This window comes from cf. Phormidesmis sp. LEGE 11477, from assembly GCF_015207105.1.
Taxonomy (GTDB): Bacteria; Cyanobacteriota; Cyanobacteriia; order Phormidesmidales; family Phormidesmidaceae; genus Phormidesmis.
Genome location: NZ_JADEXO010000006.1, coordinates 56,596 through 108,971 on the forward strand (window position 1 = coordinate 56,596; position 52,376 = coordinate 108,971).

Here is a 52,376-nt window from a genome sequence, read left to right on the forward strand (position 1 = left end):
TTGTTTTTCTTGTTGTTCCTCTTGTTTCTTTTGCTGTCTTTCTCCAGACGCAGCCCGCTCAGCCATCAACGTCATCAGTTCTTCGATCAGCGCCGCAGTATCCGCCTCCGAGTGCCACTCCCGCTGCTGAATCTGTTGTAAATATCCCCGCAGCTCATAGTTCAACGGATCGCTTAGTGGAAACTGCACCCGAATCGGCAAAATCATCGGATAGCCATCCGCTCGCCGATCTCGCAGCGACCGAGCCTGCTTCACCTCCTCCGTCACCATCTCACTCGTCGCCGACAAAGGCGACAGCAGCAAAACAAAATAGTCACATTGGCGCAGCTCTGTAGCAATGCGATCGCGCCACTTCTCCCCTAGCTGAATACTCGCCGCCGCCATAAACGCGCCATACCCTGCCGCCACAAACGCCTCATAAAGCGTCTGCGCCAGCGCCTTATCCACTCCCTCATCCCGATAGCTAATAAAAACCCTGCCAGCGTCCTGCCCCCGCTCCCTATCACCGAGGGCTGAGCGGGGCCGAAGCCCATCATCCACCACTCGCCCTGCCCGCGTCCGCAAAACAGGCGTCGCCCCCTCCCTAATTCCTTCTAGCTCAATCGCCGTCCGCCCCATCTCATAGGCCGCCTCATACGACCGGCTACCCCCTAGCGCCGTATAGAATCCCCTTGCAAAGCAAACCGCCGCCGGATCGCCAATCGGCTGATTCATCCCCACCACACAAGAGACGAACTGACTAATCGCCTGCGCCTGCGTATCCGAATAGCAAGCATTGAGCAGCACACACTCCACGCTCGTCACCTGTTGAAACAGCCGCGACAGCGCCCGCGTCGGCACTAGCTGCGATCGCCCCCGACCATCTTCTAGCACCAGGCCATGCTCACCAGTCCCATGACCCAAAAAATGCACAATATGAGGACTGTGCGACACCAATAGCTGCATCAAATCCTCAGTGCGTACCGCCCACTCCGACGTCAGTGCAAAGCGATCGCGCTCCTGCGACAGTTGCAAACTCCGCTGAATCCCCCGCACCTCCTCATCTAGCCGCAGGCGAGAAGTACTCTGCGGATTAGCCGCCAAGATCAAGATTTTGCGAATTGGAAAGCGAGAATTCATTGGCTACACGCACGCTACCCACTATCTACCACTATTTAGACAGAGCGGGCGATCGCCACCACAAATCCTTACGGTAGCCAAAACCGCTGACGACACCCGAAGCAAATAGCCATAATTTCATTCGGCAAAAAAGCTGCTTGATTGATAAAAATCTAGTCAGGCTCAAACTGACTCACGCCACAAGCTCAAGGCTAGTTGGTGAAAATCATAGTGCGAGCTAAACGCAAATTGCTATAGTTTGAAGCTTTAGCCACTATTTCTGATGCGAGATTTTCAACTACCTGGTCGATCTCCTGCCTACGCTCAAAAGGGAATGGCAGCAACCTCTCATTCGCTGGCGACACTGACGGCAATTGATGTGTTGCGCTCTGGTGGAAATGCGGTGGATGCGGCGATCGCAGCCTCAGCAGCCTTATGCGTTGTCGAACCTCAAGCCACAGGCATCGGCGGCGATTGCTTTGTCCTCTACGCCCCCGCTGATTCTGATCAAGTTATCGCCCTCAACGGATCAGGCAAAGCGCCAGCCGCTGCTGAACTAAGCTGGTTTCTAGATCAGGGCATGAAGCAAATCTCTTTGCAAAGCCCGCATTCTGTCACCGTTCCTGGTGCGGTAGATGCCTGGTGTAAGCTGCATGGTGACTATGGCCAGATGGACTTTGCTGAATTGCTCGCACCTGCAATTCGGCTGGCAACCGAGGGCTACACGGTGCATCCGAGAGTGGCCTATGACTGGGCGTCACTAAAAAGAAAGCTACAGGTGACGGACAACGCAACGCGAATGCTGTTGGTAGACGGTGAGGCTCCAAAGGCAGGCGATCGCCATCAGCAGCCAGAATTAGGTCGCACGCTGCAACTGATTGCTGAGCATGGCCGAGACGCTTTTTACACGGGGGAAGTGGCTGAAGATATTGTTGCTTATCTGAAGTCTTTGGGTGGGCTGCATACGTTAGAAGACTTTGCCGCTCCTCAGGCCGAGTACGTCACGCCGATTTCCACGCAGTACCGGGGATATGACGTGTTTGAGTGTCCACCGAATGGTCAGGGTTTGACCGCGCTGATTATGCTGAATATTCTCTCGGAATGCAGCCTGACGGACTACGCGCCGCTGAGCGCTGAGCGGCTGCATTTGGAATGTGAGGCGGCGAGGTTGGCGTATGGAGTGCGCGATCGCTACGTAGCCGATCCAGCCCAGTCCGATATTCCCCTAAACTGGCTGCTGTCAAAGGAGTATGCCGCTGAGTTACGAGCAAAGATCAGTATAGATAGTGTAATGCCACCACTAGAAGAATCAGACTTCCCTACCCATCCCGATACGGTTTGTCTATGCGTTGTCGATGAAGATGGCAACGCAGTGAGTTTTATCAATTCTGTTTTTCACGGGTTTGGCAGTGGTCTGGTGAGTCCAAAGACAGGAGTAGTGTTGCAGAATCGGGGAGCAGGGTTTGTCTTAGAAGAAGGGCATCGGAATGCGATCGCGCCCCACAAACGCCCGCTCCACACCATCATCCCCGGCATGTTAAAAAAAGCAGGCCGTACCGTCATGCCCTTCGGCGTCATGGGCGGGCAGTATCAGCCGACGGGTCACGCACACTTTCTCACCAACTTACTGGACTATCGCCTAGACGTACAGTCGGCGCTAGACTTTCCTAGAGTCTTCCACGATGGCGAAACCTGCGCCGTAGAGCGAGGCGTTCCCATTGCCGTCACGGATAAGCTCAAACAACTTGGCCATAAAGTCTTGCCAGCCGTTCTTCCTCACGGCGGCGGACAGGCAATCTGGATGGACGAATCAGGCGGATTAGTCGGTGGGTCTGATCCACGCAAAGACGGCTGTGCGCTGGGCTACGAATAAGCTAATCGAGATAATTTTAAGCGTGAGTATGACTAGCGTTGTATTCGGCCATTGCCTCGGCTGCTAGGTCCGCTAATAGATTCTGAGAGTTAGCAGCAGCGTCCCATTCTACTTCATGCTTAAGTTTCTTCTATGATTAGGGTTGCGATCGCATCTTGCTTCTCAGCATCCAAGCTTTTTATTTGTGCGATCGCCTGCTCTAAAAGTTCGGTCATAAGTAGCAATGTAATAGCCTTCTAGTCAGATTATAGCGAAGCCGCAGTAGTCAAAATTGTCAGTAAGCAGAGTCATCAGAGCGCGGTAATTTATCTCTCCACTCATCTTTCAAAGTGTCAATTACGATCAAGAAAACCCTTACATAACTGTGCGTGATGGAGTTCTTACTCGCTTCTGTATTGTTTAGCACCATACCCAACGACGTTGCTCAAGCAGCGCCCCGACAAACGCCTGCTCCTATCGAGGTGCCAGTAGAAGATTCTCAAACAGAGTCCAACAACGACCCAGCGTCTATCACCTGCGGGCCAGGGCAGTTTCCTTCTGCTTTCTCTGATGTTCTTCCCGCAGATTGGGCGTATCAGGCTGTCATCCGCCTATCTAGCCAGCCGATCGAGTGCTTCGACTTCCCAGTGGAGCGTCCTGATACCTAGAGAAGTAGCGGTAACGTTTACGCAGTTGTTTCGGCTGTATAGGGAACCGTCTTATGAAATATCTTCGATCAAAGTACTTCTATGGCTGGATTGCAGCAACGACTCTCAGCCTGTTCCTAGTAAACTTTTTGTTGCAACCAGATACTTACGCTGTTAGTCCTTCTTCGATTGCTTTCGTGCTGGTCTATCTATTGACCGGGTTGATAGTCGGAGTCTGTCAGTGGTTCATTCTACGACTCTACTTTGAACGTGCTTATTGGTGGATTGTTCTAACCGCAGTAGGAGAAATCCCTTTTTACCTTTTTAGGCAAGGCTATTTCCTATTTCTCTTCTACACGGTTGGAGAATCGGACTCTTTAATGCGCTTCTATGTCGGATTGCTGGCTTTTGTAGGAGCTTTGTTTCCAGGCATCTTTCAGTGGCTTTTCTTTCGTCGTCGCGTTCGTAGGGCATGGATGTGGATAGTGGCTAGTGCGATCGCAGAGCTGTGGATCCCTCGCCTGATAGGAATGTATTTGATTCAAGGCACAAGTATTCTTCTGTTAGAAATGTCTCACGCTCGTTTCCTGTTAGCAATCACAGTTACAGGGATTATCTTAGGAGTCATTACCGGAATTCCTGTCGCAGACTTTATCAATCAGGTAAGACAGCCAGGTGTCAACAATGAAGTGGACCGTTAGGGCTTCAGCAGACCTTTAGACCAAACCATGCTCTAAATCCTTGCTGTGATTGCCAAAGAACTATCTTTTTCATCAAAGATCGAGTGCGTCAATGCCTTGGTTGCGGTAATAGATACGCAGCTTGATACCTAGCGTTAGCTGTTTCATAATCCAGTACAGCACCGTCAAAATCACAAAAGTAACAAACACAACGGCTGCGGGTCGCCTGTTTGTCAAAGTATTGAGCGTAATCATCAGCACGCTGGTTGGATCAGTAGCGATGTCCCAGCTATTGAGGCGAACGAAACGACCTAGATAGATGCCGATAGCACTTAGTGTATGGATCAATAGCTCAGAAGGTAAGATGAACCGCTCATTTCCCTTCTTCTTCAGATAGTAAGCCTGGTTGAGAATAGAAAGCACATAGGCTTCAAAACCTAGAAGAATAGCTACCGTATGCAGCGGGATGAAAACCAAAACAATCAGCCAGACCTGAATACCGCTTCCCCTAGTTCCTTTGATCAGGTGAATGATATCGGTGAGTACGTAAGGCGCGTTAGGCAAAAACGCAATAAAGCCAACTAGCCCCAGCCACCACAAGAAAGTCCGAGCGCTCCTAGGCCGATTGAACAAAAAATAGCTCATGCCTATAGAAATCAGCACTAACGCGACCCACCAGGCTACCTTGAGCTGCGCTGAGGTCTCGCCAGCCATCAGCGCGTTCATCAGTCGCATCTGGGCTCCCATTATTCTGGGCAAGCGAGGTTGAACGCCGACAATACCGATCAAGCTGATCAATACGACTGAGCCCCAAAGCTTAGCTTTCGATAGTGCTTCTCGTCGAAACAATACAAAGCTGAGGAATAGAGGAACCAGTGCCAAGAACAAATTCCATAGAATCCAGCCGCTATAAACGCTAGAAAAGGCAGCCGAGATATCGGTGAAGAGCGATCGCATAGACATAAATCAGTAAAAAAGCGTGACCTATTAGCCCCAATCTAACCCGATGGAAATGAACGCCGGCTGAGAAGAGCCAATTTACCCACTTTCCCTTACTTTTTCCTAACCTGTACGGTTGAAGCTCAGCGGTTACCAGTACGCAACCGAACGGAAGAACCACCGAAGTAGCCACCAAAGCAAACAGCAGCATCTGGCTGAATCCATTCTCACAAAAAGTGCCACATCTTACGAAGAAGGGCCGCATCGCCAGCTATATTACTAGTGCCTAGCCCTCAGTAAGTCCTCAGTAAGCCGTAATCATGTCTAGACGTCAGCGCGAATTCACGGGCATTGCCGCTAGCCAGCTATCCAACCAGAGCGCGGGTCAACTCACCCACCAATCGGTTCAATCCGACGCTGCGCTTAAAAGTCGCCCTAGCAGCCAAATTCAGCCTGTAGCAGACACTCATCTGCTCAAACCGCTGCTACACATCCTAGACGACGACGAAAACCCTGGCGATATGGTCAACAGGCCAAAGCAAATCGCCCTTCAAGGTCAAAAAGACGTATACATTGCCAGAGCCGAAATAGAGCTGAGACGGGCCATGCAGGCGCTCTCATTCCTGACCGATTCAGAAATCAACTCTATCTCAACTCTAACGGCGCTTTCTTTGCCCCAGACCGTAGCGCCACTTTTCTGGACTATCAACGCTCTGCTCCAAGAAAAATATGCAAAGCCCAACGATCCTCAGTGGATTCACAACCGCAACCGCGACGCTCGTGTTCTCTTTCAACAGATCGCAAACCTAAATCTAACGCCCTGGTCAAAGCGTTTGGTCGATTACGTCAGACCAGAAGATCTGCCTTCGACGCTGCTGTTTCCAATTGGTCATCCGATTCTAGGTCGCACCTATCGCCGTCATCCTTTCAAAGCCCGTATCAATCAGTACTACCCTGTTACCGACTACTTCTCTATCTTGTTCAAAGAAAGAGAACAGGCGCTACTGTCACTACTTGGCCAACTCGGTGCTACCAAGATCGTGATGACGCCCATTCCAGCTACGACTGCGCTTTCCTGCCAAGAGAACCTAGCTGCTCAGCTACATCAAAAGGTCTTCAGATATCCAAAAAGAAGCAACACTTTGCCAGAGACCATTAACGTCAAAGAGCATCCTTGGGTGGCCGGAGAACCCGCCTGGCAATCTGTGATCAAAGAAAGGGTCAAACGAGGCGCACTCTCGGCCCAGTTTGAATTTGACTGCGATGTGATGGATATGCTCACAGCCCAGATTCAAAAGATCAGCCAGATGATTCCTGGACTCAGCTCAATGAAGCTACCTGACGATCACGCAGACACTGTGATGACACAGGTGCTCCATACCCGGCAAGTTCAAGTCGAGTTCGCTGAAGTTGGTGGCTGATGGTCAGCCACCAACTTCAGCGAACTCCTCAGGGGCACCGCTCTAAAGGCTAAAGGCCACTAACAGCCACTGATTGACGGCCACTGTAAGCGTTCACAAATTCTAAGGGGTCCACCCAGGATCGTTAGGAAGCGTCGAAGAACCCGAGCCCATTACGCGGTTTAGTCGCTCGGCCTGCTCTAGTATTCTGGCTGACCGCTCGGCACTCGTTTCAGTAGGCTGAGGAATAGTGGCCTGAGAAGGAGCGGCCTCATAGATGTTAACTGCATAGTTTCCCAGCATTGAACGGTCATAGCCGAGTACGGTAAAGACGAATTCACCACTCTGCGTTATGTTGATGTCCAGCTTAGAGTTAGTCGTGTTGCTGTTAGCGTCGTCATTTTCAGCAAGGATATTGACTGTCTCGCCATCGTAAGTCGTCAACATAACGACCGGGTCAAAGTCTGAACTTTCTACAACAATGCTAATCGTCTCTCCGGCTTCGGCATAGAAAGGCCAGATATCGAAGTGACGTCCATCGTTCAATTTGTCATCGCTATTTTCTAACCGACCTTGTCCGGTCAAAATCCCTTCGGCTGGTTTCACCAGATAGTTGATGTCAGCGCTGGCCGGAGCCGCTAACAACAGGGACGTTACTAAGACAACAGGGGCGAACTTCATCTCTTTCCTACCAAAACTTAGGGGCGTACGGCGATCGCAAGAATACAGGTGTCACTAGCACTAGATACACCCATGCGTTCGCTGACCACCTGCTCTCTAACATTGAGGGCTAAGCAAGGAGCTAATTTGTTATGAGCGTGTGGAGCAAAGTAGCAAACGCTGTGTACTTATTTCTGAACGAAAGTCCGTAAATGATAGGTTTCTTCTCTAATCGCGTCAAGATGCTGTTAACACAAGCTTAAAACAGGTTCAAAGACCAAAAGCCTCACTCGAACAAATACGAGTGAGGCTTTTCGATTAGATCCTTTTCATTTAACTAGCTTCTAACTAACTGTCGTGCTCATCTTCTCTTGCTGTACTTCTGCTTCTAGGCTGTCTGCTTCAGAAGGTGGCACAACTTGCCAGAACTTAGATAGATAAGTCTTCCAGTCGGCCAAGATTCGCTTGGCTTTCTCACTGCCGGTTCGATCTGCGTGCGCTTCGATCAGTGACTTGAGCTGCTGCTCGCCCGCTTCGCTCCGCACTCGCTGCACCTGCACAATCTCAGGATTCACTCGCGTCTGGAAGTCACCAGATTCGTCTAGGAAGTAGCCGAGTCCCCCCGTCATCCCAGCACCAACGTTGCGACCAACGCCGCCAAGGACAACCACCACACCGCCAGTCATATATTCGCAGCAGTGATCGCCTGCCCCTTCTAATACCGCCACGCCTTTAGAGTTACGAACGGCAAATCGCTCGCCCGCAATTCCGTTGATGTACAGAGTGCCGCCGCTAGCGCCGTAGATGCAGGTATTGCCGACGATGACGTTTTCTTCTGCTTTGTAGGTAGCTTTCTCAAACGGTTTGATCACAATTTCGCCGCCGTTCATGCCTTTGCCGACGTAGTCGTTGGCTTCACCCGTCAGGGTCATCGTCATCCCAGCGATGTTAAAAGCACCAAAGCTTTGACCGACGCTGCCGTTGAAGTTGAGGTTAAGACTGCCTTTGAATCCGGTATTGCCATATTGCTTGGCGATCGCACCCGATACCCTAGCCCCGACCGCCCTGTCGGTATTGACCACATCCCAAGTCTTAGTTACTGAGGTATGGTTCGCGATCGCACCAGCCACATCCGCATCCGCCAAAATCTGATCATCAAGCACATTACCGTTGCTATTCACATCGCCATGATCTAGCCAGGTGCGATTCTCCTGCGGAGAGGCTTCGCCAACGCCATTCACATCCGGTAGCTTCACCAGCGCCGATAGATCTAGCGCCTTCGTCTTCGCCAGCGACACATCATCACGCGGCGTAAGCAGATCAGCACGTCCGACGATCTCGTCCAGCGAACGATAGCCCAGCTTAGCTAGCAAAGACCGCACTTCTTCAGCAATAAAGTAGAAGAAATTCACCACCTTACCCGGCGTGCCAGAAAAGCGCTTTCTCAACGCTTCCTGCTGAGTGGCTACCCCGACCGGGCATTGGTTCGTATGACAAACGCGGGCCATAATGCAGCCCTCGGCAATCATCGCGATTGAGCCAAAGCCGTATTCCTCTGCGCCCATTAGCGCCCCCATGATCACGTCCCAACCCGTTTTTAGACCACCATCGACGCGCAGCAGAACGCGATCGCGCAGTCCATTTTGCATCAGAGACCGATGCACCTCAGTCAGTCCTAGCTCCCACGGCATTCCCGCATGCTTGATCGAGCTCAGCGGCGACGCCCCTGTACCACCGTCATGGCCAGAGATCTGAATCACATCGGCATTTGCCTTAGCCACGCCCGCTGCAATCGTACCGATACCCACTTCTGCAACCAGCTTGACCGAAACGCCTGCATTTGGATTGATCTGGTGCAGATCGAAAATTAGCTGAGCGAGATCCTCAATCGAATAGATATCGTGATGGGGTGGTGGAGAAATCAGCGTCACACCCGGCTTTGACTTCCGCAATGAGGCAATATATTCACTCACTTTCTTACCCGGAAGCTGACCACCTTCACCCGGCTTTGCGCCTTGAGCCATCTTAATTTCGATTTGCCTAGCGCTCATCAGATACTCAGGCGTCACGCCAAAGCGACCAGAAGCCACCTGCTTGATAGCAGAAGAGGCCGTATCGCCATTCTCTAATCCTTTGAGATGAGGCAGCGTATCAGAAAAGCCCTCGCCATCGACATCGTCTAAAACCTTGAATCGGACCGCGTCTTCGCCGCCTTCGCCCGAGTTCGACTTACCGCCGATTCTGTTCATGGCAATGCCCAGCGTCTCGTGCGCTTCACGAGACAATGAGCCCAGCGACATGCCGCCAGTGCAGAAGCGCTGCATGATCGATTCGACGGGTTCTACTTCGTCCAGAGCAATTGAGTCGCGATCGCTATCAAAATCCAACAGATCGCGCAGTGCCGCAATCGGTCTACCCTTTAGCTGTTCGCGATAGATCTCGTAGTGGTCATACTGCTTGGTCTCTACCGCCTTATGCAACAGCTTCGTCATCGCCGGGTTGTTCATGTGGTATTCACCCGATGGCCGCGACTGGATAAAGCCCATGTTCTCCAAGCGTTTGCGCGTCAGCTCAGGAAACGCCTTCTCATGAAAAGACATTGTCTCTTGGGCAAGCTCTTCAATACTCAATCCCCCTAGACGAGACACACTGCCTCTAAAGGCTAAGTCCTTCAAGTTTGCGCCAATACCAACTGCCTCAAAGATCTGAGCGCCGCGATAGCTGCTCAGCAGAGAAATTCCCATCTTTGAAAGAATTTTTAGCAGGCCATTATCTATTGCCTTGCGATAGTTTGCCTGTGCGCCGTTGAGCGTCGAAACGGGCAGCTTGCCGCTTTCCATTTGCTTTTGCGTCTTCTTATCGGCCCACCAGTGACGAACGCTTTCCAACGCCAGATAGGGGCAGATTGCGGTGGCACCATAGCCCAGCAGGCAGGCAAAGTGGTGCGTGCTCCAGCATTGGGCAGTGTCTACGATCAAAGAGGTTCTCATCCGCAGACCGCTAGCAATTAGGGAATGATGCACCGCGCCTACTGCGACTAAAGGCGGAATGTAGGTCTGTTCGGGGGAGAGAGTGGTTTCGCTTTTGTTGCCTTCAGGGCTATTACCTTGAGGGGTGTTAATAGGACTGGTGCGATCGCTCAAAATTAGCACCTGAGCGCCCGCTTTCACTGCCGCAGCCGCCCGATCGCATAGCGCTTTCACCGCCGATTCTAGACCGGTCGGCCCGCCTTCAATGTTGTACAGCGTCGAGAGCGTACTCACCTCGAAGCCCGACTCTTCAATCACCGTCAGCTCAGGGGCATTGATCACTGGCGACTCTAGTTTCAAAATATTGGCCAGCTCAGGATGCTCCTCCAGTAGGTTGCCTTGAGCACCCAGCTGAGTTGTCAAAGACATCACCAAACGTTCGCGCAAGGGGTCAATCGGCGGATTGGTCACCTGGGCAAACCGCTGCTTGAAATAGTCGTACAGCAAATGAGGCTTGTCGGAGAGCACCGCTAGCGGCGTGTCATTACCCATACAGAAGGTAGGCTCTTTGGCCTGAGCTGCCATGTCCTGGATAATCATGTCCACATCTTCAGCGGTGTAGCCAAAGGCGGTCTGCTGAGTCAGCAGCGTCTGCGTGTCCAAACGAGTCTCTTCGCTAAATAGCTGAGGCGCAATCTCTTGACGCCGCTCCGCTAGCCACTGACCATACGGCTGAGCCTGGGCAATCCGCTGCTTGATCTCCCAGTTGTGCAGAATCTCATGGCCTTCTTCAAAGTTTACAGCCAGCATCTGACCGGGGCCGAGTCTACCTTTTTCGACAATATCTTCCACAGGCAGATCCACCACGCCCGCTTCCGACGAGACCACTACATAGCCATTCTTCGTGACAACATATCGAGCGGGTCTTAGTCCGTTCCTATCTAGGGTTGCCCCGATTTGTTTGCCATCACAAAAAACGATCAGCGCCGGGCCATCCCAAGGTTCTTGAATGCTGCTGTAATACTCGTAGTAGTCAACAATCTCTGGATAGTTAGCTAGCTCGGGTTGGTTCTGATAGGCCTCTGGCACCAAAATCGTCAGTGCCTGAGCAGGCCCTCGCCCAGATCTGACCAGCAGCTCCATGGCGTTATCTAGGTTCGCAGAATCGCTATTTTCTGCATTCACCACCGGCTTAAGCAGCTCTAGATCCTCTCCCCAGATAGGATGAGAAAGCTCTGCCTGCCTAGCCGTCATCCAGTTGATATTGCCGATTAGCGTATTGATTTCACCGTTGTGACCTAGCAGCCTCATCGGATGAGCCAACGGCCACTTAGGCAGGGTATTAGTGCTGAACCTTCTGTGGTAAACCGCAAAAGCACTCTCATAGCCCGGATTTTGCAGGTCTTTGTAAAACTGGCCTAGCACTTCAGAGCGCACCATGCCCTTATAAACGATCGTGCGCGTAGAGATAGAACAGACGTAGGCTTCTAAAAGAGATTGGGCGTCCGCTTCGCTTCTGTCTTTTGCCAGCTGAACAATTGCTTTTTCAAATCGCCGCCGGACTAGAAAGAGCGATCGCTCTAGATCATCCCACTGCTGGTCGCTAGCGGTCATCACCGCCTGGGCGATCCTTGGCTGAAATTCCTTTGCCAGTGGCCCTAGCGTCTCTGGTTCAACTGGGACTTCTCGCCAGCCTACAAAGGTGAGACCAGTCGCTTCAACCGCCTTTTGAAACTGCGATCGCGTCTCTTTCTCCGCTGTGGCCTCTTGCGGCAAAAACACCATCGCCACCCCAGTGTTTCCAGGCACCAAAGACTCTAGTCCGCTCTCTTTTGTCCAATCTTGAAACAAACGCCAGGGAATTGCCGTCATCACGCCCGCGCCGTCACCAGAATACTTATCGGCGCAGCAACCACCTCGGTGCTCCATGCAGGTTAGAGCGCTCAGCGTATCTTTGATCAATTGATGGCTAGCCTTTCCCTGCTGATCGGCGATAAAGCCCACTCCACAAGCATCTCGCTCTTCTACAAGCCAGCTCGGTCCCAAGGGCTCCAATACATCGGTCTGAAAAGTGGTCGGATTGAGAATCACGCGCGTACTACCTGCTGATGAAATAAAGAACGGATGAAAGGAAGAAGGATTAAAAAGGACAGGGTTAGAAAAACCAGAGAAGAAACGAACTAGCCCGCCTGCCGCTTACCGACACGGGAGTAAGCTGCTCTAGCTAACTGCTATCTGCTTTCAAAGCAAAGCCTCTAGGCTAACTTTGGCAATGCTAAGAAGAGCCTCTTTTCGGATTATATAGAAACATTAAGCGATAGTGAAGTTCACAGGTAACTCTTTTGTCTGCAAAAATTATCTGTGTAATCGCGCCGCAGCTATCTATCTGTCTATTGGGTAGGTAGGACGTACTGTCTATATAGGTAGGACGTACTGTCTATATAGGATAGGTAGATAGGACATACCGAATCGACAGAATCTATCTAGCCAGTCTAGACACTGGCAAACCGAGTTCGCTAGCTGAGCGGTCACCTGGCTAGACTCGGGTAAGTATTTTTGACGAATTACTACTAGGAAATTGGGAAATTGGGAAATATCAACCAATGTTCAAGTAACTTTTTTGAAAAGTTTCTCCCCCGTAGACTCCGTTTTAGGTAACCCTGAAGAACAGCCCTAGACGCGATCGCTCACAATCGCACATTAGTCTTAGTTCCTGGTTTGATAAACACACTACGAAAGATCGCAAGCGATCACCTATTGAGCTGATGCACCCAAAGCCATCTAAATCCAACGCTACCCACCAGCTATCGACCGATTTGTCACCTAGCGGTAGGTTGCCGATCAAACGAGTAGTCTCATTTGGGTTTTTGACGGTAATGGGATGGGCCGTCGTTACTTCTTTTGGGGTTGATTTACCGCGCTCACTGACTTCTCTGTCCAATTTTCTCGTAGCAAGGACCAACGGACCAGAAGCGGCTGAAGCAGGGACTCATTCGTCTCATCTCACGCCCTTTCAATCCTTTAAGCTGCCGTCATTTCGCCCAGCAGCTAAAGCTAATACCGCCAGCAGACTATCGGGCAACCGAATCAGAGTAAACGGTCATACGCTAACTGGCTTCTGGCAGCAAAAAGACGGTCGCATCGGGATCTCTAGCCAGGCGATGGCCAGCCTCGTTGGGGTAGAGCTGATGAGCACTACGGTGGAATCGCAGCAGCCGGTTCGCTGGTTTCCCACCACGCAAGATAGCGTCATTAATCTACCTGCCTGGTGGGACGCGACCGATCGCTATTTAGACATCACCGATCTGGCCGTAGCGAGTGGTTGGACTCAGCAGATAGCGGGCAACACCCTGCAGCTAGCCATGCCGCAGAGCCAGACTACAGGCATCCGACAAGGAAAACAGACCTGGGGCGATCGCATCGTTGTCGATCTCTCCGGTCCTGCCACTTGGCGCATGGACTCCTCTAGTGGCTACACCATCACCGTTACAGGTAATATCTCTCAGGACTTGGTTAGCGCCTTCAAAGCGAAACCTGGCAATCTACTTACCCAGCTCGATGTCGCGCCGCTTAACGGCCAAACTATTCTCAAAATCAAAACCAAAGGTGGCGCGTCTCCTCAGATTTGGACGACGGGCAATCCCGCTAGGATCGTGATTGATATTCGCCGCGATCCTATGGTGGAGCGCGATGTTGCTTGGGCACCGGGTCTACGCTGGCGACAGCAGTACGTCAACGTCAACCAGCATCGCTTTCCGGTGTACATGTTTATCGCTCGCCCTAGTTCCGGTGCCCTCACGCTTAGGCCAATTCACGCGGCGGACAACACAGCTATTGGGATCGAACCAATTTTATCAACTGCACAGCGGACGCGGGCAATCGGCGCGGTCAATGCTGGCTTTTTCAACCGCAATAACCAGCTACCGCTAGGGGCAGTCCGCAGCGCCGGGCAGTGGATATCTGGGCCTATTCTAGGCAGAGGTGCAATGGCCTGGAATGATAGCGGTGAGCTAGTGATGGATCGATTTACGCTGTCTGAGTCTGTGACGACAGGCGTGGGGGAAGCTTTCCCTATCTTGGCTGTCAACAGCGGCTATGTAAAAGCGGGTATTGGCCGATATACAGAAGGGTGGGGCTCGACCTATACGCCGATTGTAGATAACGAGATCATCGTCACCGTTCAGAATCACGAAGTCGTCGCTCAACAGAGCATGGGAAAGGCCGGATCGAGCAGCGTGCCTATTCCTAGAGACGGTGGCTATCTATTAGCCCTGAGAAGCTACCGGACCGCTGGGCAAAGCTTCCAGCCGGGTACGCCCGTTTTACTCAGTAGCCAAAGTCAGCCTGCTGTTTTTGAGCAGTATCCCAACATCATCGGCGGTGGGCCTTTGTTAGTACGCGATCGCAACATTGTTCTCAACCCGCAGCTTGAAGGCTTCAGCACCAACTTTATACAAGGGGCCGCGCCGCGCACTGCCGTTGGCAAAACCGCAGATGGCACCTGGATCATCGCCACTATGCACGATCGAGTAGGCGGCAGAGGTCCTACTCTCACCGAGACAGCCTACATCATGAAGCAACTCGGGGCAGTCGACGCCCTCAATCTAGACGGTGGTAGTTCATCTAGCCTATATCTAGGCGGGCAGCTCCTCAACCGACATCCCCGCACTGCAGCAAGAGTCAACAACGGCATCGGTCTATTCGTCTCAGGGGAAAACTAATCAAGTTGATAGGCTAGCGCACGACTCATCGATTCGAGATCGGTTAGCCTCAGCCTACAAGTGAACTTCAATATCAGTTGATAAGGATAAAGACTTGATAGAGAAGCGCTAGTTGTGCCCTTTGTCACTTTACGAACCAGGGGAGGGCATTGCTAGAATCAACCGAAAGCCATAAGACCTTGCATGATGGCTTGCTATGTGCTTCCTTCGGTCACGAATACGCAGGTCATAGATGTTTATTCATGAACATCTTGTTTACAGAAATTACGTTCATACAGCAATCAGGAGACTGACAATATGGTGCATGTTCAAGAGATTCCACAAGTAGACAACTCTTCAGAAGCGAATGGTTTTGAAGGCGTCGCCGCTACCGAGCTGCGGCCATGGGGCTCCTTTACCGTGCTAGAAGAAGCGAGCGGATACAAAATCAAGCGCATCGAGGTTAAGCCTGGTCACCGTCTGAGCTTACAGATGCACCACCACCGCAGCGAGCATTGGATTGTCGTCTCTGGGACTGCCAAAGTCACCTGCGGCGAGAAAGAAACGATGCTTTCTACTAACCAATCTACTTACGTACCCGCTTGCACCACGCACAGGCTCGAAAACTCAGGTGTCATTCCTCTTATCTTGATCGAAGTTCAAAACGGTGAGTATCTAGGCGAAGACGATATCACTCGCTACGAAGACGACTATGCTCGTCAGAAGAAATAGAGATAATAGAAAGAGTTAGGAGTTGTACAGGCTCTGCTAAAAGTTTCTGCAAGCTAGTCCCTCAAAACTCAGTCTCGCATTTATCCTTCGTCAATCCCTCAAAGTAGGAAACCAATAGGCTTCCTACTTTTTTGCTGTGCTTTCTTCGGTGACTCGCTGGCGCTAATCAGACACACCGATCGTACAATTGCGATACAGATCCCCATCATCGCTGCCACAAGCCCAAGCCACATGATTCAGCTCACGACCGCAGCCCGTCAAGAAATAGACCGATTGCGTCGCAGACAGAAGCAGCCCGACGCAATTTGCAGACTAAATTTGCAACCTAGTAGCTGCGCCGAATGGGCCTATGCACTAAGTTTGGAGCCGGCATTGGGAGGAGCAGAAGATCAGATTTATGAGTTTGATGGCATTCAGCTAGTGGTAGAACGCAGTCTCTTGGCTCGTATTCAAGGACTCAAAATCGACTTCGCTGAAGATTTAACTGGCGGCGCATTTCGCTTTAATAATCCTCTTGCCACTGAAAGCTGCCGCTGTGGCGCTGCTTTCGCAACCCGATAGGCGCTTGCTCAACTTTGGCTCCAATCGGCCTAATCCAAATCGACATAGAATATAGTCATAGAAATATCGATATAAAATCAGGTAGAATAATAGGCCCTGATTGACAAGGTGAAAATTTCCTTGATACTATCGGGCTCTATGAAAACTTTTTTGCGGAGTTACAATCCCCCGCCTTATGCCTACGATCCAGCAGCTCATTCGCACTGAGCGTTCAAAAGCAACCAAAAAAACCAAATCTCCTGCGCTAAAGAGTTGCCCTCAGCGTCGTGGTGTTTGTACTCGCGTGTATACAACCACGCCCAAGAAGCCCAACTCAGCTTTGAGAAAAGTTGCAAGGGTCCGTCTGACATCTGGCTTTGAGGTGACGGCCTATATTCCAGGTATCGGTCACAACCTTCAAGAGCATTCTGTAGTGATGATTCGCGGTGGTCGTGTCAAGGATCTTCCTGGCGTTCGCTATCACATTATTCGCGGCACTTTGGACACAGCAGGTGTTAAAGATCGTCGCCAGAGTCGGTCTAAATATGGCGCTAAGAAGCCAAAAGGATAAGCTTTCATTTTGATAGAGTGTCTTCCTATTCATCGTGGGCCTCTCAGGTGTACCAAGCTCAGTCATGCTGAGGCTAGCTTGCGTCAACCTCTGATAGGTTCGTTGCGTTCCACATTAGGTAGATTGGCTCTCACTCACGCTTAGCTAATACTGACAATCGCAAACATTCACTACTCTTCCACTAGCTAGGGTCAACACCTCATGTCTCGTCGTTCAGCAGCTCAAAAACGCACCGTCCCGCCTGATTCTGTTTACAACAGCCGTCTTGTTAGTATGATGTCTCGTCGAATCATGCTTAGCGGTAAGAAGTCTGTCGCTAATAAAATTCTGTATGGGGCCTTTAAAATTATTGAAGAGCGTACCGGAAGCGACCCCCTAGAAACATTTGAGCAGGCAGTTCGCAATACGACGCCGCTAGTAGAAGTCAAGGCTCGCCGGGTAGGTGGTGCGACCTATCAGGTACCGATGGAAGTTCGTTCAGAGCGGGGAACCGCGCTTTCTTTGCGTTGGATCACTCAGTTCTCGCGATCGCGCGGTGGTCGGACAATGGCGATGAAGCTGGCCAATGAGCTGATCGACGCTGCCAATGAGACAGGCGGCGCAGTTCGTAAACGCGAGGAGACTCATCGGATGGCGGAAGCAAACAAAGCATTTGCTCACTACCGCTACTAGATTCTTGCCTAGCGTTGAATTTACGTTTGCTAGCTGTGCTTTGGTTCATTAGCTAGGCTTCGGCTCATTTTGGCTACGCTCTGTTCACTACTCTATTCATTATCAGCTACGCTCTGCAGGTCGAGCGGGCATAGCTACAGACGGCTGCTGATAAGCATTTTGCTGTTCTATAATTATCTAGCTACGGGTTTAGCTATGGATTTAGCTACGAGTAGGCTGCTGTTTCGTGTATCTACAGCGAGTATTTACGGCTATTCATAGTAATTCATAGCAGACTGATTCGGAGGTTTGGTGTGGCACGCACTATTTCATTAGAAGACGTTAGAAATATCGGCATCGCGGCGCATATTGATGCTGGCAAGACCACAACGACTGAGCGAATCTTATTTTACTCAGGGGTGGTTCACAAGATTGGCGAAGTTCATGACGGTAATGCGGTTACCGACTGGATGGAGCAGGAGAAAGAGCGTGGCATCACCATCACGGCGGCGGCTATTTCTACGACCTGGCGCGATCACCAAATCAATATTATTGACACGCCTGGGCATGTCGACTTCACCATCGAAGTAGAGCGTTCTATGCGAGTGCTAGACGGTGTGGTGGCTGTATTCTGTTCAGTTGGCGGCGTCCAGCCTCAGTCAGAAACGGTTTGGCGACAGGCGGATCGCTACAAAGTGCCCCGGATTGCCTTTGTCAACAAAATGGATCGAACGGGTGCCAATTTTTTCAAAGTCTATGAGCAGGTAAGAGAGCAGCTAAAAGCCAAAGCAGTGCCCATTCAGATTCCTATCGGCGCTGAAGACCAGTTCAGAGGCGTCGTCGATTTGGTGCAGATGAAGGCCCATATCTATGAAAATGATCTGGGGACAGATATTCAGGTAACCGATATTCCTGAAGAAGTGCGATCACAAGCCGAGGAATACCGCACCTTACTGGTCGAAACGATCGCCGAAACCAGTGACGATTTGATGGAGCGCTATCTAGAAGGCGAAGAGCTCTCTGCAGAAGTCTTGATGGATGGCATTCGTCAGGCCACCATCAAAGACAATCTCGTGCCGATGCTCTGTGGTTCCGCTTTCAAAAACAAAGGCGTTCAGCTACTGCTCGATGCCGTGGTAGATTACCTGCCCTCACCGCCCGAAGTTCCGCCTATCGAGGGAATTTTGCCAAACGGCGAAACTGGCGTTAGGCCAGCCAATGATGACACGCCCGCTGCCGCCCTAGCGTTCAAGATCATGGCTGATCCTTACGGTCGTCTGACTTTCATCCGAGTATACTCAGGCGTCTTGAAGAAAGGCAGCTACGTCTATAACGCGACTAAGGATAAAAAAGAGCGAATTTCTCGTCTGATTATTCTCAAAGCGGACGAGCGAACTGAAGTAGATGAGATGCGAGCGGGCGATCTGGGGGCCGCACTAGGACTCAAAGATACGTTCACAGGAGACACAATTTGTGATCCCGATGATCCGATTGTCCTAGAGTCTCTATACATACCTGAACCTGTGATCTCGGTCGCAGTTGAGCCCAAAACCAAGCAAGACATGGAGAAGCTCTCAAAAGCACTTCAGTCTTTGTCAGAAGAAGATCCGACCTTTAAGGTCAGTATTGACCCTGAAACCAATCAGACCGTAATCGCCGGGATGGGCGAGCTGCATCTGGATATTCTGGTCAACCGCATGCTCAGAGAATTCAAAGTTGAAGCCAATATCGGTGCGCCGCAGGTAGCTTATCGGGAGACTGTGCTCAAGCCTTCAAAGGCCGAGTCGAAGTTTATCCGGCAAAGCGGTGGCAAAGGGCAGTATGGCCATGTCGTGATTGAGCTTGAACCCGCAGAGCAAGGCACCGGGTTTGAGTTTGTCAGTAAAATTGTGGGAGGAACCATTCCCAGGGAATTTATCGGACCTGCAGAGCAAGGGATGAAAGAGGCTTGCGAATCTGGTATTCTAGCCGGATATCCATTAATTGATGTAAAGGTCACTTTGGTGGATGGTTCTTATCACGACGTTGACTCCTCGGAGATGGCATTTAAGATTGCTGGCTCCCTGGCAGTCAAAGAGGCAGTGATGAAGGCTTCTCCGGTTCTTTTGGAACCCATGATGAAGGTCGAAGTGGAAGCTCCAGAAGACTTCCTCGGAGACGTGATGGGAGATCTAAACTCTCGTCGCGGTCAGATTGAGGGAATGGGCTCACAGAGCGGTGTGACAAAGGTTACCTCTCGGGTGCCTTTGGCTGAGATGTTTGGTTATGCGACCGACATTCGCTCCAAGACCCAGGGAAGAGGCTCCTTTTCTATGGAGTTCAGCCAGTACGAGGAAGTTCCGCGTAGTGTGGCTGAAGCGATCATCGCTAGAAACAAAGGGAACGCATAGTTAGTTTTAGGAACACAAAGAGAGATTCATGGCACGCGCAAAATTTGAAAGAAGTAAACCCCACGTTAACATTGGCACAATTGGCCACGTTGACCATGGTAAGACCACGCTGACTGCGGCTATTACGATGACGCTAGCTGCGGGTGGTGGTGCAAAAGCTCAGAAGTATGATGAGATCGACGCGGCTCCTGAGGAGAAAGCGCGTGGCATCACTATCAACACGGCTCACGTTGAGTATGAGACTGAAAATCGTCACTATGCTCACGTAGACTGTCCTGGTCACGCTGACTATGTGAAGAATATGATCACAGGCGCAGCGCAGATGGACGGTGCGATCTTGGTAGTATCTGCGGCTGATGGCCCGATGCCTCAAACTCGTGAGCACATTCTGCTAGCAGGTCAAGTTGGCGTGCCTAACATCGTTGTGTTCTTGAACAAGCAAGACCAAGTAGATGATGAAGAACTACTTGAGCTAGTTGAGCTAGAAGTTCGTGAGCTATTGAGCTCTTACGATTTCCCTGGTGATGATATTCCAATCGCAACGGGTTCTGCGCTCAAGGCAGTTGAAAAGCTAGTTGCCGATCCGAGCACTGCTCGCGGTGCGGATGAGTGGGTTGATAAGATTCACGCTTTGATGGACGAAGTAGATTCCTACATTCCTACGCCTGAGCGCGAAGTTGATAAGCCTTTCTTGATGGCGGTTGAGGACGTTTTCTCGATTACTGGTCGGGGTACGGTTGCGACTGGGCGCATCGAGCGCGGCGTCGTCAAAGTTGGTGAGACTGTAGAGCTAGTTGGCATTCGCGATACTCGTAATACAACCGTAACCGGCGTAGAAATGTTCCAAAAAACGTTGGATTCCGGCATGGCGGGTGACAACGTTGGCGTCCTTCTTCGCGGTGTGCAAAAAGAAGACATCGAGCGTGGCATGGTGCTTGCCAAGCCTGGTTCGATCACGCCTCATACTGAGTTTGAGTCTGAGGTCTATGTGTTGAACAAGGAAGAGGGCGGTCGTCATACGCCGTTCTTCCCTGGCTATAAGCCTCAGTTCTATGTGCGGACAACCGATGTAACCGGTTCTATCGAAAGCTTTACTGCTGATGATGGCAGCGCGGCTGAGATGGTCATGCCAGGCGATCGCATCAAAATGAACGTCAAGCTAATCAACCCGATCGCGATTGAGCAAGGCATGCGCTTCGCCATTCGTGAAGGTGGCCGCACCGTGGGTGCAGGCGTTGTCTCTAAGATCACCAAGTAGAGCAATCAGCAGCTTACGCTGATTGAGCGGAGTCGAAGTCACAACACAGCCGGACTACTCTTCGAGAAGAGCAAAGCTCTACGACTCCGCTCAGCCCTCGGTTACTTGCCGAACAACTGAACCTAGAAAATTAAATTACACGCGCTAAAGGCGCTCTACATTTCATGGCCGCTACTATTCAACAGCAGAAGATCCGCATCCGCCTCAAGGCTTTTGACCGCCGCTTGCTAGATACTTCCTGCGAAAAAATTGTCGAAACTGCCAACCGCACCAATGCAACTGCCGTTGGTCCTATCCCCCTACCTACGAAGCGCAAGATTTACTGTGTCTTGCGATCGCCTCACGTAGACAAAGATTCTCGTGAGCATTTCGAGACTCGTACGCATCGGCGTATTATCGATATCTATCAGCCCTCTTCTAAAACAATCGATGCACTGATGAAGCTAGATCTGCCTGCTGGCGTAGACATTGAGGTGAAGCTGTAGCCTTTCTGTAGCCTTTGAAATATCGGCGTCAAGCAACTCTTGGCCAATTAGCCTTTGAGGGTATCTCTTGTAGATGCCCTTCACTTTTTGGTTTTTGGCCCCTATCTATTCGTAGCATGGCGTTTAAGCCTACGTTAAACTAGCTGTTAATGTCGCAATCAATTCAATACATCTGCGGCGCTGTTCTAACTTATACACAATGGATTTTTCCTCTTCAGTCGCCGTCCGAGAATTGCCGCTCTTTCCGCTACCTGAGATGGTCTTATTTCCGGGCAGACGGCTGCCTTTGCACATCTTTGAATTTCGCTATCGTATGCTGATGAACACCATCCTTCAGGGCGATCGCCGCTTTGGTGTACTGATGATTGATCCGGCGACAGGTGAGATTGCTAAGGTAGGCTGCTGCGCGGAGGTGATTCACTATCAGCGGATGCCAGACGATCGGATGAAGATTATGACCTTGGGTCAGCAGCGGTTTAGAGTGCTGGACTATGTTCGAGATACACCCTACAGAGTAGGCTTAGTCGAATGGATAGAAGACGAGCCAGTAGAAGAGAACTTAGAGCCTTTAGCAGAACAGGTAGATCGGCTTTTACGAGACGTTGTTCGTCTATCGGCAAAACTAACTAGCCAGGATATTGATTTCCCAGAAGATGTTCCAGACTTGCCTTTAGAGCTTTCCTATTGGGTAGCCAGTACGCTCTACGGCGTCTCTCTAGAGCAGCAGTCTCTATTAGAGATGCAAAATACGCTGGCCCGTTTAGAGCGCGAATCTGAGATCCTTACGTCGACTCGTAATAACTTGGCAGCACGCACAGCCCTAAAAGACGTTCTAGAATAGACGTTCTAGAATAAGTGCTAACAAAGCTACTTGGGCTGTTCTAGCTTTGTTAGATCGTAACTGCCGAAGACTTTCAGTTGAGCGGTGTGCAGCTTTAGAACTTCTAGAGCCGTTTGCATAGTTGGCTCTTTAGCATTGGCTTCTACATCGACAAAAAATATATAGTCGCCCAGCGATTGCTTGGTAGGACGCGATTCGATTCGGCTCATGTTGATATTTAGAGCAGAAAAGAGCTGCAGGGGTTTGAGCAGTGCGCCGGGTTCATTACTCAGTAGGCTGAAAGCAAGAGAAGTGAACTGTCCACCTGTCGATAGCTGTCTGCCTAAGATCCAAAAGCGCGTGTAGTTATCGGTGTAGTCATTAATGGGATGAGCCAGGACAGGAAGATCGTATATTTTTGCGCCCCAAGGAGAGGCGATCGCACCCGCACTAATATCCTCTTTCAGCTTTGGCAAAGGCTCTGCCGTCGAGCTAGCTCTGACCAAATTCACCTCTGGCAAGTGTTTGGCCAGCCACTCACGACATTGGGCCAGCGCTTGAGGATGCGAGTAAACCGTTTGAATCTCATCGACGCTGCTAGCTTCGGATATCAATGCATGCTGCACCGGCAGCGTAAACGATTGCTGTACGTGAATGTCATCAACCTCCCACAGAGTATCGAGGGTGATAGTGACGCCACCGCCAATAGAGTTCTCGATAGGGACCACGCAGTATTGGGTCTCGCCTGCGACCGTGGCATAGATAGCTTGGGCAATAGTGGAATAAGCCTTTAGAACCGCAGTATCGGGCGCAAAGTTATTGGCAAAAGCCGCCGCTGCCATTTCCGAGAAAGTACCCGCTGGACCGAGATGTGCAATGAGAATCATCTGAAGGAAGTATTATGCGTAAGTGTGTAAATGTTAGGGTTGTTTTATAGATTGGTTTGTTTTTTGTTTCTGTAATTCTCTCGTTTGATTCCTCCTCAATTCCCTTCTTAATCCTCTATGGTTCGCTTCAGCGCCTCTCAGGCAGTCACTATCTCAGTGCCGCAGCAGTCTCTTCCTATAGAGACCTATCTGAGTGAGCCGCAGCGATTAGTCACAGCACTAGTTGACGAGACCCAAGTAGACGTACTAAGTCCCAGCTTATTCCGGCTGAAAGTTCGCCCGCTCAAGTTTATTGGACTTGTTATACAACCAGTATGTGATATTGAAATTTGGTTAGAAGAGCAAACCGTACGGCTGCGCTCAAACCAGTGTCAGATAGAAGGGTACGCATCATTCAACCAAAAGTTCTCGATGAATATGCAGGGCTACTTGGTCAGTCAGTCAACTGGATCAGGTAAAAAGCTACGTGGTCAGGCCAACTTGATTGTGACGGTCGATCTGCCCGCTGCCGCCACGCTGATGCCGCGCCCTATTCTTGTAAGAACGGGCAATGGCCTACTTAACGGCATCTTGATCACGCTTAAACAGCGTCTGATGCGTCAGTTAATAGCAGACTACTGCAGCTGGGCCAAGGTCAACGAGGCTTCACAGCTATCAGGCTCTTCTAAACCCAGTTTTTGATAGCTTGCAACCTGTCTCTTTTTTCTGACAGCTTTTGAAAGACTGGCGATGCTGTCGACATATTCCTTGTCGAGCAATGCCTGCTCTGTGTTTAGCGCTGCCATATCCTTTGTTAGAGGCAAGATCATACCCAGGATATTGACGATCTAGGCGAACGATCAGCTCGTCTCTCCAGACCTTTGCCAGAATACTAGCTGCTGCGATCGCCAGCACAGACCGATCGCCTTTGACAACAGTTTCTTGCTCTATCGACAGGTCACGAATCGGCTGATTACCGTCGATTAGACACTTATCCGGCAGTGGTGACAGCCGAAAGATAGCGCGGCGCATTGCCAGAAGCGATGCCTGCAGGATGTTAATCCGATCAACCTCATAAGCTGTAGCCAAACCAACGCCAAAGTTCGTCAGCGCTCTGATCTCTACGGCAAGCCGGGTTCTTTTTTCAGCCGACAGCGCTTTACTGTCAGTGACACCTGCTGACTCTAGAAAGGTGGCAGCCGTGCCATCTGGAATCACCACCGCTGCAGCAACTACTGGACCAAACAAAGCCCCTCTACCGACTTCATCGACCCCAGCAGTTCTATGTTCTAGGCTCTTCGAGCTTAGCTTATCTAGAGATTCAGAATATCTAAGCTGAAGGGAATTGGGTTGATGTAACACTATTCGCTAGCAGAAGAGCGGCGACGACGGCGACGACGCACCACCTTAACTGGCTCATCTTCATCCGAGGCTTCTTTCTCACTGAGATTTTCGCCATCCGCTGATTCTTCACCATCCGCTAATTCTCTTGAGCGATCTGTCGTTAGCCTTTCCAAATCCACCGAGTCATCATCAGATCTTAAAACAGGCGATACCTTCATAGGTTCTTCTTTGGCAACAGGCTTAGCCGACCGACGACGTCTTCGAGTAGAGGCACTTTTATTATCTGACAGACCATTATCGGACAGGCTCTCATCGGTATCATCGTCAAACGCTCTTTCAGCATCAGAGAGATCGCCATCAACTAGTTCATCGTCTGAGAGGTCCACTTCATCGGGGTCTTCTGATTCACTCTGCACCGAGCTGCTAGCGTTTGCATGGCTTGGCGTTTCAATAACTCGCTTGTTAGTCTTAGCTGCCTCCGCAGCTGCCTTAGCATCAGCTAAAAAAGCTTCAGCTTCTCCAGGAAGAACAACAGAAACTACCGTGTTTTGCTGATTCTGGGCCGTCTGCTCGCTGAAAACCAGTGGCGAAACGCCCATGGCAGCATACACCTTCTGCACTTCTAAAGGCATTTCTACTGCGACTATTTCGGGCGGTTCCTCTGGCTTGCGACGATTGTTGCGAACGCGCTTATTTCTACCGCTAGATTCTACACTAGTCGACTTTCCATTCCGGTCTTCACGCCGATCGCCCTGCTGAGCTTCTTGCAAGCTATCTCGCTCGGCCTCTCGTTCCGGTCTTTCACGCTCGACTCTTTCTTCTGCTCGATTACTACCGCCGCGACGACGGCGATCATCGCCATTTCTATTAGCACTTTTGTCGACCGTTACTGGCAGCGGCGAGCCCGAACGACTGGGTCGAGCTGACGACGTTCCTTCCGCTCGACGGCGACGACGGCGTCCGCCCCGACCGTTCTTATCATTGTAGCTAGGATGGTTTAACAGCTCTAGCTCTTGAAATTCGGACTGAGGTGATGAATTGTTAGATCTCGCTTCGCGGGCAGTGGGCCGATTAGAAAAACTCTGTGACGGTGAGCTATATCCGGTTGCTCTAGAAGAAGATACGCTCTCCAACTGGCTATTCATGCCGGGCGTCTCTCCAGGCAGATTAGCAAGGTGGCCTAAGCCGCCACAGGTACTACAGGGTTGACCAAACAGCTCATAGATGTTTTGTCCCTGTCGCTTACGAGTGAGTTCAACTAAGCCCAGCTCTGTTAGCTGAGAGATCTGAGGACGGGACTTGTCGGCTCGAATGGCTTTGCCAAACTGCTCTAACACCTGCATTTTGTCTTTGAGAGAGTCCATGTCGATAAAATCGACAACGATGACACCTGCTATATTTCGCAGTCTTAGCTGTCTTGCAATTTCCACGGCTGCTTCGCAGTTAGTCCACAAGACCGTTTCTCTAGAAGTTGCAGAACGAGTAAAAGAACCAGAATTAACATCGATAACGGTCAGCGCTTCGGTGGGCTCAATAATGACGTATCCACCTGAGGGCAGATCTACTCTAGGTTTAAGAGCTTCTCGAATGGCTGCATTGACCCTGAAGTATTCAAGTACGTGAGTGGGCTCGTTATGATAGTCAACTAAAACGTTGCTGGGAATCCGTCCGTTGTTCCAGCTAGTCAGGTGCTTCTTAGTTCTTTGTAGACCACTCTCCGTATCAGTAACGATGCGATTGACATCATCGTTGAAGCCGTCGCGCAATACCTTTTGAATAAAATCGTCGTCGCGGTTGAGCAAAGAGGGCGGGCGGGTTTCCATAGCCTCCTGCTGAATCTCTTCCCAGCTTCGCTGCAAAGATTCTAGATCTTCAATAATGGCATCTTCTGGAACACCTTCTGCTTCTGTTCTAATGAGCAGGCCCATGCCCGCTGGTTTGACTAAGATGCCGAGTGCTCGCAATCGATTGCGTTCAGTTTCGTTGCGAATACGACGAGAAAGATTCACCCCTTTGCCGTAGGGCATTAGGACTAAATAGCGTCCTGGCAGGGTCACTTTTCCCGTGAGCCTTGGTCCTTTATTTCCGGTAGGCTCTTTCATGATCTGAACGAGCACTTTCTGTTGGGGTGCTAACAATTCAGTGATAGGACCTGCCATTCGCTTGAGCTTCAAAGGGCCCAAATCAGAAACGTGCATAAAGCCGTTTTTATCACTGTCGCCAATATTAATAAAGGCTGCATCAATGCTAGGCAAAATGTTTTCCACCGTTCCAAGATAAATATCTCCGACCTGATGGCTGCCAGTCGCTACAATAATTTCTTGAATTTGATCTTCTGAGAAAACAGCAGCAATACGATGCTGTTCGGCAATTACGATTTGCTTGGACATTCAATATTCCTTTGAAGCCTATCAGCGTGTCCCACAGTTTAAGGACTCACATCTGACGGCTGCTTGAGTTGTAAAAAAACTGGCTTTCTAGAATGACTCGTCTTCTAGATTTAGACCTAATGAGAAAGTGTGAACAAAGCTGTGATACTTGCTTTACGGCGCTCTACGCTGAAGCAACACAGATATTGTTCAAAGAGTTACAATGAGAGGCTCTTTTTTCTAAAGAAGCGAGCAAGTTGGTTGATAGCTGCTTCTTTAGACTTTAGTATATAGAGAATATAGAGAGAGACTGTCCACAACTACTAAGAAGGAGGTTTCTTGGAATTTTCTCTCACCGCTTGGCCATCATGATCTTGCTTTTACAAGATACGTGACTGAACAATGACTGTGAGTTCGGCTATAACCTAGGCATTTCGCCAGCTATAGGCTTACTCACTGTTGAAAGTATCTCTATTTGCAGCTCTTGTGGCTGTATTATAGCGCCAGTCGTGCTTTTATAATCTTTTGCTATACAAAAAATTAATATGTCACCGATCTAAGGGTATCAGAAGTAGGTGACGCACTGCGTTTAGAGCCATCAGCGTACTCGTTGTTCTGTGCTCGAAATGAGGTTTAGCTACCGTGGTTTGATCGCTGTGATTGACCCTAGAGAGGAAGTCATCACAAACGAAAGGCTCTTAACAACTTTAACGCTAGCTAGGCTAGGCTGAGTTGCTAAGAGCTTTTTGTCTGACCACTAAACCGAAATTTGCTTCTAAAGCAGCTAGCTACGAGGCCGAGGCTGTAGATAGAGACCGTCGTCGTCTGCCTGTTTGCGTAGGTTTATTGTCATTAGTGCTGTCGGTGCTAAGAACAGCTGGCTTAGCTGACGCATCGAAGTGCTGAAGCATGAGCACGGTCACCGGATATTGTTTTGGTAGTTCGCGGCGAATGAATCGGCGAGTGTCTTCTTCTATACGCGATCGCAATCCATCCCAGTTGATTTGAGGACGTTCACTATTCGGATCGTCTAGTACTTCTTTCCACCGAGTCTGAACCGACTTGGTCACCACGGGGATAACGCTGCTTTCCCACTGCGCTTGCGATCGCGTCGTCACCACGCCGCGTAGGTTAATTGTCGGCTCACCTAGCAGCCTTCCAGTGCTATCTACCGCTGCCGAGACCGTGATAATGCCATCTTCGGCTAGCTGCTGGCGCTCTTTCAAAACACTGCGCTCAACAATACCAGTTCGAGAAGCATCTACAAGCTCGATACCTGCTGTAACCTTGCCATCTACGGCGATATTTTCAGGCGTAATTTTTACCACATCGCCATTGTTTACTATGGCGATATTCTGCGGCTCGACGCCTAGCTGCTGAGCCATCTCAGCGTGCTTAACTAGCATTCTATGCTCACCATGCACCGGAATGAAGAACTTAGGCCGAGTCAGTGCCAGCATCAGCTTGTGATCTTCCTGGTACCCGTGCCCTGATACGTGTAACCCTTTCCCTTTCCCATAGATGACCCGCGCCCCTTGCTGCATCAGCTTGTCGATAGTGCCGACTACGCTAATAGTGTTACCCGGAATAGGATTAGACGAAAAGATGACGGTATCGCCTTTTTCTATACGAATCTGTCGGTGAGAACGGTTGGCAATTCTAGTCAACGCCGCCATCGGTTCACCTTGTGATCCTGTCGTTAGAATCATTGCCTGGTCATTTGGACATTGCTTTAGCTGATTTAGAGGCTTGAACAGGCTGTCTGGGCATTTGATATAGCCTAGGTTGCGAGCATGCGAAATCACATTTAGCATAGAGCGCCCGACGACAAAGACAGAGCGCTTATGCTTTTGAGCCAGTTCTAGTAGCATGCTGACGCGATGCACAGAAGACGCAAAAGTGGTGACGAACAACCGGCCCTCGGCGTCGTTAAACTCCCTATCTAAATTGGGAAAAACAGCCCGCTCTGAAGGCGTATTGCCAGGAATCTCTGCGTTGGTAGAGTCGCTGATTAAACAAAGCACCCCTTCCTCACCGTATTCAGCAATTTTTTGAAAATCAAAAAATTCGCCGTCCACGGGCGTGTGGTCCACTTTGAAGTCACCGCTGTGAATGATAGTGCCCACTGGCGTCTTGATCGCCATGGTGAAGCTATCTGCCATCGAGTGAGTATTACGGATGTACTGAGCGCTGAAGTGTTTGCCAAACTGGACAGTATCTCTAGGCCCAACCGTATGAAGTTCAGTGCGATTCAAGACCCCTGCTTCCTCGAGCTTCCCTTGCAAAAGGGCCATTGCCAAGCGCGGGCCATGAATAACCGGAATATTGAACTGCTTGAGGTGGAAAGCGATGCCGCCAATATGATCTTCATGGCCATGAGTGACGATCATGCCCTTGATTTTGTGCTGATTTTCCTTTAGGTAAGTGATGTCTGGAAGCACAATGTTGACGCCATGCATTCCTTCTGTTGGGAAAGACAGGCCAGCATCTAGTAAGACAATTTCGTCGCCATACTCAAAAACGCAGGTGTTTTTTCCAATTTCGTGTAGCCCACCGAGCGGAATGATCTTTAAGGTCTTGCTATCTTGTCGCTTACTGCTGTCCTTTGATCCATTCGACGTTCGAGGGTTGGACCTTTGACTACTGGTTGTTCTTCTACTCATGTAGTTTCCTTGTGTTGTGATGATAATTGAATTTCTTGGGAGAACAGCCGCTGATTTCGCGCTGGTTTGAAGTGAGGCGGCGAAGCAGATGTCCTGTTAAAGGGATAATGATTGCCTATTAGGGGTATTTGCCTACTTGTTAACGCCTCGACCGTTTTATTCGTATGAGCACGTGAGCATTATCTGTTCGGTTTCAGAGATAAATGTAGTTTGAACTCTAGTCTTTTTCGGTTGATAGGTCGTCTTGGTGCTTTGTTACGTCTTTGGCTAGTTCGAGTGGGCGGACTGTCAAACACTGGTTGTGATTAGACTGTCTTTCTATGTCTGGTTGCTGTTCTGTATCTGGTTGCTGTCTATAGCTGTATGTATCAGAAACAGCCGTTTAAGACAGGCATGACTAGCATTAAACAGCCTGAACCTTATAGAGAAATAATCTCAACTTTTAACTTCTGTCTGAATCTTTTTGCCTGTTAAAGCGTCTTACTCTGTCTTTTTGAACCTAACTTGTTTCTCTGGCCCGCTTGCCTGGCTTGCTTATCTGGCTTGTTTATCTATGCGATGGCGTTGTTTCCTTAGATCTTTGAGTTCGAGTTACCTACTATCTACTCTGACTTTCCTAATTTCAGTCTATGCAACGTGCTCTTTCAGTAAGTTCATTTGAGTGAGGGTGGCTGTAAGCTCTCGTCGCAGCTCCGCCGAGCCCGAAGAGAGCGGTAAGCGACAATTCCCCATTGGCCAGCCTTGCAGATCCAAAGCGACTTTCAATGGAATTGGGCTTGTCGTCGCAAACAGCGCCTTAAACAGCGGAAAGAGCTTTAGATGGATAGCTGCTGCCTGACTGACTTGGCCTGATTCAAATGCCTTGATCATCTCTTGCAGGGAGTTTCCCACTAAATGGCTGGCAACACTCACAACACCTACAGCGCCTACAGAGAGCATCGGCAGCGTCAAAGAGTCATCTCCAGAGTAGATATCGAACTCAGCGGAACCCAGTCGGCTGAGCTGGCTGACCTGATCAAGGTTCCCACTAGCCTCTTTGATCGCGATGATGTTCGGAAGCTTTGACAGTTCGACGGCTGTTTCGGGGAGCAAGTTGCAACTTGTGCGCCCAGGCACATTGTAGAGCATGATTGGCAGGTCAGGAGCGGATTGGGCGATCGCCTTGAAGTGGCCATACAGGCCGTCCTGTGGTGGCTTGTTGTAATAAGGAACGACTTGCAAGGAACCGTCCAATCCTAGCTTTTCGGCCTTTCGAGTAGCTTCTATCGCTTCTTGCGTACTGTTTGAGCCCGTGCCTGCTAACACCTTAGCTCTATTACCCACAGCCTGCTTCACCGTTTGAAACAGAGCGTATTCTTCATCCCAAGTGAGCGAGGGCGATTCACCAGTCGTTCCGCAGACTAAAACCGTGTCAGTACCACTGTCTACCAGATGGTTGGCTAGCTTTTCGGTGAGCGGATAGTTCACTTCACCACTGTCGTGGAAGGGCGTTACCATCGCAGTGACAACTCTGCCAAACAGAGGATCTCTTTTCGGCGAAGCGGTTAGCGTATCAACTGAGGTATCAGCCATACTCATGTTCATTCAATACCTGATGTCCTAATCCCTAACTCTACTTAATCTCTAACGCTGTCTAATCCATAGATACTGACTCATTTGCCAATCGAAGCTAAGGAAACTTGCAAGGTTCGCCTAGACTGCTACGGGCGATCGCAGCCACCGCTTTGCGACCACGAGTTCTGCTATTTGCACAGCATTAAGCGCTGCTCCTTTGCGGATTTGATCGCCACTGAGCCAAAGCTCTAATCCCTGTGGATTAGAGATATCTTGACGGATACGACCGACCAAGACCTCATCTCTACCACTAGCATCAATCGGCATCGGAAAGTAATTGGCTTGCCAGTCTTCTACCAGCTTTACACCAGACGCAGACTGAATGGCCTCTCTGGCACGGCCAACTTCAAAGGATTGCTCAAACTCTAAGTTAACAGCTTCTGAGTGAGCTCTAAGGACGGGTACCCGAATACAGGTAGCAGAAATTCTAAGGTCAGGCGCACCGAAGATCTTGCGCGTCTCATTGACCATCTTCATCTCTTCTTCGCAATATCCTTGCTCATTAAGCGGCGTATTGTGCGGGAAAAGATTGAAGGCCAGCGGATACGGAAAGCTCTCGGTAGGCGGCGTCTCTCCAGCCAAAATCGCTTTGGTCTGCTGCTTAACCTCTTCCATGGCTCTAGCGCCGGCACCACTGGCTGATTGATAAGTCGCAACGATAATTCGCTCAATGGCTTGAATTTGGTGAAGCGGCCAGATAGCCACACTCATCAAAATCGTTGTGCAGTTGGGATTGGCAATAATGCCTCTATGCGCTTCTGCCGCTGCTGGATTGACTTCTGGGACAACCAGCGGAACAGCGTCGTCCATCCGAAAGGCACTGGAATTATCAATCATCAACGCACCAGCATCGACGATGTCTTTAGCCCATTGCTTTGAAATTCCTCCGCCAGCCGAAGCCAGCACAATATCTACACCCTCGAAGGCTTTTTTGCTGACCGCCTCGACCGTGATAGTGTCTCCTTTAAAGCTAACTTGACTACCTGCAGAACGCTCTGAAGCTAGTAGCTTCAGCGATTTGACTGGGAAACTACGCTCTTCTAGCAGCTGAAGTAGCTCGGTGCCAACTGCGCCAGTGGCCCCTAGGATGGCAACGTTATAAGAATTAGACAAATAAGTATCCCCCATTTTAGACTGAGCAAGATGTGAGAGTCGGATGAGCTTTCTTGAGAGGTGACGCGATCGCCTAACGAGAAACCATCTAGATGTAACTAGCTAGGCTCGGCTGGCCTTTCGTAATTGATCTCATCAGAATCCGAGGACGTCAGAGTTCAGCCGACACAACGTCTAAACCATTACCTTCTAAGCCATTACCTAAAACAGACAGTCTCTAAATAAATAGACTATCTAGACCAAAGCTAAATATCTTTACGATGCAGTTGCACGTGCGAGCAGACCGAATAGGCTTGAACTTGAGGCCACCGTAAAGTAAAGGTTCTAACAATATACCTTGAAGTGAAATACCTTGTAAAAATAGCGCTCTGTTACTTTGTTTCGAGCTCTGTCCTAGCACTGACCTGGCACCGATGGCAATCCCAACAAAAAGTTTCGCTCGGCAATGTCCTCTGCCAGTCGACTATCGCATTGATCATTCAGTGTCCATAATGCACCTTCAGGCAAAGCTGATGCGATTGGATCAACACTGCTATGTGTGTGGCTAGGCGTAAATCCTATCCAGAACAAATAAATCAGGTGTATGATGTCTAACTGCGATGAACAGCATGCACCATAGCCTGTTTTACGTACTTTAGTTACATCGCATCAGCTATTCCCTTATCCCCACCCAACGTATTTGTAAATGAAAGTCACCCAGGAAAATCTGCCCGATAGCCAAGTCGGACTAGAAATAGAAGTTCCCGCCGAGCTATCTAAGCAGGGCTACGAGAAAGTGCTGCGGGACTATATGAAATCGGCTAACATCCCTGGGTTTCGCAAAGGTAAGGTGCCTCGTCAAATTTTGATCCAGCGAATTGGGGCGCTGCAGCTCAAAGCGGCTGCGCTAGAAGACATGCTCCAAACAGCGATTGAAAACGCCATCAAGCAAGAAGAGATAGATGCCCTCGGCAACTATCAACTGCAGTCAGATTTTGAGTCTTTGGTCAGCGGCTACACGCCTGGAGAGCCTTTCGTGATCAAGGCCTCGGTCGATGTGCCGCCAAGAGTCACGCTAAGCCAATATAAGGGGCTCTCTGTCAAAGCCGAGGAAGTCAAACCAGACGATAGTCGAGTCGATGAGACCATAGAAGGCTATCGAGAAAACATGGCGACACTAGTGCCAGTCGAGGATAGAACTGCCAAAGAAGGGGATGTCACCGTCGTCGATTTTGTCGGCAAGGCTGAGAATGAGGCGGGCGAGCTAGAAGAATTTGAGGGCGGGAGCGCTCAGGATTTTCAAGTCGAAATCAAGGAAGGTCGGTTTATTCCTGGCTTTGTAGAAGGCATTGTAGGCATGAAGCTAGAGGATTCTAAGGAAGTAGAAGTCACCTTCCCAGAAGATTATCCTCAAGCAGAGCTAGCCAGTAAACCTGCGACCTTTGAAATTACGCTAAAAGAGCTAAAAGAAAAGGAGCTGCCTGACTTGGACAATGACTTCGCAGAAGAGGTCAGTGAGTTTGAAACACTCGAAGAATTACGCAGCTCTCTCGAAGAGCGATACAAAGAAGAGGCCACAGCTGCTACTGATAGTAACGTTGAGCAGGCCCTGCTCGATGAGCTAGTTGAGCATATTGAGGCCGAGATTCCCAAGACCTTGATCATGCGGGAAGTGGATTTTATCGTGACTCAAACTGTCATGCAGCTCAGCCGTCAGGGTATCGACATCAATCAGTTCTTGACCAAAGAACTCGTTGAAAACATGCGTGAGAGTTCTAAGCCAGAAGCAATTGAGCGGTTGCGGCGGACGCTGGCACTCGGTGAGATTGCCAAGCAAGAATCAATCGCGGTAACTGACGAAGAAGTCACAGAGCGAACCGAAGAGATGATGGCTGAGGTAGACGATCCTAGCCAGGTCGATCCCGAGCGATTGGACCAGGTTGTCAATGAAGATTTGCTAAAAGAAAAAATCCTGGCGTGGCTTAAGGAAAACTCGGAAATCGAACTGGTGCCAGAAGGCTCGCTGGCCCCAGAAGAAACACCAGAAGAGACCCTTGAGTCAGCTGATACCGACGCGATCGCAGCAGCAGATGAAGAGGGAGAGCCCATAGAAGCTCAGGCGGTAGAGGTCGAGGTTGTAGATGATTAGCGAAGGCGGCTGCATGTCAAGTGCAGATCGCTATCAATGTCGAATAGAGGACGACTTCGCTAGAGTGTTACCGCGTCTTAACTTCAGTTCTAGTTCAGATGCGGTACATTAAGCACGTATGTAGGCAGCTGCTTCACTTTTTATATGGATAAATCGACTCAATGGTACGGGCTATCAAAACCTCAAGATCTCCACTGGGGAAGCCCTGTCAATACAGATTTTAGTAGGAGGGCGATCGCGTCTCACAGCATTGAGACCCGCAACATGCTACCGATGGTAGTCGAGCAGTCTGGACGGGGTGAACGCGCCTTCGATATCTATTCGAGATTGCTCAGAGAGCGAATTGTCTTTCTCGGCACGCCCGTCATGGATGATATTGCCGATTCGATTGTGGCTCAGCTGCTGTTCTTAGACGCTGAAGATCCAGAAAAAGACGTACAGCTCTACATCAACTCTCCGGGCGGTTCGGTAACAGCAGGCATGGCTATCTACGACACCATGCAGCAGATTCGCCCAGATGTTGTCACGATTTGCTTTGGCCTAGCGGCTAGCATGGGCGCGTTTTTGCTCTCGGGCGGTGCTAAAGGCAAGCGGATGTCTTTGCCCAGTGCTCGGATCATGATTCACCAGCCTTCAGGCGGGGCGCAAGGTCAGTCTGCTGATATTGAAATTCAGGCACGGGAAATCTTGTATCTCAAGAGGCGTTTGAACGAAATGCTAGCTGATCATACGGGTCAAGAGATAGGCCGAATCGAAGCAGATACTGAACGCGATTTCTTTATGTCTGCTGAAGAAGCCAAGGAATATGGCCTGATTGATGAGGTTGTCAGTAGGCAAATGCTCTCTGATACTAAGCTGAGCGCGGTAGGGTAACAGTTATGTCAAAGTATGACTCCCATTTGAAGTGCTCCTTTTGTGGTAAATCGCAAGAGCAAGTGCGTAAGCTGATTGCAGGCCCTGGGGTCTACGTTTGCGATGAGTGCGTAGACCTTTGCAATGAGATTTTGGATGAGGAGTTGTTTGACTCTAATTCGTCTGTAGCCTCACCCGCGCCGCGCCGGGACCAGTCTCCTGAAAGGCGGCGCAAGTCATCATCGACGCTGTCGCTGGGCCAAATTCCAAAGCCGCGAGAGATCAAGTCCTATCTCGATGAGCATGTCATTGGTCAAGATGAAGCCAAAAAGGTTCTTTCCGTTGCGGTTTACAACCACTACAAGCGCTTAAGCGTTCAGGCAGAAGGGGAGGAGGCTGAAGATGGAATTGAACTACAAAAATCTAACATCTTGCTGATTGGCCCGACTGGATGCGGCAAGACACTTTTGGCTCAAACGCTGGCGGCTATCTTAGAAGTGCCGTTTGCGGTAGCCGATGCGACGACGCTGACCGAGGCTGGCTATGTCGGTGAAGATGTCGAGAATATCTTGCTAAGGCTGCTGCAAGTAGCCGATCTCGATGTAGACGAGGCTCAGCGTGGCATTATCTACATCGATGAAATTGATAAGATTGCCCGTAAGAGCGAGAACCCTTCGATTACCCGAGATGTATCAGGCGAAGGCGTTCAGCAGGCATTGCTAAAAATGCTAGAAGGCACGGTTGCGAATGTACCTCCTCAGGGTGGACGCAAGCACCCTTACCAAGACTGTATTCAGATTGATACGCGCAACATATTGTTTGTGTGCGGTGGTGCGTTCGTTGGGCTCGACAAGATCGTAGAGCAGCGAATTGGCAAAAAGTCGATGGGCTTTGTGCAGCCGGGTAAAGAAATCAGCAATGATGAAAAATCCTCTTTGACGCTGCAAGATTTAGAGCCGGATGACATCGTGAAGTTTGGCATGATTCCTGAATTCATTGGACGAATTCCCGCGATCTCAATTGTGGAACCGCTAGATGAAAAGACGCTAGTTTCTATTCTGACAGAGCCAAAGAATGCTCTGGTGAAGCAGTTTAAGAAACTGATGCGGATGGATAATGTAGATCTAGAGTTTGAGCTAGATGCCATTAAGGCGATCGCGAAAGAAGCCTTCAATCGAAAAACTGGGGCGCGGGCGCTGCGAAGCATCATCGAAGAGATCATGCTAGATGTGATGTACGAGTTGCCCTCACGAGATGATGTCAAAAACTGCGTAATCACTCGCAAAATGGTAGAAAACCGCTCTACAGCAGATCTCCTAGTCCACCCATCTTCCTTGCCAGAACCGGAATCTGCCTAGGCTGATCTGACATCGCTGCTGATTGGCAGTTAGGTTAAGTCATAGTTGGCTTTGGCTTCTAGCTATGACACAGCTTGTAGCCGAGAAGCACGCCTTAAAGCTTTGTATCTACTTTGGCCGCAACGCCTGTCTAGCTCTTTACAATCCTTTTAAGAAATATTGAACTGTCTCTGAGGTGAACAGCAGCAATGCCCTACGTTAGCGTCAACGGCGTTGATCATTACTACGAATGGATCTCTACTCAAGATCATCCTGGCAACTATGAAAAGCCGGTGATGGTCTTTTTACATGGGTGGGCAGGATCGGCGCGCTACTGGCGTTCCACCGCAGCGGCGATCAAAGATAAGTACGACTGCTTGCTATATGACCAGAGGGGCTTCGGACGATCTGCTGCCGGAAGTGCTACGCCAACGCCAGCCACCACCTCAGAACCGCTCGCTACCGACCCAGCACTCAACATGCTAGAAAGCTTTGCAGAAGACCTCAACGTTTTACTAGATGAGTTGAACCTAACGCAGCCTATCTACATGAACGCCCATTCGATGGGCGGCTCTATCGGCCTCTACTTTCTCGATCGCTACCCAAAGCGCGTCAAAAAGGCAATTCTTACCTGCAACGGCAGCTTCCCCTATCAAAAGTGGGCCTTTGAGGCTTTCTATCTATTTGGCGGCTACGTTGTCGCCTTTCGCCCAAAGTGGCTGGGCAAAGTTCCCTTTGCTCCTCAGATGTTCATGCAGCGCTTTCTCAAAGGGTCAATTCCGCTCGAAGAGAAGAAAGCCTTTCTAGAAGATTTCATCATGGCTAATGGCGAAACTTCACTCGGCACGCTCAAAGCCGCCGTTAGCAAGCACGCAACAGAAGCCATGCCTGCGGCCTTTGCCGCGCTCAAGGTACCGACGCTAATGATTTCAGGTGAATACGACAAGATTACACCTGCGAAATTAGGCAAAGAAGCGGCTGAGATGAGCGACCTGATCGAATACGTAATGATGCCGAACACAGCGCACTTTCCGATGATGGAAGATGCAGAACAGTATTTAGTAATTACTAACAGATTCTTGGAAAAGGCAGAAGCATTAGTACCTGGCTGACCGTTCAAAGCTGATAGTTCAAGCACTGGTAGAGGATTCTGCGTATGTCGAAGAACCCTCCGCAGATGAGTAAGCGATCGCTTCTTCTCTCTGGGACTGCTGCTGTAGTTTGGCTAGATCCTCTTTTTGCTGCAATTCATCTACCTGCATCTGCAAACGCTCGACAGTTCTCAACGCATTTCGCTCACTCAGCAAAGATACGATGTACTGGTTTAGGCTGGTTTCTTCCCTTTTTGCAGCTGCTGCTAGCCTCTCGTGTAGGTACTTTGGCATTCTTAACATTGTTTTGCCGCTGTACTTTAATTCGGTTGAGGGCATCGGAATTGGATCGCCGTAATCGTAAGCGACTTCTAACCAGAGCTCTCTTGCTTCGGCAATCATCTCGAAGGCTTCTTCCAGCGTCTCTCCCTGACTCAGGCATCCTGGCAGGTCAGGAATCTCAACGGTAAATCCGCCGACTTCTTCTGGATAGAACGTGATGGGATAGCTGAGACTTAAATAAAACTCTAGCGGCTTTTTCTCTTTATCCTTTTTTTTGCTCATACCACTCTTGCAGTTCAAGCTGCTTCACAATCTTCTTTACGTATATTTTCTTGACTCTATTCCCGCCTTTCTTGGCGATGGTTGGAAGCTGTCGTCCATCCGCATGTCTGAACGTATGGTGACTGCCTTTTGAACGAACCTCTTCGAATCCAAATGCATTGGCCACTTTTTCGATGTCTGAATATGGATAATCTCCTGCCTCTCTAAGAAGTGACGCTACAAGCTTTTCTAACTTTGTCATTATTGAAGTCTGTCTGTAACTTTCTTTCCATCTTGGTCACCTTGCTGTCTGAGGTCTATAAAAATGATACTACATGCGATATCAGAATCGCGCGCAGCAAAAGATCTCGCTTCGCGAAAGCCAAGCAAGATTGCTTTGCGAAATATTCGTGCTCACATCGAAGATCTAATCTAGTCCTAGCTCTCGTTTGAGTCGCTCTATAGATTTTTCGCCAATGTAGTTTTCGCAGCGGATGATTTCTGGAGGCCGGATAATATCATTGCGAGCAGCGAGAAGTGCTTCTTTGATGGCTGGGTAGCTAGCGGTGTCTAGAGCGACAATGGTTTGAGCGCTGCGAACGACAGCAGAGAGCTTTTGGGCGTCTTCGGTTTGGGCCGTCATCACAAGAATATCGTCACCGCGTAAGCTGTAGGACAGAACTTCGGCAATGCGGATGATGCCGCTGCTGAGGCTGACAAGGCCGAGGCACGTATCTTTAGGTAGGTTTTTAAGCAGTTCTCGTTCTTTTGCGTAGTCGTAGATGTCGATGGGGATAACGCGGACGGACTTTGGTGCGGCGATCGCTTCTGCCTCATTCACGTAATACCGACTGGTTACCACTGTTCCAGAGCGGGTCTGGGCCAATACTTGCTCTAATTCTTCTAGAGGTACCAGCTGCACAGGAATTTTGAGTGCCTGCTCTAGCTCACGCACCATCAGTTCGCCTGCGCCATCCTCTCTTTGAATAGTGACCAGCACTCTAGCGCTACAGCGCAAGCGCCAATCAACCTCAGTCATGAACAGCTCGCGAGCCTGATGCAAAGAGCAACCCTGGCGCAAAAGTTCATCCAGGCTGTTTTCCACCAGCTCTTGAGCCTTTGGAAACTTTTCTAGAAGTGGCGAGCCGGGCTTAACAATTTCGGTGGTGCCTTCAGCGCGGACGTAGATACCAGAACCGGGCATGGCTTCGACCACACCCGCCTCTTCTAGCTGGCGGTAAACCTTGCTGATAGTGTTGCGGTGAAGCCCGGTTTGCATCGCGAGCTGGCGGGTGCTAGGTAGGCGGTATTCGGGTGGATATTGTCGGGATGCGATCGCAAACCAAATCTGATCGTAGAGCTGAGTGGATGCGGGTATTTCGCTATCCGTTTGAATATGGAACTGAACCACTGTGGCGCGCCCCCATGAAGGCATCTGTTGTCTACTTTAGAGATTAGTCGGGAATCTGCGCTTCGTGGCAGATCATTTGATTTTTTAAGGGTCTGCTCAATAATTCTTGATGATAGAGAGACGGACACAGAACCTGCGATAGGCCGTTTGTGCAATAGGCGCTTTGTTTGATAAAAGTTGTAATCTTCAGTGATGGTGCAAGCTAAGTGCAGACTGCTATGCTTGAAAAACTATTTATTTTGACCCAAGGAGATTTCTCCGTTGTTTTCAGCCGAAGATTTCGCAAAAGCTCTAGAGCAGCAAGACTACCAGTTTTCACGGGGCAGCGTGGTCACAGGTAAAGTTGAGACCCACGAGTCTGATGGAGCTTACGTCGATATCGGCGGTAAATCAGCAGCTTTTCTCCCGATGAAAGAAGCTTCGCTAGACTCGGACATCTTACTTGAAGAAATTCTGCCGCTGGGAACAGAGCGGAAGTTCTTGATTATCCGAGACCAAGATGCCAACGGGCAGATGGTGATCTCTATCCGGGCAATGGAGATTAAAGAGCTGTGGGAGCGGTTGCGCGATCGCCAGGAAAACGGAGATGTGATAGAAGTCACCATCTCTGGCAGCAACAAAGGTGGCGTCACCGCTGATGTAAGCGGACTGCGGGCGTTTATTCCTAGATCGCACTTAGCGCGTCGAGTCGAAGATCTCGATACGTTGATGGGTGAAACTATCAACGTCGCATTTCTAGAAGTAGACGAAGAAAACAACAAGCTGCTGCTCTCTGAGCGAATAGCCGCTAGAGCAACCGCGATGAGCAGCCTGACGAAGGGCGAGCTGATCGAAGGGACGATTGCATCGCTAAAGCCGTTCGGCGCATTTGTCGACTTTGGTGGGGCTTCTGGCCTATTGCACATCAAGCAGATTAGTAAGAGCTATGTGTCTGCTTTGGGTGACGTGTTTAAAGTGGGCGATCCGATCAAGGCCATTGTGCTGAACATTGACGACCAGCGAGGCCGAATTGCGCTTTCTACTCAGGTGCTAGAGAAATATCCTGGAGAGATCTTGAAAGATTTGCCGACGATGATGGCTGAAGCGGAGGAGCGAGCCAAGAACGTTGCTAAGCTGATAGCTGAAGGCGACAATTAAACTAGTTGGCTTAAGATCTCTATGGGTACTGTTTGGGAGCTGGATTTTTATTCCAGACCGGTTTTAGACGATCAGAATAAGAAGCGTTGGGAGATTCTGATTTGCGAAGGGTTGCAGTCGGTAGAAGACGATCCTGAAAAATTATTTCGCTACAGCAAGTATGTGTCGAATAGCGAGGTAAATTCGGAGACACTGCAGGCGGCTATTGAAGAGGCGATCGCCCAGTCTGACGCAGAGTCTGCTGATTCACCTACCAAGGTTCGATACTTTCGCTATCAAATGCAGAACATGATCAAAAGAGCCTGTGAGGAAACAGGCTTGCTGTCCTATCCCAGCCGTCGAACGCTGGCTTTACAGCAGTGGCTAGAAGATCGCAAAACTAACTTCTACCCCAACGACCCAGGCTACAAACCGAGCACTTCAGCTTCAGTTGCAAAGCCAATCGATGTGGTGAATCCTTTGCCAGATGCTCTGCTTGGTCAGCAGTGGGCGCTGGTAACTTTACCTGCCAAAGATTTTGCTGATATGGGCGATTGGAACGTTGCTTTTGGAGAGGCATTTCCTTTAGAAGCGACAGGCGTAGAACCCGATACATCGATTCCAGGCTTCATCATCTACTCGAACCGGGCAACCCCTTTAGCAGCTTGGATGTCTGGGCTAGAGATTGCAGGCGTTAGAGCAGGGAAAGAAGAATCATCGAACTATGTCTCTAATAACACGGATACTGCTCGGCTGCTGATGGATACAGGCACCATCGAGACCTGGCTGCTAGCGGATTTAGTCACACCAGAAACACAGGCAGAAGGACTGCGGTTTGAGCAGGCGAAGGCAGCGGCAAACAATGTGCATTTTATTGCGGTACAAGAGAGCCCAGAGTCTGAGTCTTTTGCAGGCATGTGGCTGATGCAGGCTAGAGAATTTGGCTAAAAGCCTTGGAATTTGGCTGGAAGCTTTGGAGCTTGGCTGGAAGCTTTTGAGTTTGGCTAGAAGCTTTGAAAAGGAGCGCTAGATAGATGGCACAGATGAACGCTAGACGCAAGGGAAACGTCAGTTGGAGAAGCGTCAATAGGAAAAGCGCAGATTGGGGGAGAGCCATTTTGATGTATGTGGTTTTGGGCGCGATCGCCCTGACCATGCTGCTCCCTCTACTTTGGCTAGTCAGCACCGCCTTCAAAGGCCCCACCGAAAACCTCTTTCAGTTCCCGCCCCAGTTTTTGCCTGCTTCGCCTACCTTCGACAACTTTGTACGGGTTTGGGACGCTAACCCCTTTGGCCGCTACTTCTTCAACAGCAGCCTGATCGCTGTTGTCACCGTCGCTCTTAACCTTTTGCTGTGCTCTCTTGCCGCCTATCCCCTTGCTAGATTGAACTTCAAAGGTAGGGAAGTTCTATTCTCCCTAGTTGTCTCCACCATCTTGATTCCCTTCCAAATTGTGATGATTCCGCTCTACATCCTCACCGTCAGGCTAGGGCTAACCAACACATACATCGGCGCGATCTTTCCTTCGATTGCCTCCGCCTTTGGCATCTTCTTAATGCGTCAAGCGTTCCAGTCTGTGCCCAAGGAATTAGAAGAAGCGGCTCGTATTGATGGCTGCACGGAACTAGGCATTTGGTGGCACATCATGCTTCCGTCTGTGCGTCCGGCGCTAGCAACACTAGCCATCTTCGTTTTCATTGGCTCGTGGAGTGACTTTCTCTGGCCACTGCTGATCTTAGATCGGCCAGAATATTACACTTTGCCACTGGGTGTCGCGCGGCTAGCCGGTAGCTTTTCGCTAGACTGGCGACTGATTGCAGCAGGCTCCGTCATTTCTGTAGTGCCGATTATCCTATTTTTCGTGGCGGCGCAGCGGTACATTGTGCCTTCGGAAACAGGGAGTGGTGTCAAAGGCTAAGTGCGAAATTGCCATAGCGTCGATCATTGAGATAGGTCAGCATTGGCGATAGGCCAGGTGGAAAAGCATAATCGCACCTGGTCTATCTCTTTGGCCTATCTTTTGAGCCCTTATCTCCCTAAAAGGTTGGTCTACACGATTATCCCGCTCACAAAGGTAGCCTCTGTGAAATCGGTCACATTGGCATTCATCACTCTTGCCAGCTCATCGTTACCCGCCGAGATCAATACGTCGTGGCCTCTAGCAGTAATAGAAAGCTGACCAAACGTCAGAGACCCGATTAGCGCAATAGAGTCTTCGCCAGAAAAGTCCATGATCACGTCGGCTGCTCTGCCAGTTTCTACCGCAAAGATATCGCTACCGTCACCGCCAAAGAGCGTGTCCATGCTCTTGCCACCGACTAATAAATCGTCGCCATCGCCGCCCACGAGCATATCTCGACCCGCATTGCCATAGATTCTGTCGCTGCCGGAGCCGCCATCTAGCAAGTCGTCGCCGAGTCCGCCAGATAGCAGATCGTCACCGTCGCCGCCCAAAATCTGGTCCATACCCGCGTTGCCGTAGAGCATGTCATCGCCGTCACCACCGACGACCTCATCTGCGCCGCCGCCCGCAAAGATAGCGTCGTTACCACCGCCATTTGCTGTGTCCGAATCGCCAAAATCGCCGAGGAGCAGATCGTCCCCAACGCTACCTGTAATGACATCGTTGCCTAGCCCGCCTGTAATCTGGTCACCCAAGCGATCGCCAGCGAGCGTATCATTGCCGATAGTACCAACAATGGTCTGACCTGTTGCCACAAATTGGTCGAGTCCAGCAACACCTAAACGAGGGTCAAGCGCGAGCGGCTGGTCAAGCTTGAGCTGGATGATCTCGTTGTTGTCTATGATTTCGCCGTTGCGATCGCGTCCAATAGAAAACGGATAGTTGTTGTCATTAGCGACCAGAATAGTATCTTCATCGAGAACTAAAACATCCTCAATCGTCACAAAGGGAAAGTCAAAAGTCGTCTGACCATCGCCATTGAGATCGTTAGGATCGGCAATATTTAGCAGGTCGACAACGGCTTCTTTTTGCACAAAGCCATCTTCGTCTAGCGCCGACAAATTAACCTTGAAGACCTGCTTGAACTCAGCCTCATCACCTTGGCCACCATCTCGCTCAATTACTAAGAACTCAGTGGCGTTAATCGGCGTAAAGTCACCGATGGCATGGCTTGGTGCTTCCATTTGATACAGCCCCACCAACCCTTCAAAGGCGCTGCTAGCGACATCAAATTCATAGATCCGTACAGAACTCTCAGGATCGCCCAGCACAGTGCCTTCTAGCATGGGATAGAGCGTCATGCGATCAGGGCTAAAGGCCATCCCTTCATACCCACGAGAACGACGCAGATTAGACTCCACATCACCCGCTAATACATCAGGGTGGTCAGGAGAATAGACCAGGGCCGCATCTAGCTGAGCAACAACATCAGCGCCCGTTCCAGGAAAATCAGTAAAAAAGCCGTCCACACCGATCTGAGTAAGCTGAACAAACTCCTGCTCTGGGGTTTGGGGTGTGCCGTCCGCATTAAGCGTAAGAAAGCGCTCTTCATTGCGTAGCGTGTAGGGATGAACCTGTAAACCCGCCGCGTGAGCATCGTCTACAAAAGAACCAATCTCACCCGTGAGCTGAGTTGTAATTTCAGCGACGCCATCCCCGTTACCATCGACAGGCGTCTCTAACGCTTCGCGTAGAACAAAGTTATTTTTCCAAGGCCCTGCGCCTTCCGCATACTTGTCGCTGATTAGCGCAAGGAAATCAGCATCATCTAAGTCGCTATATACAGTGCTTTCAGATAGCTCAGTCTCGACGGCATCTAGAAAGTCTTGACCGTAGATCGCCGCTAGGTCCTTGCCTTCAGCGACGTTGTAGCGAATGTCGAATGGCGCAGAGAAACCAGCATCGACAGGCGCACCAGGCAGGGTGTTGCCATAGAGCTGTACCAGCGGTAGATCGCCTAAACCCTCTGCATCTAGCATGCTTTGAAGTTCGATCAAGTTCTGGAACTCAAAGGATTGAATAAAGATGCGGCTAGGATCGGTAAATCCAGTTTCTTTTAGAGTTTCAATCAAAGGCTCTTCAAGCGAAAGACCCTGCAAATCAAAGAACGTAGGATGCTTAGTTTCAGGGTAGATACCAACCTGTTTACCAGTATCAGCCTCAAACTGCTGGACTAGTTCGATGACTTCTTTAAAGGTAGGAATCTCGAACTGACCGTCAAAAGCAGGATCGCGGAAGTCCCGAGACTGCACCGCGCGCAGTTGCTTGATTTCTTCTAGCGTGAAGTCTTCTGCGAAGTAAGCTGTTAGCTCAACGCCGTCCAGATTCTTGGTGGACATACGGTTCTCGCCAAAGACCTCAGCCACGTTTGTCGTGTCATCAAGAATGGGCTCATGTCGAGCGATCAGCACCCCGTCGCTAGTGGTTACCAAATCGGGCTCAACAAAGTCAGCACCCTGCTCCATCGCTAATTGATAGGCTTCTAGCGTATGCTCGGGCAGCTCACCGCTCGCACCTCGGTGACCAATGACAATCGGCGCTTGGCCATCGAGCGTATTGAAGCTGGTAATGTTTGGTGTAGGAATCGGTGCTTCTAGCAGCTTGCCTTCTGCATCAAAATGCAAAACGTAAGGGCCGAACTCTTCACCAATCCAAATCTCACCATTCGCATCGATAGCAAAAGATTCAATGTCGAAATCAGCGCCTGTTAGATTGCGCTCAGCCGCATCACCCTGCTCAATGTCAAAAGGAATCAATCCGTCAGGATCGCTTAGCTGTACGAAACCCTGAATATCTACAGTGCGATCACCCCCTTCAGATCCAGCAAAGCTTGGATCGACCTGATAGAGTCTCAGCAAGTAGTCAGCGCTATTTGCCTTGGACCCGAAGCCATTGTCGGACAGAAACCAGTAGGCAGACCCATCGCCGCCTGGGGCAAACTGTACCCCGCTAAATCCCTGTACTGGCGGACCTGGGAAAGGGCCGGTACGACCATTAGCGTCAATGCCTTCACCTGTCGGCGGACCTGCCGCAAACGTATCAGCAGGCAGAGACGCAAAGCCTTCTAATTCAGCAGCAGCAGCTGAGCTATCTTGTGCAAGATTTACCATTATTCACAGAACTCCCAAAGTCTATATCTACGGCGTTTTGCCTTTAACGATGGGAGGCTCTCATTTAGAGATTAAGAGAAGACTATCGCGTCTTTAAGTGAAAACACTTGTTACATTGGGCCAATCGAATACCTCCGGTGCCTCGCTTGCTATCATCTGAGCAAGTATTGATGAGCAAGTATTGAAGTCGGCGAATTATGGCCTATGGCAACTTCACAATAGACCAGATGATAGAGATGTTCGATCTGTCTATTAAGGAGTCGTCAGGTCTATTTTCAAATGCTCCGATGAGAGCGGGAAGCGCGCATTTGACCGAGGCACTGCGCGAGAACGTAGAGCTAGCTGTTGCTATTGGGACAGAGAAAGCTCGCTCTGAGCTAATCATCATGCCTGTTTTGCTTGATCTAAAAGGGCAGCTTAAGACTCAGATCAGCTTGTTTTCTGGTGTGGACTTTACCGTTGCACCAGAACAGGGACTCAATGGTGTTTGCGACTTTCTAATCAGTCGATCAGCTGAACAGATATTGGTGCGTTGGCGAAGCCTCTCCGATAGGAGAATCGCCCGTCATTATGCTGGTCGAGGCTAAAAACGAGAATCTCAAAGTTGGCTTTCCTCAGTGCATTGCAGAGATGGTTGCAGCGCAGCAGTTCAATCAGCAAAAGGGCAATCCTATCAAAATCATCTATGGTGTGATCACAATAGGAACGCTGTGGCGGTTTCTACGCTTATCGGATCACCCTGTAGAGATTGATTCAAGCGAATATCACATTAGTGACGTTGAGAAAATTTTAGGGATTCTATCTAGTGCGTTGACGTAGCCCTGCACTTAAGATATCAGCCAGGCACCCAGCTAAAACAACTAGCTAAAACAACGGTTTAGATTCTGCTAACCAGAAATCTGCTGGGCAAACCACTGAGCGGCGCTCCCATTTGTCTCATTGGCTAAGCGTGCAAACGTTCTTTCAACAAGGGAAATCTTTAACCCACTTAGCGCCTCTGACACGTCACACTGCTGATACCTTCCATCAGCCTGTAACAAGAACGCAATCACTCGCAGCCCCTGCACATCAATCACCCAATACTCAGGCACCTCTAGTGCCGCATAGATTTCCTTCTTCTCATCCAAATCACTAGCGAGCGTGGTGTCACCCACTTCACAAACTAGATTAGGCACGCGCCACTGCCGCAAATTGACTCGACGAGATTCACCCGGCTGCCAACGAGGAGACGATTCCCCTACGTAAAGCACCTCGTCGGGAGAAGCGCCGCGCTGTTCGGGTTTCTCGATAATACAGCCGCCCAAAGCTTCGAAAATGATGTCAGGCTGGCGCACAAACCAGAGCGTGAAAATCATCGTCAAAAGCTCTCGGCATTTCGAATGGCTAATCCCTTCCCAACCCATATCGACAAATAGATAACCTTGATTGAAATAGACGCGAAAGTAGTCTGCCTGCTGCGCTTGGGCGTCATTGCAAGCTGCAATGTAATCAGCCCAAGTAGCTGGTACCCACTGGGGTGTTTCAGTAGGCGATCGCCGGATGGGTATATTTGTGAGCGCGACCATAAGCTCTAGAAAGACGCGAGTGGGATTAGCTATAGGCTAACAGGTTCTTTCCCATCGTTCGATATTTCCAACAGAGGCTGCGGAGTCGGCCTCCATGAATGTGATGCAGCCTTTGATGATTGTGCCTACTAGTCAAATTTTCTGATGACTAACCTTATTGAGATTAGATCAATTCACGCCGTAGTCGAGTAAACATGAAACGCATTGTTTTCCTATTTCTTGGATATGCGATCGCAGGCTTTAGCCTAATGTCGGCGGTATATGCATTCTTGAAAGCGACAAAGCTAACAATCTACGGCGAGCACGGACTCGTGTTCGGGGCTCTGTTTCGCATGTACCTTTACCATGAACGGCATCCTTACCAGTACCTGCTACTCGTAGCGATTGTGTATGGCTGTCTTGCCACAATGTGGGCCCACTATGCTGGCAAAGCTCAAAGGGGATGGAAAAGGGCAGGTTCTATTATCGGCGTCATGGTGCTAACAATCATCTGCAGTTCAGTGCCGGGCGGTATGCTTTGGGTCTTTCACGATACGCAAGCTGGCTTCTTCCCTGGGATGAATCGATTTCTGAATAATCTTTGGTGGGGAGCAGGCGCAGGGCTGAGTGTCGGATGGCTGATTTTTATGCTTTCTATTCCTTACAACGTTCTTTGTTTGTTGAGTGGGTATTACCTAACCGACTACATTGAAAAAACAATGCGGCGCAGAAACTGGATAAGTAGATGAGCAGCTTCAAAAGAACAGCGGCACGTGTATACAATCAAACTTCAAAAGCAAAGGTCGCCTCTTTTGGAAACTAGTGAAGGCGACCTTTGCTTGTCTTACGTCTGTTCTCTTACGTCTGTATGGATAGATGGCTGGCTGACTATGCTTCGTCCAAAGCCGCAATGCCAGGAAGCGTTTTACCTTCGAGCAGTTCTAAACTAGCGCCACCGCCAGTAGAAATGTGGCTCATCTTGTCAGCAAGGCCCGCTTGCTCAACGGCTGCAACGGAGTCGCCACCGCCGATGATGGTGATACAGCCTTTGTCGGTAAGCCCGGCAAGCGTAGTCGCAATGCCTGTTGTTCCCTTTGCGAACGCCTCCATCTCAAATACACCCATGGGCCCGTTCCAAATGACGCTCTTACAATCAGCGAGTGCATCCTGGAAAGTCTTTACAGAGTCAGGGCCGATGTCCAAACCCATCCAACCCTCAGGAATGTCGTTGACGCTGACAGTCTGAGTGTTGGCATCTGCGGCAAATTTGTCAGCCACGATCACATCTGTAGGGAGCAAAAACTCAACGCCCTTTTCTTTAGCCTTCGCTTCTAGCTTCTTCGCCAAATCCAACTTGTCTTCTTCTACTAAGGAACTGCCGACGCTCATACCACGCGCCTTATAGAAGGTGAAGATCATGCCGCCGCCGATGAAAATTTTGTCGACCTTGTCTAGCAGCGTTTCGATCACGCCAATTTTAGAAGAAACCTTGGAGCCACCGACGATCGCAGCCAAAGGACGCTGAGGATTATCCACAGTCTCTTGCAAAAACTTCAGCTCTTTTTCAATTAAAGAACCGGCAACCGCTGGGCTGAGGTATTCAGTCACACCGGCTGTAGAAGCGTGAGCGCGGTGAGCCGTACCAAAGGCATCGTTTACATAGAGGTCAGCATTCGCAGCTAGCTGCTTAGCGAACTCAGGATCGTTATTGGTTTCGCCATCATAGAAACGAACGTTTTCCAACAAGGCAACCTGACCGTTTTCCATCCCAGAAATTTTAGTAGCCACTTCGTCACCAATGCAGTCGTCGCATTTGATCACGTCTTGACCGAGCTTTTCAGAAAGACGCGCGGCTACGGGAGTTAGGCGCATGCCCTCGACGACCTTACCCTTGGGACGACCGAAGTGACTCGCTAGGATGACTTTTGCTCCCTTAGCGGTCAAGTCCTGAATAGTCGGTAGGGCCGCTCGGATACGGGTATCGTCAGTAATGTTGCCCGCATCGTCGAGCGGAACGTTGAAGTCAGCGCGTACTAGCACTCGCTTTCCAGAAACGTCAGATGCAGATAGATCAGCTAGCGCTTTCTTGGCCACAGAAAATACTCTCCTAAAAATATGTAACGTTCATGTGCATCAGTGCTAAAAGCGGAGTAAAGCTTGTCTACTTTTGATACAGTTCGCTTTTGGCAGATGCGTAAGGCTGTAATAAATGCGTAAAATTGCCTATGTGTCTATTAGTTTACAGAAGTCTGTGATCTCTTCTGAAACAAACCTATCGAAACCCTAGATCCAACCTTTTATGTACAAAACGCTTCTCCTTTCAATCGACTCTAGCCCTAGCGCTAAAAAAGTTTTACAGACCGCGCTCGATATGGCTCAGCTATGCGGCTCTAAAGTGGTGGTGCTCTCTGTTGTCGAAACCCAGGAGCAAAGCGATCCAGCCCATCCTGAACAAACCTCTACTGAGGCAGTAGCAGCGCTACTTTCCAAGAGCAAAACCGTCTTTGAACAGCGGGGCTTTGCCGCCGAAACGATTGAGCGAGAGGGGAATCCAGCCTTTATTATCTGCGACGTTGCCGATGATGTTTCTGCCGATTTGATTGTCATGGGCTGCCGGGGGACGGGGCTGATCGAAGATGGCTGCGAAGAAAGTGTGAGCAACCGGGTAATCAACTTGGCCCCCTGTCCAGTGTTAGTCGTTCCTTAGGGCATTTAGGCTCTAAGCTAGTGACTTAATTCGGCGACCTAATCTTTTATGGCGACTCCTGCGATTCAGTGGTACCCAGGACATATTGCAAAGGCAGAGAAGGCTTTGCAAGCACAGATCAAGCGGGTGGATGTGGTGCTAGAAGTGCGCGATGCGCGGATTCCATTGACGACGCGGCACCCAGATTTGGAGCAGTGGCTAGGGGATAAAAAGCGAGTGCTGGTGGTAAACCGGGTGGATATGATTCTGCCGGAGATGCGCGATCGCTGGCAAACCTGGTTCAAAGCCAACGACCAAACTGCCTACTACACCAATGCCAATCAGGGCAAAGGCGTCGGCCAAATCGCCAGGGCCGCTCAGCAGGCAGGAACAGCGATGAATCAGCGGCGAAAGGATCGAGGGATGCGATCGCGCCCCGTTCGCGCCGTGGTGATTGGCTTTCCCAACGTCGGCAAATCCGCTCTGATCAATCGCCTACTCAAGCGCAAAATTGTCGAGAGCGCCCGCAAAGCCGGCGTGACCCGGCAGCTCCGCTGGGTCAGAATCTCAGACGAAATTGAACTGCTAGACGCTCCAGGTATCATTCCGGCTCAGCTGACGGATCAAAAAGCTGCGCTCAAACTCGCTATCTGTGACGACATCGGCGAAGCTGCCTACGATACGCAAAGAGTCGCCGCCGCCTTCGTCGAACTCCTAAAAGAATTAGACCAGACCGAAATTGAGGCAGGCACAGCAAAAATCCCTACTCGAACGCAAGCACTCCAATCTCGCTATGAGCTAGATCCGACTGACTGCACTGGCGAAACTTATCTGGTTCGACTAGCCGAGCATAGGTTTCAAGGTAGTCAGGAACGGGCAGCAAGAAAGTTACTGACCGAATTTCGTAAAGGCGTGTTGGGCAATCTGAGCTTGGAATTACCCCCTAGCTAGAGACTTACCCACCTGCCCATGCTGCAAAAAGCGCTATTCACGGTCCATCCACCGACCTATCGGCTTTTTGACAGGGCCAGGCAAAAGCTACGCCCGCAGTTTGAATCAGCCGCGCAAAAACACCTGCGTGAGCGGCAAAGCGCTGACTATCTACTGATTTCGCTGACGAACTGCGGTCGCACCTGGCTGCGAATTATTTTAGGTCAGGCGATCGCACTGCACTACCACCTGCCTGAGGTCAACATTCACGATCTGTTCAGGCTCTCAGAAGCCGATCCGCGCCTGCCTGCTATCAAGCCCATGCACGAAAAGTACGACCAGTTTGGCCACGGATACACCAGGCAAAAAGTCATTCTGCTCGTCAGAGATCCTAGAGATGCCCTAGTTTCTCGCTATCACCAGCATAAGAAGCAGCTAGGTTTTGACAGCCTAGAGCGCTATATAGCCGAAAGCACAGAGCTGGCTGACTACATTCAGTTCTACAACGACTGGCAGCTTGATCAAGCGGCAGCAGGGCGGTTAGTGATTCGCTACGAAGATATGAAAGCCGATACGCTCAGCGAAATCAGCCGAGTTTTTGCCTTTTTAGACCTACCGATGGCGACGGACGCAATGGAGCAAGCGATCGCCCAAGCCTCTTTTCAAAACATGCGAAAGATGGAGCTAAAAGGTGGCGAAGCAGTCGGTATCGGCGTGATGGCAAAAAGAGATGTGAATAGGCCAAATTCTTTCAAGGTACGCAAAGGCTCAGTAGGTGGCTATCGCACGGAGCTACCAGGGGCGCTAGTCGCGATGATGGATGAAGCGGTTAGCACAAAATTAAATCCAGTTTATGGCTATCAGTAGCCCAGCAATAGCAATCCACTGAAAGAGCATGAGAGAGCGTGAAAGAGCATGAAAGAGCAGAGGAAACATGGCTGCATCTAAACCCCTGCGGGCATTGACGGTTTCGGTAGTTGCCCCAGACTTATCAGGGGGTGGCACCACCCGAGTTTATTTGGTAGCCAATGCGCTACAGCAGCTAGGCTGCGAGGTGACGGTAGTAGGCTGTCAGTTTTCAGAAGAGCTGTATCCAACACCGCCCGCTAACTTAAAAGTGAAAGCCGTGCGATCGCAGCGGTCTGTTCGGTATGCAGCCACTCTCCAAGTGCTTCTCGGTCATATTACAGGCGATATTATCTACGCGATTAAGCCCAGACCTACCAGCTTTGGCACCGCCTTAATCCGAAAGCTCGCCACCCGCAAGCCACTCATCTTAGACATAGACGACTGGGAAATGAGC

Annotated in this window: 43 protein-coding genes and 1 pseudogene (1 of these 44 running past the window's edge); 28 read left to right on the forward strand and 16 right to left on the reverse strand. The window is 50.1% G+C overall.

Annotated features, from left to right (window positions below):
• Positions 1-1,119, reverse strand: partial view of an AAA-like domain-containing protein gene (locus IQ256_RS03355; protein ID WP_193854141.1) — the 5' end (the start) only. 1,176 nt of this gene lie to the left of the window's left edge; 1,119 of the gene's 2,295 nt are visible here — the first part of the coding sequence; the start codon lies at positions 1,117-1,119; its stop codon lies off the left edge, out of view.
• Between the two features lie 262 nt (positions 1,120-1,381).
• Between IQ256_RS03355 and ggt the strand changes: the two genes are divergently transcribed.
• The 3 genes from ggt (at position 1,382) to IQ256_RS03375 (ending at position 4,298) form a co-directional block, all read left to right on the forward strand.
• Positions 1,382-2,971, forward strand: coding sequence for a gamma-glutamyltransferase (ggt, locus tag IQ256_RS03360; protein ID WP_193854142.1), 1,590 nt, complete (start codon positions 1,382-1,384; stop codon positions 2,969-2,971).
• A 371-nt stretch (positions 2,972-3,342) separates the two neighbouring features.
• The gene (locus tag IQ256_RS03370) at positions 3,343-3,618 is read left to right on the forward strand and encodes a hypothetical protein (protein ID WP_193854143.1); all 276 of its coding nucleotides are present in this window, start codon (positions 3,343-3,345) and stop codon (positions 3,616-3,618) included.
• 53 nt (positions 3,619-3,671) lie between these two features.
• Positions 3,672-4,298 (forward strand): hypothetical protein, encoded by a 627-nt coding sequence (locus IQ256_RS03375; RefSeq protein ID WP_193854144.1) that lies wholly within the window; start codon positions 3,672-3,674, stop codon positions 4,296-4,298.
• 72 nt (positions 4,299-4,370) lie between these two features.
• On the opposite strand, the gene IQ256_RS03380 is transcribed toward IQ256_RS03375, so the two are convergent.
• Complete coding sequence (locus IQ256_RS03380; RefSeq protein ID WP_193854145.1) at positions 4,371-5,240, reverse strand: DUF1361 domain-containing protein; 870 nt, start codon at positions 5,238-5,240, stop codon at positions 4,371-4,373.
• A 296-nt stretch (positions 5,241-5,536) separates the two neighbouring features.
• Here IQ256_RS03380 and IQ256_RS03385 point away from each other — a divergent pair, with 296 nt between their 5' ends.
• Positions 5,537-6,637, forward strand: coding sequence for a hypothetical protein (locus tag IQ256_RS03385; protein WP_193854146.1), 1,101 nt, complete (start codon positions 5,537-5,539; stop codon positions 6,635-6,637).
• Positions 6,638-6,739: 102 nt separating this feature from the next.
• Here the strand turns inward: IQ256_RS03385 and IQ256_RS03390 are convergent, their stop codons facing one another.
• On the reverse strand, positions 6,740-7,297 hold the full coding sequence (locus IQ256_RS03390; protein WP_193854147.1) for a PPC domain-containing protein: 558 nt from the start codon (positions 7,295-7,297) through the stop codon (positions 6,740-6,742).
• A gap of 323 nt (positions 7,298-7,620) precedes the next feature.
• A complete protein-coding gene (gene gltB, locus IQ256_RS03395; protein ID WP_193854148.1) occupies positions 7,621-12,336 on the reverse strand; it encodes a glutamate synthase large subunit in 4,716 nt (1,571 codons plus the stop codon).
• Positions 12,337-13,010: 674 nt separating this feature from the next.
• Between gltB and IQ256_RS03400 the strand changes: the two genes are divergently transcribed.
• From IQ256_RS03400 to IQ256_RS03440, 9 genes are all read left to right on the forward strand, one after another.
• On the forward strand, positions 13,011-14,966 hold the full coding sequence (locus IQ256_RS03400; RefSeq protein ID WP_193854149.1) for a phosphodiester glycosidase family protein: 1,956 nt from the start codon (positions 13,011-13,013) through the stop codon (positions 14,964-14,966).
• Positions 14,967-15,263: 297 nt separating this feature from the next.
• Positions 15,264-15,677, forward strand: a complete 414-nt coding sequence (locus IQ256_RS03405) for a phosphomannose isomerase type II C-terminal cupin domain (RefSeq protein WP_193854150.1) — start codon at positions 15,264-15,266, stop codon at positions 15,675-15,677.
• Between the two features lie 231 nt (positions 15,678-15,908).
• Positions 15,909-16,238, forward strand: coding sequence for an iron-sulfur cluster assembly accessory protein (locus tag IQ256_RS03410; RefSeq protein WP_193854151.1), 330 nt, complete (start codon positions 15,909-15,911; stop codon positions 16,236-16,238).
• A 175-nt stretch (positions 16,239-16,413) separates the two neighbouring features.
• Positions 16,414-16,788 carry a 30S ribosomal protein S12 gene (gene rpsL / locus IQ256_RS03415; protein ID WP_193854152.1) on the forward strand — a complete coding sequence of 125 codons (375 nt, stop codon included), beginning with the start codon at positions 16,414-16,416 and terminating at the stop codon, positions 16,786-16,788.
• 201 nt (positions 16,789-16,989) lie between these two features.
• A complete protein-coding gene (rpsG, locus tag IQ256_RS03420; protein WP_193854153.1) occupies positions 16,990-17,460 on the forward strand; it encodes a 30S ribosomal protein S7 in 471 nt (156 codons plus the stop codon).
• Positions 17,461-17,753: 293 nt separating this feature from the next.
• Positions 17,754-19,829: an elongation factor G gene (gene fusA / locus IQ256_RS03425; RefSeq protein ID WP_193854154.1), complete on the forward strand. Its 2,076-nt coding sequence runs from the start codon at positions 17,754-17,756 to the stop codon at positions 19,827-19,829.
• 28 nt (positions 19,830-19,857) lie between these two features.
• On the forward strand, positions 19,858-21,087 hold the full coding sequence (gene tuf, locus IQ256_RS03430; RefSeq protein WP_193854155.1) for an elongation factor Tu: 1,230 nt from the start codon (positions 19,858-19,860) through the stop codon (positions 21,085-21,087).
• 176 nt (positions 21,088-21,263) lie between these two features.
• Positions 21,264-21,572 carry a 30S ribosomal protein S10 gene (gene rpsJ, locus IQ256_RS03435; RefSeq protein WP_370623337.1) on the forward strand — a complete coding sequence of 103 codons (309 nt, stop codon included), beginning with the start codon at positions 21,264-21,266 and terminating at the stop codon, positions 21,570-21,572.
• A gap of 199 nt (positions 21,573-21,771) precedes the next feature.
• A complete protein-coding gene (locus IQ256_RS03440) occupies positions 21,772-22,413 on the forward strand; it encodes an LON peptidase substrate-binding domain-containing protein (RefSeq protein ID WP_193854157.1) in 642 nt (213 codons plus the stop codon).
• Positions 22,414-22,439: 26 nt separating this feature from the next.
• Here the strand turns inward: IQ256_RS03440 and pheA are convergent, their stop codons facing one another.
• Entirely contained in the window at positions 22,440-23,279 is an 840-nt protein-coding gene (pheA, locus tag IQ256_RS03445) for a prephenate dehydratase (protein ID WP_193854158.1), read from the reverse strand.
• Positions 23,280-23,396: 117 nt separating this feature from the next.
• On the opposite strand from pheA, the gene IQ256_RS03450 reads away from it, so the two are divergent.
• On the forward strand, positions 23,397-23,960 hold the full coding sequence (locus IQ256_RS03450; protein ID WP_193854159.1) for a DUF1997 domain-containing protein: 564 nt from the start codon (positions 23,397-23,399) through the stop codon (positions 23,958-23,960).
• Here the strand turns inward: IQ256_RS03450 and IQ256_RS03455 are convergent.
• The 5 genes from IQ256_RS03455 to IQ256_RS03475 all read right to left on the reverse strand — a co-directional run bounded on the left by IQ256_RS03455 (position 23,934) and on the right by IQ256_RS03475 (position 32,361).
• A complete protein-coding gene (locus tag IQ256_RS03455; RefSeq protein WP_193854160.1) occupies positions 23,934-24,620 on the reverse strand; it encodes a ribonuclease HII in 687 nt (228 codons plus the stop codon). The genes IQ256_RS03450 and IQ256_RS03455 overlap by 27 nt on opposite strands.
• Complete coding sequence (locus IQ256_RS03460; protein ID WP_193854161.1) at positions 24,620-26,992, reverse strand: Rne/Rng family ribonuclease; 2,373 nt, start codon at positions 26,990-26,992, stop codon at positions 24,620-24,622. The genes IQ256_RS03455 and IQ256_RS03460 overlap by 1 nt, the downstream gene beginning before the upstream one ends.
• Positions 26,993-27,759: 767 nt before the next feature.
• Positions 27,760-29,634 (reverse strand): ribonuclease J, encoded by a 1,875-nt coding sequence (locus IQ256_RS03465; RefSeq protein WP_193854162.1) that lies wholly within the window; start codon positions 29,632-29,634, stop codon positions 27,760-27,762.
• A 627-nt stretch (positions 29,635-30,261) separates the two neighbouring features.
• Positions 30,262-31,206 carry a 4-hydroxy-tetrahydrodipicolinate synthase gene (gene dapA / locus IQ256_RS03470; protein WP_193854163.1) on the reverse strand — a complete coding sequence of 315 codons (945 nt, stop codon included), beginning with the start codon at positions 31,204-31,206 and terminating at the stop codon, positions 30,262-30,264.
• Between the two features lie 120 nt (positions 31,207-31,326).
• On the reverse strand, positions 31,327-32,361 hold the full coding sequence (locus IQ256_RS03475) for an aspartate-semialdehyde dehydrogenase (RefSeq protein WP_228024530.1): 1,035 nt from the start codon (positions 32,359-32,361) through the stop codon (positions 31,327-31,329).
• Between the two features lie 685 nt (positions 32,362-33,046).
• Between IQ256_RS03475 and tig the strand changes: the two genes are divergently transcribed.
• From tig to IQ256_RS03495, 4 genes are all read left to right on the forward strand, one after another.
• Positions 33,047-34,489: a trigger factor gene (tig, locus tag IQ256_RS03480; protein ID WP_193854165.1), complete on the forward strand. Its 1,443-nt coding sequence runs from the start codon at positions 33,047-33,049 to the stop codon at positions 34,487-34,489.
• Between the two features lie 144 nt (positions 34,490-34,633).
• Positions 34,634-35,362, forward strand: a complete 729-nt coding sequence (clpP, locus tag IQ256_RS03485; RefSeq protein ID WP_255516184.1) for an ATP-dependent Clp endopeptidase proteolytic subunit ClpP — start codon at positions 34,634-34,636, stop codon at positions 35,360-35,362.
• Positions 35,363-35,367: 5 nt separating this feature from the next.
• Entirely contained in the window at positions 35,368-36,699 is a 1,332-nt protein-coding gene (gene clpX / locus IQ256_RS03490) for an ATP-dependent protease ATP-binding subunit ClpX (RefSeq protein ID WP_193854166.1), read from the forward strand.
• A gap of 188 nt (positions 36,700-36,887) precedes the next feature.
• Positions 36,888-37,790: an alpha/beta fold hydrolase gene (locus tag IQ256_RS03495; RefSeq protein ID WP_193854167.1), complete on the forward strand. Its 903-nt coding sequence runs from the start codon at positions 36,888-36,890 to the stop codon at positions 37,788-37,790.
• A gap of 18 nt (positions 37,791-37,808) precedes the next feature.
• On the opposite strand, the gene IQ256_RS03500 is transcribed toward IQ256_RS03495, so the two are convergent.
• From IQ256_RS03500 to IQ256_RS03510, 3 genes are all read right to left on the reverse strand, one after another.
• Positions 37,809-38,333 (reverse strand): type II toxin-antitoxin system HicB family antitoxin, encoded by a 525-nt coding sequence (locus IQ256_RS03500; RefSeq protein ID WP_193854168.1) that lies wholly within the window; start codon positions 38,331-38,333, stop codon positions 37,809-37,811.
• Positions 38,314-38,574 (reverse strand): type II toxin-antitoxin system HicA family toxin, encoded by a 261-nt coding sequence (locus IQ256_RS03505; protein ID WP_193854169.1) that lies wholly within the window; start codon positions 38,572-38,574, stop codon positions 38,314-38,316. The genes IQ256_RS03500 and IQ256_RS03505 overlap by 20 nt, the downstream gene beginning before the upstream one ends.
• Before the next feature lie 165 nt (positions 38,575-38,739).
• A complete protein-coding gene (locus IQ256_RS03510) occupies positions 38,740-39,747 on the reverse strand; it encodes a GntR family transcriptional regulator (RefSeq protein ID WP_228024531.1) in 1,008 nt (335 codons plus the stop codon).
• A gap of 237 nt (positions 39,748-39,984) precedes the next feature.
• Here IQ256_RS03510 and IQ256_RS03515 point away from each other — a divergent pair, with 237 nt between their 5' ends.
• The 3 genes from IQ256_RS03515 (at position 39,985) to IQ256_RS03525 (ending at position 42,758) form a co-directional block, all read left to right on the forward strand.
• Entirely contained in the window at positions 39,985-40,860 is an 876-nt protein-coding gene (locus tag IQ256_RS03515) for a S1 RNA-binding domain-containing protein (RefSeq protein WP_228024532.1), read from the forward strand.
• A gap of 21 nt (positions 40,861-40,881) precedes the next feature.
• On the forward strand, positions 40,882-41,787 hold the full coding sequence (locus tag IQ256_RS03520; RefSeq protein ID WP_193854170.1) for a Tab2/Atab2 family RNA-binding protein: 906 nt from the start codon (positions 40,882-40,884) through the stop codon (positions 41,785-41,787).
• A gap of 86 nt (positions 41,788-41,873) precedes the next feature.
• Positions 41,874-42,758 (forward strand): carbohydrate ABC transporter permease, encoded by an 885-nt coding sequence (locus IQ256_RS03525; protein ID WP_370623336.1) that lies wholly within the window; start codon positions 41,874-41,876, stop codon positions 42,756-42,758.
• Positions 42,759-42,889: 131 nt separating this feature from the next.
• On the opposite strand, the gene IQ256_RS03530 is transcribed toward IQ256_RS03525, so the two are convergent.
• Positions 42,890-45,913: an esterase-like activity of phytase family protein gene (locus IQ256_RS03530; protein ID WP_193854171.1), complete on the reverse strand. Its 3,024-nt coding sequence runs from the start codon at positions 45,911-45,913 to the stop codon at positions 42,890-42,892.
• Between the two features lie 197 nt (positions 45,914-46,110).
• Between IQ256_RS03530 and IQ256_RS29400 the strand changes: the two genes are divergently transcribed.
• Together IQ256_RS29400 and IQ256_RS29405 are read left to right on the forward strand one after the other, a co-directional pair.
• Positions 46,111-46,500, forward strand: coding sequence for a hypothetical protein (locus IQ256_RS29400; RefSeq protein ID WP_228024533.1), 390 nt, complete (start codon positions 46,111-46,113; stop codon positions 46,498-46,500).
• Positions 46,484-46,732: a hypothetical protein gene (locus tag IQ256_RS29405; RefSeq protein ID WP_228024534.1), complete on the forward strand. Its 249-nt coding sequence runs from the start codon at positions 46,484-46,486 to the stop codon at positions 46,730-46,732. Before IQ256_RS29400 ends, IQ256_RS29405 begins: the two co-directional genes overlap by 17 nt.
• Before the next feature lie 68 nt (positions 46,733-46,800).
• Here IQ256_RS29405 and IQ256_RS03540 read toward each other — a convergent pair whose 3' ends face one another.
• The gene (locus tag IQ256_RS03540) at positions 46,801-47,478 is read right to left on the reverse strand and encodes a Uma2 family endonuclease (protein ID WP_193854172.1); all 678 of its coding nucleotides are present in this window, start codon (positions 47,476-47,478) and stop codon (positions 46,801-46,803) included.
• 194 nt (positions 47,479-47,672) lie between these two features.
• Between IQ256_RS03540 and IQ256_RS03545 the strand changes: the two genes are divergently transcribed.
• Positions 47,673-48,206, forward strand: coding sequence for a hypothetical protein (locus IQ256_RS03545; protein WP_193854173.1), 534 nt, complete (start codon positions 47,673-47,675; stop codon positions 48,204-48,206).
• 139 nt (positions 48,207-48,345) lie between these two features.
• On the opposite strand, the gene pgk is transcribed toward IQ256_RS03545, so the two are convergent.
• Positions 48,346-49,551 carry a phosphoglycerate kinase gene (pgk, locus tag IQ256_RS03550; RefSeq protein ID WP_193854174.1) on the reverse strand — a complete coding sequence of 402 codons (1,206 nt, stop codon included), beginning with the start codon at positions 49,549-49,551 and terminating at the stop codon, positions 48,346-48,348.
• 205 nt (positions 49,552-49,756) lie between these two features.
• Here pgk and IQ256_RS03555 point away from each other — a divergent pair, with 205 nt between their 5' ends.
• From IQ256_RS03555 to IQ256_RS03570, 4 genes and pseudogenes are all read left to right on the forward strand, one after another.
• A complete protein-coding gene (locus IQ256_RS03555) occupies positions 49,757-50,164 on the forward strand; it encodes a universal stress protein (protein WP_193854175.1) in 408 nt (135 codons plus the stop codon).
• Positions 50,165-50,212: 48 nt separating this feature from the next.
• Positions 50,213-51,094: a ribosome biogenesis GTPase YlqF gene (gene ylqF, locus IQ256_RS03560; RefSeq protein WP_193854176.1), complete on the forward strand. Its 882-nt coding sequence runs from the start codon at positions 50,213-50,215 to the stop codon at positions 51,092-51,094.
• Positions 51,095-51,112: 18 nt separating this feature from the next.
• Positions 51,113-51,940, forward strand: coding sequence for a sulfotransferase domain-containing protein (locus tag IQ256_RS03565; RefSeq protein WP_193854177.1), 828 nt, complete (start codon positions 51,113-51,115; stop codon positions 51,938-51,940).
• Between the two features lie 67 nt (positions 51,941-52,007).
• A pseudogene (locus IQ256_RS03570) lies at positions 52,008-52,376 on the forward strand (glycosyltransferase family 1 protein); the annotation flags it as partial.

Bases quoted from the DNA above. Each gene is read 5' to 3' on its own strand.
- ggt (WP_193854142.1), top strand. From the start codon at position 1,382: ATGCGAGATTTTCAACTACCTGGTCGATCTCCTGCCTACGCTCAAAAG.
- IQ256_RS03370 (WP_193854143.1), top strand. From the start codon at position 3,343: ATGGAGTTCTTACTCGCTTCTGTATTGTTTAGCACCATACCCAACGAC.
- IQ256_RS03375 (WP_193854144.1), top strand. From the start codon at position 3,672: ATGAAATATCTTCGATCAAAGTACTTCTATGGCTGGATTGCAGCAACG.
- IQ256_RS03380 (WP_193854145.1), bottom strand. From the start codon at position 5,240: ATGTCTATGCGATCGCTCTTCACCGATATCTCGGCTGCCTTTTCTAGC.
- IQ256_RS03385 (WP_193854146.1), top strand. From the start codon at position 5,537: ATGTCTAGACGTCAGCGCGAATTCACGGGCATTGCCGCTAGCCAGCTA.
- IQ256_RS03390 (WP_193854147.1), bottom strand. From the start codon at position 7,297: ATGAAGTTCGCCCCTGTTGTCTTAGTAACGTCCCTGTTGTTAGCGGCT.
- IQ256_RS03400 (WP_193854149.1), top strand. From the start codon at position 13,011: ATGCACCCAAAGCCATCTAAATCCAACGCTACCCACCAGCTATCGACC.
- IQ256_RS03405 (WP_193854150.1), top strand. From the start codon at position 15,264: ATGGTGCATGTTCAAGAGATTCCACAAGTAGACAACTCTTCAGAAGCG.
- IQ256_RS03410 (WP_193854151.1), top strand. From the start codon at position 15,909: ATGATTCAGCTCACGACCGCAGCCCGTCAAGAAATAGACCGATTGCGT.
- rpsL (WP_193854152.1), top strand. From the start codon at position 16,414: ATGCCTACGATCCAGCAGCTCATTCGCACTGAGCGTTCAAAAGCAACC.
- rpsG (WP_193854153.1), top strand. From the start codon at position 16,990: ATGTCTCGTCGTTCAGCAGCTCAAAAACGCACCGTCCCGCCTGATTCT.
- tuf (WP_193854155.1), top strand. From the start codon at position 19,858: ATGGCACGCGCAAAATTTGAAAGAAGTAAACCCCACGTTAACATTGGC.
- IQ256_RS03440 (WP_193854157.1), top strand. From the start codon at position 21,772: ATGGATTTTTCCTCTTCAGTCGCCGTCCGAGAATTGCCGCTCTTTCCG.
- pheA (WP_193854158.1), bottom strand. From the start codon at position 23,279: ATGATTCTCATTGCACATCTCGGTCCAGCGGGTACTTTCTCGGAAATG.
- IQ256_RS03450 (WP_193854159.1), top strand. From the start codon at position 23,397: ATGGTTCGCTTCAGCGCCTCTCAGGCAGTCACTATCTCAGTGCCGCAG.
- IQ256_RS03460 (WP_193854161.1), bottom strand. From the start codon at position 26,992: ATGTCCAAGCAAATCGTAATTGCCGAACAGCATCGTATTGCTGCTGTT.
- IQ256_RS03465 (WP_193854162.1), bottom strand. From the start codon at position 29,634: ATGAGTAGAAGAACAACCAGTAGTCAAAGGTCCAACCCTCGAACGTCG.
- dapA (WP_193854163.1), bottom strand. From the start codon at position 31,206: ATGGCTGATACCTCAGTTGATACGCTAACCGCTTCGCCGAAAAGAGAT.
- tig (WP_193854165.1), top strand. From the start codon at position 33,047: ATGAAAGTCACCCAGGAAAATCTGCCCGATAGCCAAGTCGGACTAGAA.
- clpP (WP_255516184.1), top strand. From the start codon at position 34,634: ATGGATAAATCGACTCAATGGTACGGGCTATCAAAACCTCAAGATCTC.
- clpX (WP_193854166.1), top strand. From the start codon at position 35,368: ATGTCAAAGTATGACTCCCATTTGAAGTGCTCCTTTTGTGGTAAATCG.
- IQ256_RS03495 (WP_193854167.1), top strand. From the start codon at position 36,888: ATGCCCTACGTTAGCGTCAACGGCGTTGATCATTACTACGAATGGATC.
- IQ256_RS03500 (WP_193854168.1), bottom strand. From the start codon at position 38,333: ATGAGCAAAAAAAAGGATAAAGAGAAAAAGCCGCTAGAGTTTTATTTA.
- IQ256_RS03505 (WP_193854169.1), bottom strand. From the start codon at position 38,574: ATGACAAAGTTAGAAAAGCTTGTAGCGTCACTTCTTAGAGAGGCAGGA.
- IQ256_RS03510 (WP_228024531.1), bottom strand. From the start codon at position 39,747: ATGCCTTCATGGGGGCGCGCCACAGTGGTTCAGTTCCATATTCAAACG.
- IQ256_RS03520 (WP_193854170.1), top strand. From the start codon at position 40,882: ATGGGTACTGTTTGGGAGCTGGATTTTTATTCCAGACCGGTTTTAGAC.
- IQ256_RS03525 (WP_370623336.1), top strand. From the start codon at position 41,874: ATGGCACAGATGAACGCTAGACGCAAGGGAAACGTCAGTTGGAGAAGC.
- IQ256_RS03530 (WP_193854171.1), bottom strand. From the start codon at position 45,913: ATGGTAAATCTTGCACAAGATAGCTCAGCTGCTGCTGCTGAATTAGAA.
- IQ256_RS29400 (WP_228024533.1), top strand. From the start codon at position 46,111: ATGGCCTATGGCAACTTCACAATAGACCAGATGATAGAGATGTTCGAT.
- IQ256_RS29405 (WP_228024534.1), top strand. From the start codon at position 46,484: ATGCTGGTCGAGGCTAAAAACGAGAATCTCAAAGTTGGCTTTCCTCAG.
- IQ256_RS03540 (WP_193854172.1), bottom strand. From the start codon at position 47,478: ATGGTCGCGCTCACAAATATACCCATCCGGCGATCGCCTACTGAAACA.
- IQ256_RS03545 (WP_193854173.1), top strand. From the start codon at position 47,673: ATGAAACGCATTGTTTTCCTATTTCTTGGATATGCGATCGCAGGCTTT.
- IQ256_RS03555 (WP_193854175.1), top strand. From the start codon at position 49,757: ATGTACAAAACGCTTCTCCTTTCAATCGACTCTAGCCCTAGCGCTAAA.
- ylqF (WP_193854176.1), top strand. From the start codon at position 50,213: ATGGCGACTCCTGCGATTCAGTGGTACCCAGGACATATTGCAAAGGCA.
- IQ256_RS03565 (WP_193854177.1), top strand. From the start codon at position 51,113: ATGCTGCAAAAAGCGCTATTCACGGTCCATCCACCGACCTATCGGCTT.